Source organism: Bacteroides sp. Ga6A2 (genome assembly GCF_000702225.1).
In the GTDB taxonomy this organism is placed as follows: domain Bacteria; phylum Bacteroidota; class Bacteroidia; order Bacteroidales; family Bacteroidaceae; genus Ga6A1.
The window spans coordinates 57,672-105,567 of the sequence record NZ_JNKX01000016.1 but is presented as its reverse complement, the minus strand read 5'-3'; the positions used below and the strand labels follow the sequence as shown (position 1 = coordinate 105,567).

39 protein-coding genes, 1 tRNA gene and 1 rRNA gene (1 of these 41 running past the window's edge) are annotated in these 47,896 nt (G+C 46.1%); 19 read left to right on the top strand and 22 right to left on the bottom strand.

The window, feature by feature from the left end; translation table 11 throughout:
* The first annotated feature begins 10 nt into the window (after positions 1 to 10).
* The 8 genes from rrf (at position 11) to T538_RS0105665 (ending at position 10,236) form a co-directional block, all read left to right on the top strand.
* Positions 11 to 123, top strand: a 5S ribosomal RNA gene (rrf, locus tag T538_RS0105700).
* A gap of 238 nt (positions 124 to 361) precedes the next feature.
* Positions 362 to 1,303, top strand: coding sequence for a hypothetical protein (locus T538_RS0105695; RefSeq protein WP_031532525.1), 942 nt, complete (start codon positions 362 to 364; stop codon positions 1,301 to 1,303).
* 67 nt (positions 1,304 to 1,370) lie between these two features.
* Positions 1,371 to 2,186, top strand: coding sequence for a DUF3316 domain-containing protein (locus tag T538_RS0105690; protein WP_031532526.1), 816 nt, complete (start codon positions 1,371 to 1,373; stop codon positions 2,184 to 2,186).
* 3 nt (positions 2,187 to 2,189) lie between these two features.
* On the top strand, positions 2,190 to 3,200 hold the full coding sequence (locus T538_RS0105685; RefSeq protein WP_031540897.1) for a S41 family peptidase: 1,011 nt from the start codon (positions 2,190 to 2,192) through the stop codon (positions 3,198 to 3,200).
* Positions 3,201 to 3,322: 122 nt separating this feature from the next.
* Positions 3,323 to 3,404 (top strand) — tRNA-Leu (locus T538_RS0105680).
* Between the two features lie 666 nt (positions 3,405 to 4,070).
* The gene (locus T538_RS0105675; protein ID WP_031532528.1) at positions 4,071 to 7,232 is read left to right on the top strand and encodes a SusC/RagA family TonB-linked outer membrane protein; all 3,162 of its coding nucleotides are present in this window, start codon (positions 4,071 to 4,073) and stop codon (positions 7,230 to 7,232) included.
* Between the two features lie 26 nt (positions 7,233 to 7,258).
* A complete protein-coding gene (locus T538_RS0105670; RefSeq protein ID WP_031532529.1) occupies positions 7,259 to 9,244 on the top strand; it encodes a RagB/SusD family nutrient uptake outer membrane protein in 1,986 nt (661 codons plus the stop codon).
* Positions 9,245 to 9,483: 239 nt separating this feature from the next.
* Positions 9,484 to 10,236, top strand: a complete 753-nt coding sequence (locus T538_RS0105665) for a hypothetical protein (protein WP_031532530.1) — start codon at positions 9,484 to 9,486, stop codon at positions 10,234 to 10,236.
* Positions 10,237 to 10,783: 547 nt separating this feature from the next.
* Here T538_RS0105665 and T538_RS0105660 read toward each other — a convergent pair.
* Complete coding sequence (locus tag T538_RS0105660; RefSeq protein ID WP_051655902.1) at positions 10,784 to 13,447, bottom strand: DNA gyrase/topoisomerase IV subunit A; 2,664 nt, start codon at positions 13,445 to 13,447, stop codon at positions 10,784 to 10,786.
* 172 nt (positions 13,448 to 13,619) lie between these two features.
* Between T538_RS0105660 and T538_RS0105655 the strand changes: the two genes are divergently transcribed.
* Positions 13,620 to 15,164 carry a glycine--tRNA ligase gene (locus T538_RS0105655; RefSeq protein WP_031532532.1) on the top strand — a complete coding sequence of 515 codons (1,545 nt, stop codon included), beginning with the start codon at positions 13,620 to 13,622 and terminating at the stop codon, positions 15,162 to 15,164.
* Positions 15,165 to 15,234: 70 nt separating this feature from the next.
* Positions 15,235 to 15,873 carry an FKBP-type peptidyl-prolyl cis-trans isomerase gene (locus T538_RS0105650; protein ID WP_031532533.1) on the top strand — a complete coding sequence of 213 codons (639 nt, stop codon included), beginning with the start codon at positions 15,235 to 15,237 and terminating at the stop codon, positions 15,871 to 15,873.
* 719 nt (positions 15,874 to 16,592) lie between these two features.
* Here T538_RS0105650 and T538_RS0105645 read toward each other — a convergent pair.
* From T538_RS0105645 to T538_RS0105615, 7 genes are all read right to left on the bottom strand, one after another.
* A complete protein-coding gene (locus T538_RS0105645) occupies positions 16,593 to 17,117 on the bottom strand; it encodes a DUF4974 domain-containing protein (protein ID WP_031532534.1) in 525 nt (174 codons plus the stop codon).
* On the bottom strand, positions 17,111 to 18,118 hold the full coding sequence (locus T538_RS0105640) for a DUF4249 domain-containing protein (RefSeq protein ID WP_031532535.1): 1,008 nt from the start codon (positions 18,116 to 18,118) through the stop codon (positions 17,111 to 17,113). Before T538_RS0105640 ends, T538_RS0105645 begins: the two co-directional genes overlap by 7 nt.
* Positions 18,119 to 18,123: 5 nt before the next feature.
* The gene (locus T538_RS0105635) at positions 18,124 to 20,751 is read right to left on the bottom strand and encodes a TonB-dependent receptor (protein WP_031532536.1); all 2,628 of its coding nucleotides are present in this window, start codon (positions 20,749 to 20,751) and stop codon (positions 18,124 to 18,126) included.
* A gap of 91 nt (positions 20,752 to 20,842) precedes the next feature.
* Positions 20,843 to 21,418: an RNA polymerase sigma-70 factor gene (locus tag T538_RS0105630; RefSeq protein WP_051655900.1), complete on the bottom strand. Its 576-nt coding sequence runs from the start codon at positions 21,416 to 21,418 to the stop codon at positions 20,843 to 20,845.
* Positions 21,419 to 21,488: 70 nt separating this feature from the next.
* Positions 21,489 to 22,394: a hypothetical protein gene (locus T538_RS0105625; protein ID WP_031532538.1), complete on the bottom strand. Its 906-nt coding sequence runs from the start codon at positions 22,392 to 22,394 to the stop codon at positions 21,489 to 21,491.
* 101 nt (positions 22,395 to 22,495) lie between these two features.
* Positions 22,496 to 22,912, bottom strand: coding sequence for a large-conductance mechanosensitive channel protein MscL (gene mscL, locus T538_RS0105620; protein WP_031532539.1), 417 nt, complete (start codon positions 22,910 to 22,912; stop codon positions 22,496 to 22,498).
* Between the two features lie 43 nt (positions 22,913 to 22,955).
* Positions 22,956 to 24,014, bottom strand: a complete 1,059-nt coding sequence (locus tag T538_RS0105615) for an aspartate-semialdehyde dehydrogenase (protein WP_031532540.1) — start codon at positions 24,012 to 24,014, stop codon at positions 22,956 to 22,958.
* 120 nt (positions 24,015 to 24,134) lie between these two features.
* Here T538_RS0105615 and T538_RS0105610 point away from each other — a divergent pair, with 120 nt between their 5' ends.
* The 3 genes from T538_RS0105610 to T538_RS0105600 are packed head-to-tail and all read left to right on the top strand — an operon-like array spanning position 24,135 to position 27,827.
* Positions 24,135 to 26,270, top strand: a complete 2,136-nt coding sequence (locus T538_RS0105610) for a cation:proton antiporter (protein ID WP_031532541.1) — start codon at positions 24,135 to 24,137, stop codon at positions 26,268 to 26,270.
* Positions 26,263 to 26,982 (top strand): ABC transporter ATP-binding protein, encoded by a 720-nt coding sequence (locus T538_RS0105605; RefSeq protein ID WP_031532542.1) that lies wholly within the window; start codon positions 26,263 to 26,265, stop codon positions 26,980 to 26,982. Before T538_RS0105610 ends, T538_RS0105605 begins: the two co-directional genes overlap by 8 nt.
* A gap of 5 nt (positions 26,983 to 26,987) precedes the next feature.
* The gene (locus tag T538_RS0105600; RefSeq protein ID WP_031532543.1) at positions 26,988 to 27,827 is read left to right on the top strand and encodes a CvfB family protein; all 840 of its coding nucleotides are present in this window, start codon (positions 26,988 to 26,990) and stop codon (positions 27,825 to 27,827) included.
* 132 nt (positions 27,828 to 27,959) lie between these two features.
* On the opposite strand, the gene T538_RS0105595 is transcribed toward T538_RS0105600, so the two are convergent.
* From T538_RS0105595 to ribD, 11 genes are all read right to left on the bottom strand, one after another.
* On the bottom strand, positions 27,960 to 28,406 hold the full coding sequence (locus T538_RS0105595) for a hypothetical protein (protein ID WP_031532544.1): 447 nt from the start codon (positions 28,404 to 28,406) through the stop codon (positions 27,960 to 27,962).
* 365 nt (positions 28,407 to 28,771) lie between these two features.
* A complete protein-coding gene (locus tag T538_RS0105590; RefSeq protein WP_031532545.1) occupies positions 28,772 to 29,617 on the bottom strand; it encodes a hypothetical protein in 846 nt (281 codons plus the stop codon).
* 157 nt (positions 29,618 to 29,774) lie between these two features.
* Positions 29,775 to 30,623 (bottom strand): glutamate racemase, encoded by an 849-nt coding sequence (gene murI / locus T538_RS0105585; protein WP_031532546.1) that lies wholly within the window; start codon positions 30,621 to 30,623, stop codon positions 29,775 to 29,777.
* A gap of 72 nt (positions 30,624 to 30,695) precedes the next feature.
* A complete protein-coding gene (locus T538_RS0105580; protein ID WP_031532547.1) occupies positions 30,696 to 31,202 on the bottom strand; it encodes an OmpH/Skp family outer membrane protein in 507 nt (168 codons plus the stop codon).
* 51 nt (positions 31,203 to 31,253) lie between these two features.
* Complete coding sequence (locus T538_RS0105575; protein ID WP_051655899.1) at positions 31,254 to 31,778, bottom strand: OmpH/Skp family outer membrane protein; 525 nt, start codon at positions 31,776 to 31,778, stop codon at positions 31,254 to 31,256.
* A 103-nt stretch (positions 31,779 to 31,881) separates the two neighbouring features.
* Positions 31,882 to 32,412: an OmpH/Skp family outer membrane protein gene (locus tag T538_RS0105570; protein ID WP_031532549.1), complete on the bottom strand. Its 531-nt coding sequence runs from the start codon at positions 32,410 to 32,412 to the stop codon at positions 31,882 to 31,884.
* Between the two features lie 12 nt (positions 32,413 to 32,424).
* Positions 32,425 to 35,040: a BamA/OMP85 family outer membrane protein gene (locus T538_RS0105565; protein ID WP_051655898.1), complete on the bottom strand. Its 2,616-nt coding sequence runs from the start codon at positions 35,038 to 35,040 to the stop codon at positions 32,425 to 32,427.
* 32 nt (positions 35,041 to 35,072) lie between these two features.
* Complete coding sequence (locus T538_RS0105560; RefSeq protein WP_031532551.1) at positions 35,073 to 35,813, bottom strand: isoprenyl transferase; 741 nt, start codon at positions 35,811 to 35,813, stop codon at positions 35,073 to 35,075.
* Between the two features lie 2 nt (positions 35,814 to 35,815).
* Positions 35,816 to 36,523, bottom strand: coding sequence for a type IX secretion system protein PorG (locus tag T538_RS0105555; protein ID WP_031532552.1), 708 nt, complete (start codon positions 36,521 to 36,523; stop codon positions 35,816 to 35,818).
* 1 nt (position 36,524) lies between these two features.
* Positions 36,525 to 37,901 (bottom strand): DUF6242 domain-containing protein, encoded by a 1,377-nt coding sequence (locus T538_RS0105550; protein ID WP_031532553.1) that lies wholly within the window; start codon positions 37,899 to 37,901, stop codon positions 36,525 to 36,527.
* A gap of 174 nt (positions 37,902 to 38,075) precedes the next feature.
* Positions 38,076 to 39,107 carry a bifunctional diaminohydroxyphosphoribosylaminopyrimidine deaminase/5-amino-6-(5-phosphoribosylamino)uracil reductase RibD gene (gene ribD, locus T538_RS0105545; RefSeq protein ID WP_031532554.1) on the bottom strand — a complete coding sequence of 344 codons (1,032 nt, stop codon included), beginning with the start codon at positions 39,105 to 39,107 and terminating at the stop codon, positions 38,076 to 38,078.
* 43 nt (positions 39,108 to 39,150) lie between these two features.
* Here ribD and prmC point away from each other — a divergent pair, with 43 nt between their 5' ends.
* The 3 genes from prmC to T538_RS0105530 are packed head-to-tail and all read left to right on the top strand — an operon-like array spanning position 39,151 to position 41,169.
* On the top strand, positions 39,151 to 39,987 hold the full coding sequence (gene prmC, locus T538_RS0105540) for a peptide chain release factor N(5)-glutamine methyltransferase (RefSeq protein WP_031532555.1): 837 nt from the start codon (positions 39,151 to 39,153) through the stop codon (positions 39,985 to 39,987).
* Positions 39,984 to 40,475 (top strand): regulatory protein RecX, encoded by a 492-nt coding sequence (locus tag T538_RS0105535; protein WP_031532556.1) that lies wholly within the window; start codon positions 39,984 to 39,986, stop codon positions 40,473 to 40,475. Before prmC ends, T538_RS0105535 begins: the two co-directional genes overlap by 4 nt.
* Positions 40,444 to 41,169 carry a ComF family protein gene (locus T538_RS0105530; RefSeq protein WP_231497066.1) on the top strand — a complete coding sequence of 242 codons (726 nt, stop codon included), beginning with the start codon at positions 40,444 to 40,446 and terminating at the stop codon, positions 41,167 to 41,169. The genes T538_RS0105535 and T538_RS0105530 overlap by 32 nt, the downstream gene beginning before the upstream one ends.
* On the opposite strand, the gene T538_RS0105525 is transcribed toward T538_RS0105530, so the two are convergent.
* Both T538_RS0105525 and T538_RS0105520 read right to left on the bottom strand, forming a co-directional pair.
* Complete coding sequence (locus T538_RS0105525; RefSeq protein ID WP_031532558.1) at positions 41,162 to 41,935, bottom strand: glycosyltransferase family 2 protein; 774 nt, start codon at positions 41,933 to 41,935, stop codon at positions 41,162 to 41,164. The genes T538_RS0105530 and T538_RS0105525 overlap by 8 nt on opposite strands.
* Positions 41,928 to 43,193 (bottom strand): glycosyltransferase family 4 protein, encoded by a 1,266-nt coding sequence (locus T538_RS0105520; RefSeq protein ID WP_031532559.1) that lies wholly within the window; start codon positions 43,191 to 43,193, stop codon positions 41,928 to 41,930. Before T538_RS0105520 ends, T538_RS0105525 begins: the two co-directional genes overlap by 8 nt.
* Before the next feature lie 288 nt (positions 43,194 to 43,481).
* Here T538_RS0105520 and T538_RS18010 point away from each other — a divergent pair, with 288 nt between their 5' ends.
* The 3 genes from T538_RS18010 (at position 43,482) to T538_RS0105505 (ending at position 46,372) form a co-directional block, all read left to right on the top strand.
* Positions 43,482 to 44,504 (top strand): leucine-rich repeat domain-containing protein, encoded by a 1,023-nt coding sequence (locus T538_RS18010; protein ID WP_081834872.1) that lies wholly within the window; start codon positions 43,482 to 43,484, stop codon positions 44,502 to 44,504.
* A gap of 84 nt (positions 44,505 to 44,588) precedes the next feature.
* A complete protein-coding gene (locus T538_RS0105510; protein WP_031532561.1) occupies positions 44,589 to 45,044 on the top strand; it encodes a hypothetical protein in 456 nt (151 codons plus the stop codon).
* Positions 45,041 to 46,372 (top strand): hypothetical protein, encoded by a 1,332-nt coding sequence (locus tag T538_RS0105505; RefSeq protein WP_031532562.1) that lies wholly within the window; start codon positions 45,041 to 45,043, stop codon positions 46,370 to 46,372. Before T538_RS0105510 ends, T538_RS0105505 begins: the two co-directional genes overlap by 4 nt.
* Before the next feature lie 794 nt (positions 46,373 to 47,166).
* On the opposite strand, the gene gdhA is transcribed toward T538_RS0105505, so the two are convergent.
* Positions 47,167 to 47,896, bottom strand: the 3' portion of a protein-coding gene (gene gdhA, locus T538_RS0105495) for an NADP-specific glutamate dehydrogenase (protein ID WP_031532563.1). Its footprint extends 608 nt past the window's final position; only the last 730 of its 1,338 coding nucleotides appear in the window; its start codon lies off the right edge, out of view; it ends in the stop codon at positions 47,167 to 47,169.

The following is a 47,896-nucleotide window of genomic DNA, read 5'->3' as shown; positions in this document are numbered from 1 at the left end:
AAAAAGATATTCAGGTGGTTATAGCAGTGAGGTTCCACCTCTTCCCATTCCGAACAGAGAAGTTAAGCTCACTCACGCCGATGGTACTGCGATACGATGTGGGAGAGTAGGTAGCCGCCGTTTTTAAGAATAGAGAGTCCTCCTCAGGTCAATGCCTGAGGGGGACTTTTTGCGTTTGTGTGAATCTATCTAAAACGGGTCAAACTCCAGAAAATATGTTGTTCGGCAACAAACTTCCGTATTTTATCTTCTTGAAATGTTAAAAATTTGAGAGAAACGAAAAAATATTAACATTTTTTATGAATTATTACATTTAATTTTTATATTTGCGAAAAGCAAAATATTTAAAATAAGTGTTATTATGCGGAAGATTGTTTATATGTTAGCTATGCTATTGGTGGCTCCAACGGTGATGTGGGCTGCTTCAATAGGAGACGGCGAGATCGCTATGGCTCGCAAGAAATTTGAACCGCTTATCAAAGAGGTTAAAATTGACAAGGACAAGGAAGACGTGTATTACATTGTAAATGCTGAACTTGCTGAGAAATACCTTGAAAGGAATCTGCAAAATAACATGTCTTCTACAGAAAAAGAACTTTTGCCGTTGATGTACATGTGTACCGAGGATTTGAATAAACTTATTCTGAACAATCAGGATATAAATGATGAAGCTGCAATTGCTGAGGTATCTAAGGCCATGGGATTACGCGACAAGTTTCAGACTAAGATAGATGAATATAATGCGTGGGTTGAAGCCAAACGTGAGATTGCTATGACTGCAAAGGCAAAGCGCGAGGCAGAATTAGCCAAGAAAAACGCCGATTATCTTGCCACCCTTACTCCTGAGCAGAGAGCCAAGTATTCGGAGGCGGAAAACATGTTTGTGGAGTTCACAAGGGCAAAGGCGCTGGTCGATGGTATAGGTTTGCAGACAAAAGACGATATTACAGACCAAATTGGTGACTATTTCGATGCCGACAGAGACGGAGGCGTTGCATATCGTTTCGGCTCAAAGAGTATCAACATAATATATGCGAATAACATATTCTGCAAGATTACTTTCCGTCTGTATGGCGAAGAGGCTGCAAGATATGAATATTCTATAACTGACGGCGATTCGGGCTTGAAATATGAAAGAAGTTATGCTGTACACAATTTCAAGGTTAAGAGCAGTCCTGACGAAGGAACTGACGACAACTGCGAAGTGCGAGTATTCAAAAACAAGAAGAAGACGACCTGTGAGGTCTTCCATGGAGTAGATTTTACAGAGTTCTCATTCTATAACTTTAATGTTGCAAAGTAAAAATAACATTATAAACAATCGAAAGAACTTCAGGGGGGGCGAGCATGTGAATGTTTGTCTCCTTTTAATGCTGTTCTGGCTGGTGCCTTTCGCTGGTATGGCGCAGGACAGCGTTGCACTCAAGCCTAACAAGATTGTCGAGAGTACATTCTCGGCAGGCGTAGGCTCGTCGAACGTGCTTGACACTTACCTTTCTCCACTGAATTATAAAGGAACGGAACTGCGCCTTCAGTATGACCGCTTCAGACTTACAAAGATGATGGGTGGGAAAGTTGGCGTGCAATATCAATATTCCTTGTTTGCCTCGAATGTGAAAAACGATGCTAAGACAGCCGAAGAGTGGGCTGGAATGGCATACGCAGCCCTTGGATATTTTTACAACGCAAACAGCCAGAACGCTTTTGGAGTCAAGAATCTGTCTGTAATGTTCGGTCCGCAGGCGGAATTTGGTTTTGGTGGTGTGTATAACGACCGAAATTCTAACAATCCGGCAAATGCTAAGGTTTATCTCGACCTGAAGGCTTCGGCTATGATAAAATACAAACTGGAGATTCTGAATTATCCGCTCTGTCTGTCTAATCGGATTTCTGTTCCGCTGGCGGGACTGGCTTTTTCGCCCGAATATCAGCAGTCATATTACGAAATTTTTGGACTCGGATATTATGGCGGTGTAGTGAATCCGACGACATTCGTGTCGCGCCCGTCGCTCAGAAATCAGTTTTCTGCCGATTTCCCTTTAAATAGTAGTCTGATAAGAATTTCCTATCTCTTTGAGGCAGACCAACTGAAAGTGAACAACCTGAAATTCCATTCATATTCGAATATTTTTATGATTGGTTACGTTAAACACCTTTTCCGCCTGCGCGGAAAGTACAAAAATTAGGATATGAAGTTGAAAATTATTCTCATATTTTTTGTCGGTGCCCTGTTTTTCTCTTGTGTAGAGGAAGAACAGTACGACAACTCGGCAAAAGGCAATTTTGAGGCATTGTGGAAGGTTCTGGACGAACACTATTGCTTCTTCGACTATAAAAAAGAGGTGATTGGGCTTGACTGGAACGAGATTCACGATAAATATGCCGTGAGAATTAGCAACAATATGACAAATGCCCAGTTGTTTGAGGTGCTTTGCGATATGCTGTCAGAACTTCAGGACGGACATGTAAACCTTTATGCGGCGCACGATGTGGGCAGAAACTGGAGTTGGTATGAGAATTATCCTGCAAACTTCAGTTCGGACGTGCAAAAGAAGTATCTTGGAAACGATTATATGATTGCTTCGGGCATTAAATACAAGATTCTCGACGACAATATCGGCTATATCTTTATTGAGAGTTTTTCTGATGGCATAGGTGACGGCAATCTGTCGCAGGTACTCAGTGATTTGGCAATCTGTAACGGAGTTATTGTTGATGTGCGCGACAATGGCGGAGGAAATATAACCACCTCGCAGAAGGTTGCAAACCGATTCTGCAACGAGAAGAAACTTGTTGGCTACATCTGCCACAAAACAGGCAAGGGACACTCTGATTTCTCTGAACTGAAGCCGATGTATCTTGAGCCAAGCGACGGCGTAAGATGGCAGAAAAAAGCCGTTGTACTTACAAACCGCCAATGTTACAGCGCAACAAACTCATTTGTGAACGAAATGCGCTATTGCCCTAATGTTACAATCGTTGGCGACAAGACTGGCGGTGGCTCGGGCCTGCCGTTCTCTTCGGAATTGCCTAAGGGTTGGAGCATAAGATTTTCAGCGTGCCCGATGTTCGATGCAGAGAAGAAGCAGATAGAATTTGGCATCGAGCCGGACATTTACGTTGATATGCGTAGCGAAGATGCTCTGAGGGGTATCGACACGCTCATTGAGTATGCAAGAAATATGTTAGGCGGAAAGTAAGCGACTGTTAAAAGGTTATGAAACCGATGAAAATAGGGATGGATCCGAAATATTTCGACAAAAATATTTGCTGAATTGAAAATATGTTGTATCTTTGCATCCGTTAAAACAAAACGTCTATCGCGCGTGTGGTGAAATTGGTAGACACGCCAGACTTAGGATCTGGTGCCGCGAGGCTTGTAGGTTCGAGTCCTATCACGCGCACTACCAATAATAGAGCTGAATGTTAAATCATTCGGCTCTTTTTTTGTATAGAAAAAGTCCATGGATTCCCAAAAGAGTAGTAGACTTACAGATAAATTCTGGCGATTAAAGTGCCAAAAGTCCATTTTTGTTTCATTGGCAAGTGTTACAAAAGTCCAAAATATATAGCAAAGGAGATGAATTCAATCAAAATAACCATCTGAAAAAACGTAGTTCTGTGGTAACTCCTATCAGATGCTTATTGTAAAAACGACATAAAGATACAGAATTTCGTCATTTGATATTGCTGACTAGAAAACAACAATTCATGTTTTGTTATTAGTTGCGAAAATATGGTCGTGTTACTTTGAAAATAATCTGTGAAAAGCCCCGATATTTATCTTTTATTCAAGGCAACAAATAGACGAAAATCTGATTTTAGGGACCTTGATAATAAGGTGGTAAAAACGAGTCATTAGAAAGATGGCTTGTATTCTTCCCCGAATTGTAAGGTTGTTTCCTAATTGTAAAGATTAACTGAAAAAGACTGTTGTTTCAAGTGTGTTGGAATGTTACAAATACGTCTATGTAACAAATCGCCACCCTTTATGTAACGATAAAACACCGGCGTTAATACCTAAAAATGCTACATTTGCCCGAAATATCATGTATAACACTTTTTTAATTATGAATCTAATTTCAAGAAAGCAAGCACTTGTTGCTGGTGCATGTATTGCATTCCTGATTGGCGGGCAAGTTGCTCCTGTATTTGCTGCCGATATTGTGAATGCAGCAACTGCTACCCCTTCAGTAAGGTCGGTAACGGGAACAGTCGTTGACCAAAATGGTGATCCAATCATCGGTGCAAACGTTGTAGTAAAAGGTACTCAAAACGGTACAATTACCGATTTTGACGGTAACTTTAAGCTTGACGCTCCTCAGGGCGCAGTCCTCGAAGTTTCTTACATCGGTTACATTACAAAAGAAGTAAAGGCCGACAACTCATCTGGCAGATTGAAGATACAGCTTGATGAGGATACCAAAATCATCGACGAGGTTGTTGTCGTTGGTTACGGTACACAGCGTAAGGAGGCCGTAACAGGATCTGTTGCTTCTGTGCGAGGTGATATCATGCGTGAGGTTCCGGGTGCTGATATCACTCAGGCTATGCAGGGACGTGTTGCCGGTGTTCAGATGATGCAGACTTCATCTAAGCCAGGTGCAAGTATGCAGATTCGTATTCGTGGTACCCGTTCGCTTAACGCAAGTAACGACCCATTGATTGTATTGGACGGTATTCCATTTGCTGGTAGCATCAACGATATCGATCCAAACAACATCAAGTCTATGGATATCTTGAAGGATGCATCTGCAACTGCTATTTACGGTAGCCGTGGTGCAAACGGTGTAATCCTCATTACTACTAACAACGGTTCGAAGGGCATGGCTCCTGTTGTTAAGTATAATATGTATGTTGGTGCAAAGACAAACTTTGCCAAGTACCCAATGATGGACGGTGCAAAGTTTGCTAAACTTCGTCAGATTGCAGGTAAGTATCAGAACAGCCTTGACGAAAGCGATACAACAAATACAGACTGGCAGGATTTGCTGTTCAAGACAGCGTTCACAACAAACCAGGATTTCTCTGTAACTGGTGGTTCAAGTGCTAACAACTATAATATTGGTGCTTCTTACTATCGCGACGAGGCAACAATCCCAACACAGAACTTTAACCGTTATGCTTTGCATGCAAGCCTCGATCAGGAAATCGGTAAGTATGTAAAGGCTGGTTTGAGCATCAATACAAACTACAGTATTACTCACAACGGTAACCTTGGTATCTACAACACTCTTAGCGCATCTCCACTTATCAATCCGTATAACGAAGACGGTACTTTGAAGGATGTTGTTGCAATGCCTATGGATAAGCAGTGGACTTACACTCGCGACCGTATCGAAGGCTTGGGCGATAAGTACAAGGATCAGACCAACGCATTTGGTACATACAATACATTCTATGGCGAGGTAAAAGCCCCATTCCTTGAAGGCTTGAAATATCGCATCAACTTAGGTTTGAACTACCGTCACAATAAATATGGTACATATACAGCACAGGGCGTATTCAGCGATTCACCTTCAGCAAACTCTTCAGGTGCTAACCGCAACGAGACAACTTGGAACTGGGCTGTTGAGCACATTCTTTCATACGACAAGACATTCGGTAAGCACTCATTCAATGCTGTTGCTTTGTATTCTGCTGAAAAGACTCACTATGACAAGCAGGAAATGGGCGGTACAGAGTTCCCTGTTGACCAGCACTTGTGGTACAACATCGGTAACGCAAAGAATATAACAGTTAGTCCAGGAAACCAGGGATTCTATGAGTCGGGACTTGTGTCATACATGGGCCGTATCATGTACAACTATGATGAGAAGTACATGGCAAGCGTAACTCTCCGTCGTGATGAGTCTTCACGTTTGGCTGAGGGACATAGAGGACACACTTATCCCGCAGTCAGCTTGGGTTGGAACATGGCTAAGGAGAACTTCCTTTCTGACGTTGAAGTTGTTGAGAACTTGAAGCTTCGTGTTGGTTATGGTGAGACTTCTAACCAGTCTATCGACCCTTACAAGACTCTTGGTACATTGGCAACACGCGCATACAACTTCGGTCCTACTGGATATGCAACTGGTTACTATGTAAGTGAGCTTCCAAACTCAGAACTTGGTTGGGAGTATTCTAAGACATGGAACTTCGGTGTTGATTTCTCTCTGTATAACGGCAGATTGAGCGGTACTGCTGAGTACTATATTCAGAATACAGAGAACATCCTTCTCCCTGTCAGCCTTCCAAGCACATCAGGTGTAGGTAGTTACATGGCAAACATCGGTAAGTCACGCAACAAGGGTTTCGAGTTGTCTCTTAACGGAGTAATCTTCGAGAACAAGGAAGGATGGAGCTGGGAAGCTGGCGTTAACTTCTATTGCAACCGCAACGAGTTGACAGAGCTTACTAAGACATACGACCAGAACGGTAACTTGAAGAACGTAACAGAAGATGAGAGTAACGGCTGGTTCGTTGGTCACCCAATCAATGTTGTTTACGACTACGAGAAGATTGGTATCTGGCAGAAGGGCGAGGAAGAACTTCTTAACATTCAGGAGCCAGGTGGTAATGTTGGTATGATTAAGGTTAAGGGCGGATATTATACACAGAAGGAAGCTGATAACGGTCAGATTCCTGAAGGTAAGAGCGTAGGCGACCCTCGTGCGGTAAATGCTAGTGACCGTCAGATTATCGAGCTTGACCCATCTTGGGAAGGTGGTTTCAACACTCGCGTTTCTTATAAGAACTGGGATTTGTCGGTAGTTGCTTCATTCCGTCATGGCGGTAAGCTTATCAGTACATTGTACGGTAGCTCTGGTTACTTGAACATGTTGACTGGTCGTAGAAACAACATCGACGTTAACTACTGGACAGAGGATAATCCAACTAACGACTATCCATTCCCAGGCGGTATCCTTAGCGGTGATAACCCTAAGTATGGTCAGACTCTTGCATTCTTCTCTGGTTCATATCTTAAGTTCCGTACTATCACTCTTGGCTACAACTTCAAGGGCGATTGGATGAAGAAGGCTGGTTTGAAGAGCTTGAGAGCATACGCAACTGTAACAAACCCATTCGTTTTGTTCTCTCCATATCATAGCGAGAGCGGCATGGACCCTGAGACTAACTCTCGTGGTAACGAGAACCAGGCTTCAGCAGCATATAGCAGCAAGGTGCTTGTTGTTGGTTACAACACTCCAACTACTCGCAACTACTTGTTCGGACTTAATGTTACATTCTAATTAAACTATAATTAAAGAATCAAAATATGAAACACTATATTTATGCTCTTGGAGTAGCGATGGCTCTGACAACTGGTTTCAGCAGCTGTTCTGATGTGTTGGATGAGACTCCGCGCGGCAAATTTACTCCAGAATATTTTAAGACAGAAGACGGTGTTAAGGGAGGTATAACTGCATTGTATGCAAACCTTCGTAACACTTGGGGACAGGGTTATTTCTTCAATGCCTTGGAAACTGGTACCGATGAGTACACATACGGGCAGAGTGCCGATGAGAACTTCAAGTGTCTGGATATGACACCAGAAGTTTCTAACATCAAGCCAGATAACTGTCGTGCCGATGCTCTTTGGGGCGCATCTTTCACCGATATCAATACAGCAAGTGGTGTAATCGAGAACGGTGAGGCTGCCGGCATCGATGCAGCATTGCTTGCAGAGGCTCGTTTCTTCCGTGGTTTCGACTATTTCGAACTTGTTCAGACATTTGGCGGTGTGCCATTGGATTTGGGCGCTGGTAAGTTGAAGTTCAACACAAGTACAAACCGTACAAGTGTGCGTAATACTGTACCTGAGGTTTACGAGGAGGCTATCTTCCCTGATTTGGAAAAGGCTGTTGAGGACCTTCCAGAGGTAAGCCGTGTAACTGGTGGTGTAACAAAGACTACTGCACGTTTGTTCCTTGCAAAGGCATACCTTACATACGCATGGTGGAATGTAAATCCAAACAACGTGCCTACTTATCCAGAGTGTGCTCGCGACAAGAGCAAGGCAAGTTCTTACTTCCAGAAGGCGTATGATACTGCTGTAAAGGCAATCAAGAACCCTGGTAATTATGCTTTGCAGGAGTCATTCTACAATGTATTCCTTGGTCAGAACGACCGTAATTCAGAGATTCTGCTTTATGCCGACCATACTGCTCAGGATCAGTACTTTAACGGTGGCGTAGACTATGGATATGGTAGTGGTGCTGCACCTGATAACTTCTCACACTGGATGAACCGTTGGAACTATACAACTGTGCGTTCTTGGGGTTGGGGCAAGGATGAACAAGGCAATAATGTAAAGAAGCCTTTAGAGACTGTTAAGCGTGAGGCTGCTCAGTGGGCTGACCGTCCTTGGACTCGTATGGCTACTCCACAGGAGGTTGTGACTATGTTTACCGACAAGGATAAGGACTCTCGTTGGGACGGTACATTCGTAACTACATTCCGCGGTAACTGGAAGAAGGGTGGCGACAATACAGACTCATACTTCAATGCAAATGACCTTTCTGTAAGAAACGGTAGTGCAATCCTTACATTCCTTGGCGAGAACGATGAACATGTTCAGTACGACAGAACTTACACAAGCAACGTAGGTGCTGGTACTCTTCCTGGTCGTGCCGATTGGATTCTCACTCCTGACCATATTAGCCGTGTCGTATATCTGAATGTATGGAAGAACGGTTACTACAGCGAGACAACAGATACTACAACATTGGGTACTCCTAACGGTGCATGTCCTCGTCCTGTAAACATTGCACGTTTTGCAGAACTTTACCTTATCGCTGCCGAGGCTGCCGTTGCTCCAACAGAGTTGGGCGTTGGTTCAGTAACAATCCAGGAAGGTTACAGTGCTCGCGAGTTGGTTAATGTATTGCGTGCCCGTGCTGGTAAGTGGACATTCAACAATGGCGGTAACTGTGCTTATGTTGCAGATTACAGCGAGGAATTGACTGCTGCTACTCCTGAGACTATCACAGTTGACTATATCCTTGACGAGCGTTTCCGCGAGTTCTTCGGCGAGGGTCTTCGCTGGTGGGATTTGGTTCGTACCCAGAAGTGGGAAGAGCGTGCTTCAACCTATACAATTGGTGGAAACAACAATAATGACTTTGATAACAACTGGAAGGATATGAAGCATACTCGTACTATCAAGAAGAACTATTATCTTCGTCCAATTCCACAGGGTCAGCTCGATGCTATGCTTATGACTCCTGCCGAGAAGGCTGCATACCAGAATCCGGGTTATTAAAAATAAAATGTTGACTAATCAATCAGTACAGAATATATATTGTTAGTTAAATTTTAGTAGGATTTTTCATTGGAAGCCCAGACCGTGTAGGTCTGGGCTTTTTTGTTAATTTTTGTTATATTTTAGATTTTTTAACGAAAATGTTTTTCTGAATATTTTCATAATACATACTTTTGCACTCGCAAAAAAGCAAAAATTTACTTTTAGGTATAATAACAACATAAAATTAACAAACAAAGATGAAAAGATTATTTCTAATTCTTGTTGTCATGGCATTTGCCGTTTCTTCGGCCGTGGCAAAGGGAAAGGATACACCCCAAAAAACACTTACTTTGTATAATTTGGCTGACGAGATGAGACCAACAAATATGAAAGGTTTGAAGTGTACGCTTACATTGGCTGATGGAAAGACTGTTTCGGGATATATGGTTGATTATAAGGATGCAAGTAGAGTAGATGTTGTAACGATGATTCGTACTATGAGCAGAATAGAGATAGCAGATACTCCAGATGCTAAAAAGGGAACAGAGTACAATGCTAATGATGCAAAGGAAGTTGTCTTCGAAAAAGGAAAAAAGGAGTATCAGTTTTTGTCTATGTATGTAATGACGCCAAATACTCGACCGAAAAATCTTAGACACAATAAGCAGAAGTGTTTTTTGCCATTAGTATATGAAAATAATGGTATCTATGGTTTTCTTTCTTATGGTGATTATAAAGAAAAAACAAAAATTGAAGGTAAGGAAATGGATCTTGTAATAATAGACAAGGTTTTGACATATGTTTGTAGTTATTGCGTTGAGGGCGATGAAGTGGTTGTTCCTTATTGGCAGCCAGATTATAAATTTGGAATTGGTGTGAAAACAGGATTGCGCTATTGTTTCGAGCGTTTTCCTAAAGTCATGGAATATATTAAGGACAAGAATTTCAAGATGAAGGAAATAGCTGGTGACCCTCTTGGTTTCTTGGATAAAGTTGTTGAATTGAAATAAGTTAATAAGATAATAACTGGGTTGAAAAGGGGAAAGATTGGTGGGCGTGGAATAGCGATATTCTGCGCCTTTTTTTGGCTCTTAACGTACACTAATTCGGGATAAGAAACGTAGTCTTTATGCATTATGAAATGATTATTCGGATTGACGCTGAAAGCGTCACCTATCAGTAACCGCAGCATCCGTAGGATCTGCGGACTGAAATGATACAAATATAAACGACCCTGAAAGCGGTCGCCCGATGCGATAGATGGGGCACTCCTTCAGAGTGCTTACCGTTGATGGTTCTTACTCCGCAGGTCGTTCCGACCTACGGTTACTAAGCGGAGACGCTTTCAGCGTCTGTAAGCGTTTGTTGTAGGATTTCTTCGGGATGCCTTCGGGTTTCCTTCGGGATTTCTGCATGTGTTATGAGTACAATCTGTACGTTAATCCCGAATTCGCGTATAGCCGCAAAACAAGGCGTTTAAAGCAAAAAGCAGAGGCGTACAACCCTTTGGATAGGGAAGTGCGCCTCTGCTTGCTTTATGGCTTGTTGATGATAGTGCTACTCTTCGTCTGAGTTGTCAGACTTGGCATCGCTGTCGAAGAGACGCATCTGCCCCGTCAGTTCGTCGAAAATCTCGCTTTGCGACTTGTCTGCGTCCGCATCGTTGATGTTGGCTGTCGTGTTCTCGTCGTCGCCATCCTCGGCCTCAGAATCGGCATCAGCCTCGTCAGGCTCTGGGAAACGCAGCGGCTCGAGTTCGGCAACCGTATCAACCTTCAGCGTTGATACTCGCTTGCCCTTTGCCTTGAAGCCTTTGCAGGCAATGAAACTGTCAACATCAATCTCCTCGTCGTTGTGGAAACTGTCTGCACCGCCAAACTTTACGAGGAAGCGCGGATAAACTTGCGATGACAGAAGGATGAGATAACTGTTCGGATTCTCGTTCAGGAACGACTGCTTGCGCGCTATCGCCTCCATCTTGAAACGCTTTATGTATACAAACTTCTGGTCGGCATCGTAAACCGCCGCGCTCCACACCTTGTCGGCATCGAATTTCTCGATGAACAGGATATTGTCGGGATAATGGTTGTTGATGTCGAAGTTTGTGATGAAGAATTCGGCATTCTTCTGAACAACAAGAATTGAATCCTCGCTCTGGAACTCGCCCAGATATTCGCCGCGTCCGTCGTAGTTGAGGCGCAGCACATCGCGGTCGAACCAAACCTTTCGTCCGCCGAGCGTTGAAACACCGTGCGACTTCAGTCCGATGCGCAGAACCTCGTTCTTAGAAAGAATGTTGCCGAGACTCTGCTTGCCCTTGATGGCGATGTCCTTGAAATCCTTGTCGAAAATCAGTTTCTTGATGCGCGGAGTAGGGCGCAGCGTAACCTTGATAACCTCGGCCTCGCCGTTCATGTTGGCGGTAAAGTACAGAATCTTGCTGCCCTCCTTTCCGGTGGTAACATCGTACTCCTTGTCGCGTGTTATAGAGTTTACGAAGAAACGCTTCATATAACTGTAGCCCTCCTTTCCGTCGCGATATACAACGTTGTATATTGTACGGCGGTCGTTGCGCTTGAACACGTTTACATAAAGCACGTTCGTGCCGACGAATACCTTGTCGGCAACCTTTATCACCTTGTATTTTCCGTCTTTGTAGAAGATGATGATATCGTCGATGTCTGAGCAGTTGCATACAAACTCATCCTTCTTCAGCCCTGTGCCGATGAAGCCCTCGGAGCGGTTGATGTAGAGTTTCTGGTTTGCCTCTGCCACCTTTGTAGCTTCGATGGTGTCGAAACTGCGAATCTCGGTGAGGCGAGGATGCTCTGCGCCGAATTTCTGCTTTATGTGTTCGAACCAGTTGATGGTTACGTTTACCATGTGTGCAAGGTCGTCGTTAATCTCGTCAATCTCCTCCTGAGTACGCTTGATGTAGTCGTTGGCCTTGTCTTTGTTGAACTTGAGGATGCGCTGCATCTTTATCTCCATCAGGCGCAGAATGTCATCGCGGGTGATAGCGCGGAAGAAGTCCTTTACGAACGGTTCGAGACGCTTGCCGACGTGTGCGATGGCTGAGTCCATGTCGGGAGCCTGCTCAAATTCCTTGTCCTTGTAGATGCGCTCCTCGATGAATATCTTTTCGAGTGATGCGAAAAGAAGGGCTTCCATGAGTTCGCTCTTGCGAATCTCGAGTTCTGTTTGCAGCAGATGCAGAGTGTTGTCTACGCTCTTCTTCAGAACCGTGCTTACGTTCAGGAACTTAGGCTTCTGATCCTCGATAACGCAGCAGTTTGGCGATATGCTCACCTCGCAGTCGGTAAATGCGTAGAGCGCGTCGAGCGTCTTGTCCGACGATACGCCCGGAGCCAAGTGAATAAGAATCTCGGCCTGAGCCGCCGTGATGTCTTCAACCTTGCGTACCTTTATCTTGCCCTTCTCGATGGCTTTCAGTATGCTCTCGATGAGCGTTCCGGTCGTCTTGCTGAACGGAATCTCGCGTATTACCAGCGTCTTGTTGTCGAGTTTCTCGATTTTTGCGCGCACCTTTACCGAGCCGCCTCGCTCGCCGTCGTTGTACTTGCTTACGTCAATGCTGCCTCCCGTAAGGAAATCGGGATAGAGATGGAATTCCTCGCCGTTAAGGTAGGCGATGGCAGCGTCGCAAATCTCGTTAAGGTTGTGCGGAAGTATTTTTGAAGACAAGCCCACGGCAATGCCCTCTACGCCCTGAGCCAGAAGCAGAGGGAACTTTACGGGCAGCGTGATAGGCTCCTTGTTTCGTCCGTCGTACGAGAGTTTCCACTCCGTAGTCTTAGGATTGAAAACAGTTTCGAGTGCGAATTTTGAAAGACGAGCCTCGATGTATCGCGGTGCAGCGGCATCGTCGCCGGTTAGGATGTTTCCCCAGTTTCCTTGACAGTCGATGAGCAGTTCCTTCTGTCCTAACTGAACCAGCGCATCGCCGATGGATGCGTCGCCGTGAGGGTGAAACTGCATGGTGTGTCCCACGATGTTGGCAACCTTGTTGTATCTGCCGTCGTCAAGACGCTTCATTGAGTGCAGAATTCTTCGCTGCACAGGCTTCAGACCGTCGCCAATGTGCGGCACGGCTCTCTCAAGGATAACGTATGAGGCATAGTCAAGAAACCAGTTCTGGTACATGCCCGTGAGTTGGTGCGAACCTTCAACGGTTGTTATATCTTTTGTCTCGTCACTCATATATTTTTATTAATTCTTCAAAAATAAATGCACTTTTATAAACAATGCTTGCAAAAATACGAATAAAATTGAAAAAAAATCGCTTTCTTTGCAGAATAATTGGCAAGAAGCCCCAGCGCAGCCGAGGCTATGCCGCGAAAAGAAAGACAATTAGAAACAAAACAAAACATAAATGGCACAGGAAGATGTATTTAAGAAAATCGTGTCTCACTGCAAGGAGTACGGTTTCGTTTTCCCATCAAGTGAAATCTATGATGGTTTAGGCGCTGTTTACGACTACGGTCAGAACGGTGTTGAGTTGAAGAACAATATCAAGCAGTATTGGTGGCAGAGCATGGTGCTTCTGCACGAGAACATCGTTGGTATCGATGCTGCTATCTTTATGCACCCAACAACATGGAAGGCTTCGGGACATGTAGATGCCTTCAACGACCCTTTGATTGATAACCGTGACTCAAAGAAGCGTTACCGTGCAGACGTGCTCATAGAGGAGCAGATTGCTAAATACGAGGAGAAGATTGAGAAGGAAGTAGCCAAGGCTAAGAAGAAGTTTGGCGATGCCTTTGACGAGGCTCAGTTCCGTGCCACAAACGCACGCGTGCTTGAGAACCAGAAGAAGCGCGACGACCTGCACGAGCGTTACAGCGTTGCAATGAACGCCAACGACCTCGATGGCCTGAAGCAGATTATCCTCGACGAGGAAATCGTATGCCCTATCTCTGGTACTCGCAACTGGACCGACGTTCGCCAGTTCAACCTTATGTTCTCTACCGAGATGGGTTCAACTGCCGAGGGTGCAAGCAAAATCTACCTCCGCCCAGAAACTGCACAGGGTATCTTCGTTAACTACCTTAACGTGCAGAAGACTGGTCGTATGAAGATTCCGTTCGGTATTGCACAGATTGGTAAGGCTTTCCGTAACGAGATTGTAGCTCGCCAGTTCGTATTCCGTATGCGTGAGTTTGAGCAGATGGAGATGCAGTTCTTCGTAAAGCCGGGAACTGAGCTCGAGTGGTTTGCAAAGTGGAAGGAGACTCGTATGAAGTGGCATCTGAATCTTGGCTTCGGTGCCGAGAACTACCGCTTCCACGACCACGAGAAACTGGCTCACTATGCCAACGCCGCTACCGACATCGAGTTCAAGATGCCGTTCGGATTCAAGGAAGTTGAGGGCTGCCACTCTCGTACTAACTTCGACCTTAGCCAGCACGCTAAGTATTCTGGCAAGAAGATTGAGTACTTCGACCCAGAGACAAACGAGAGTTACACTCCGTATGTTATCGAGACATCTATCGGTGTTGACCGTATGTTCCTCAGTATCATGTGCCACGCTTACACAGAGGAGACTCTTGAGAACGGCGAGACTCGCGTTGTGTTGAAGTTGCCTGCTGCTCTTGCTCCAACAAAGCTCGCTGTAATGCCGCTTACAAAGAAGGACGGTCTGCCAGAGAAGGCTCAGGAGATTATCAAGCAGTTGCGCTTCCACTTCAACTGCAAGTACGACGAGAAGGACTCTATCGGAAAGCGCTACCGCCGTCAGGACGCAGTTGGTACTCCATACTGTATCACTGTTGACCACGACACTCTTACTGACGGAACAGTTACTCTTCGTAACCGCGACACAATGGCTCAGGAGCGCGTTAAGATTGACGACCTCGTTGGCATCATCGAAGACAAGGTTAGCATCACAAGCCTTTTGAAGAAGCTTGTAGACTAAGAATATCAACAACAAAGGGGAAGGCTTTTCTCGCGAGAGCCTCCCCCTTTTATAAGCCAAACTATTAAATATGAAGAAATTCTTTCTGTTTCTTTCTGTAATCGTAAGCGCATTGTTCGTTGTGTCGTGCAAGGAGAGTACCGAGGACGACGAGTATGCAAACTGGACTGAGCGCAACAAGGATTACATCGACTCTATCCGCGTTGTGGCAACAAAGAGCGTATCGGCCAACGACGGCGAATGGAAGATAATCAAGAACTGGAAGTTGGTGGCCGACGGATTTAGCTCAACTGCCGTTGCAAACACTCAGGACTATGTGTACTGCAAGGTGCTGGAGAGCGGCAATCAGGAAACCGATACTCCGCTGTATACCGACTCGGTAAAGGTGCACTACTTGGGCAGACTTATCCCAACAAAGACTTATCCCGAAGGACAGGTGTTCGACCAGTCGTTCTACGGCAAGTTGAATGACAATGTGGACGTTCCGTCACAGTTCTTGGTAAACGGTGTCATTACCGGCTGGACAACGGCTCTGCAATACATGCATCCGGGCGACGTATGGCGCATTTACATTCCTTACAGCCTTGCCTACGGCGAGAGCGGTAACTCATCTGGCTCGGTTACTATTCCGGGCTATTCTACGCTTATCTTCGATGTAGAACTGTATGCTTTCAAGCGCACAGGCAGCAAGGAGTGGACAAAGAAATAACGAATATTTATCGAATAGGTTAAAAGAGGGAGAATCAGTGATTGATTTTCCCTCTTTTCAGTAAGATGCTTTCTGCGTCATTCATGTTCAGCTGAATTTCTACACTCTACCTTCGGTAGCAAGCGACCACAGGTCGAGCGCAGACATTCTCTTATCCCGAGTATACTCTGGATATATCCAACATATACCCAACATATATCTAACATATACCTAACATATAGCCAACATATAGTTTACATATAGCTTACATATACCCTGCGTATAGCTTCCCTATACCTTGCCATCATTTTGTATCTACCAAAAGAATAATTCGTATTATAATTGTCCTCCATAAGTTCTCAGCAATTATGAATTGTGAATTTTCAATTATGAATTCTTTGGCTACCATTTGAATTGCTTCCCCGTATTTTGGACGTTCCTAGGACGTTCCTACGACGTATCTTGAATGTACCTTGAATCTATCTTCTGTCTTGCTACCATCTTCCTACCTTCTTGCTACCTTCTTTCTACCTTCTTCCTACCCACTATTTTGTATTTACCAAAAGAACATTTCATATCATAATTGTTCTTTGAAAAAACTCAGCATTTATAAATTCTGAATTGATTTGATTTTTCAATTTTCAATTTTCAACTTTCAACTCATCATTGTGAATTGTCAACTGTCCTCTGAATTTAAAAAGCCCCGACCGTTGTATAGAGTTGGCCGGGGCAAAGAGTTTTTAGTTGCTACGTCTCAGAACAAACACGTTGTTGTTCTTTGTGTAATTAAAGTGAGCTGCGCTCGAAAGGATTGATATAATATCGTCTATGTTCTCGTCGGGCGAGAATGTTGCCGTAACCTTGTATTCGGCAAGACTGTTGTCTTTTATTATGATTTTCACATTGTATTCCTTAGACAGCCTCTGGGCAATGACCTTCATTGGCTGGTTCTTGAATACGATGTCTGGGCGTTTTGCCTCTGCCGGAGCGGTCGTTTCGGTCTTGCTTACCTTAGCCGGCGCAAACCACTTGTCGTAGTTTGATATGCACGCAATGCCTATGCCTACCACCAGGGCCAGACTTGCTGCTACGGCTGTGCGCATATACAGTCTTCGGCTGCTACGGTCTGCGTCGTTGGCAGACATAGCCCTAATGCCAATTCGGCGGCACAGTTCGCCGTAGGCATTGTTTGCGGCAAAGCGGTTCTTTGGTGAGTGAACCGATGCCGCCATACGGGTTATAGTTTTCTCAATGTTCTTTACCATATCTTGGCGCCTTTTTTTATTTTCAACAAATCTCTTGTTACTACAGCCTTTGCCATTGCCGACACGCTGAAGATGCCCGTTCCGCCATTTACGTTTGACGGCACTATTGGGGTAGGGCTGAGGGCATAGCCTTCCTCGTAGTTCTGGAACGAGGTGATGGCTTGCAGGTAGAAATATTCGCTCCGCGGAATGCTGCGGATTTCGAACTGGATGTTCTCGGCGTATCCTTCGCTTCTGTAGTATGGCGATTTAATGTCGATGGCAAGCGTGTATTCGCCGTTCTTGAAGTACGAACTGCGGAATAGTCCGTAGTAGTTGTAGACGTTCTCGACCATGTCGATGTCGTCTACGTCCTCGAAGTTGTTTTCTTTCTTTATCTCGCCCTCGCTTAGCGCGATGTCCGATGAGTATGAGTATTTGTGGTAGAGGTCTTTGTTGTAATAACTTACCTGCTCAACTACGCCTTCGCGCACGCCGTAGGCTCCAACAGTGGTGACTTCTTGTGTAACCGAAAGTCTGTAATACTTCATTTCGGAAAGCGCGCTAAGGTCTTTTATTCTGATGAAATAGCGCATGAAATGTTGCGCGTAGTGATACTTGTCGTACATCACCACCTCGACAGAGTCGATAGAAAGAACCTCTACCGTGTCGGGTACTACCACTTCTGCGCTTGCCTCGTATTTGTCGGCTTTAGCCTCAATCTTGACCTTGTCGCCGCTTTCGAACTGGCTTTTTATCATATATGTCGAACTTTGCGAGGTGACTTCTTCTGACAGACTGCCGTTGACGAAAATCCTGACTTGTGCGCCTTTTACGGGCTTTGTCTCAGTATTTCCCGTTAGGTGAAGTTCAACGAAGTTGGCGGTGTCGTTGGCTGTCATCAGCGAGTTGATGATGAGGCGTGGCTGCTCGTTAAAGTCAACCGTGCCTATTTCCTTGTCGCACGAAACGGCGAGGAGCGATGCTATGGCGAGAGCCAGAATGTAAATATGTCGTTTCATTTTCTTCAGAATTTATATGTGAGTGATGCCGACGGAACTATCGTCATCAGCGTAAACTGTTTCATTTTGCGGAGCTTTCTGCCGCTGTCGTCTTTGTAGATTTCGGTGTAGAGCATGTCCTGATTCTTGTTGTTGTACACGTTCATCACGCTTATGTTCCAGATGCGCTCGCTGTGCTTCAGTTGCTTGTGAAAGTCAACGCTCAGGTTTAGGCGGTGCGACGGCTTCATCTTGTAGTTGTTGCGCTTGCCAAAGTCGTAGTACTCAACGTCGTATAACTCGGACGAGCCGCACTGGTTTGCTTCGTTGAAAGTTTGTCCGCCATTGTTCTGTTGCGGAAAGATGTATTTTGTCTGCTGAGTAGACAACGTGGTGTATCCGCCAGTGGCAAAGTACCATGTTGCGTTCAGGTCGATGCTCTTTGTAGCCTTGAACATGGCAAGGATGTTGAAGGTGTGCCTGTGGTCGAACTCGAACGGATAGCGTTCGCCGTTGCTTATGCTTCCGTCGGAGAACTGGCGTGTTGATTTTGAGAGCGTGTAACTTACCGAGCCAGTTGTGCGACCGATGCTCTTGCGCGCCATCAACTCAATGCCGTAGCTTCTTCCGTTGCCCGAGCTAACCTTGTCCGACCATCCGATAGAACTGCCCGAGAAGCCTGCTCCGTCGCGATATTCAATCAGATTGTGCATCTCCTTCCAGTATGCCTCAATCTGTAGCTCTATGCCCTTCCAACGGTCGTAGGTAAGTCCAACGGCCCACTGGTCTGCGCTGATAGGCTTTATCTTGTCGTTTATCGGCACCCAGAGGTCTGAAGGCAGCGACAACTGCGTCGAGGTGGTTAGCATGTGCGCATACTGGTGCATAACCGAGTACGATGCCTTTGCGCGCAGACCGCCGCCAAGGTTGTGGCACAGCGACAGACGCGGTTCTATGGCAGGATAAGTCTTGTTTGGAACGGAGAACATCAAGGCTCTCAGGCCGGCGTTGAACTGCCATCTGTCGCCAAGATTCATGTCGTCGTCGATGTAGGCGTATAATTCATGTCCGTCTGATTCCTCGCCTGCCGAGGTCGATTTGTAGTCTGTTTTTGTTGTAGCCCCATCCGAAACCTCGCTCTCGGTATATCTGTTTGTCTGCGTCTCTGGCTTGAAGCGGTGCATCGTGTATCCGCCGCCAAATTTGATGTGGTGGTTACGGAACGTATGATGGTCGAGGTCAATCTGTGCCGTAAGGTCGTTTACGCCCGAATTGTAGTTGGATATGAAGAAATCGTCGTTGTAGAAATTCTTGTTGTTGATATACATCTTGAACTGGTTGTATCCAACCATGATGTTTCCGAATACACTTGGCGAGAAGATGTGGTTCCAGCGCGCATTGAGCAGCGTGTTGCCGAACTTAAGGCTGAGGTCGCAGCCCGATTTGTCTGTCAGGCTCTCGCCGTTGTAATATCGTTCGTTTTCGCTTCTGAACTCCTCGTAAAAGCCGTCTCTGCCCTGATAGAAGCCGAGATAGAGGCGGTCGTTGTTGCTTAGCTTATGACTCAGTTTGGCGTTTATGTCGTAGAAGTAGAGGTCCATCGACTTCAGCTGCTCGTCGTCCTGCTTTGCCATGATGCTCATCAGCCAGCCGGCATACGAGCGTCGTGCCGAGAGGAAGAACGATGTGCGCTCTTTCTTTATCGGACCCTCGAACGAGAGGTGAGACGAGAGCAGACCGATGGAGAACAATCCATGGTAATTCTGCATGTCGCCGTCCTTCGTTCTTACATCTACGATAGACGACAGTCTGCCGCCATATCGTGCCGGAAACGATGCGCTGTAAAAGTCGATATGCTTTGTTGCCTCGGGCATGAAAGCCGATGCCATGCCGAGGAAATGGTTCACGTTATAGAGCATCACGCCGTCGAGCAGATACAGGTTCTGGTCTGAGCTGCCGCCTCGCACGCTTATGGCGTTTGTGCCGCTCATTCCCTGCTGCACGCCCGGCAGAATCTGTAGCGATTTCAGCACATCAGCCTCGCCCAAGATGGCTGGCGTGCTCATTATTTGCTGAGGCGATATTGTCATCGCGCTCATTCGCGTGCTGCGGCTGCCAGTGTCGGGGCGGTCCGATTCAACAATAACCTCGGGCAGCTTCAAAGATTCGTTAAGCATCACGTTCCTGAAGGTGTTGCCACTCAACTTTATCTTTGAGCGCACAGGTTCGTAGCCCATGTACGAGATTGTAACGTCGTATTCGCCCTCGGGCAGCGGCATACTGAAATAGCCGTAGGCGTTTGTGGTGCAGCCGGTTGCCAGCAGAGGGCAGTACACGTTTGCCCCGATGAGGCTCTCGTGCGACTTGCTGTCCATAACGTAACCGTGAAACTGATAGTTGGTCTTGATTGTAGCAGGCGTAGGCTTTTTCTTGAAAAGCAGAATATGTTTCGCGGTGATTTTGTAGTCAATGTCGGTATTCTTCAGTTGCTCGTCGAGGATAACCTTTATCGGACGCTTGTCCGAAGGGTTTATTACGATTGGCTTCTTCAGCTCAACCTCCTCGCCATAAACGAGTGTGTACCTTGGGTCTTGCGCCATCGACATCGTGTGGCTCAGCAAGAACATCAACATTGTCAGAGTAATTTTTTTCATCTGTAAGATTGTTGTATTATATCAGTTTTTTATTGTTCTGCCTATAAGACAGCCGCGAAAGAAAAAATCCCTACGCCAATGACGAAAAAAATTAAAGAAAAATTAAAAGGAAGCGTTTTGCCTGTTCGTCGCCGTGCTTCATATACGCCTCAATCGCGCTGCGGATGTGCTTCAGAGCCTTCTGCATCTGCGCGTCTACGGTCTTGGCGGATATGTTGCAGAGCTGTGCCGTCTTATCGTACGACAGCCCTTCTTCCTTTACATGCATGAAGACGGCGCGGCACTTCTCGGGCAGTTCGCCAAGAGCCTTCTCGTACACCTCGAACAGTTCAGACTGCTCAAGCCTCTCGCTTGGGTTCAGCGCGCCGTTGTCCGACTCGGGCAGTTCGTCGTGGCTGAACCGCTGCTCTTTCTCCAGCATGTTTATGGCGGCATTCTTCACCATCGTAAAACTGAAGTTTCTGAAGTTGCGCGGCACAATCATCGTCTTGCGCTTGTTCCAGATGTCGGCAAACACGTCGAGCGTAACATCCTTTGCCATCTCGTCGTCTTGCAGATAGAAGAAGGCTACTCTGAAAAGCCTCTCGTAGTTCTGGTGGAAAAGCGTGGCAAAGTCTTGCTCCGAGTCGTTTTTCTGAATGTTGAATAAAAGTCCTTCTGTATCCATCTTTATATAAAAACCTCTCTCGCGAATATTGTCGTTCTTATGTTCGTGAGAGAGGTTATAGTTTTTCTTGTTAGTTAGGTGTGACTGCCGAGTATTCTGTCGTCCATGTTCTCTCAGTCATCTGGAAAATCATTTTGTAGTATAATCCCGATTCTTTCTCGCTCATATACAGTTCTGTAAGAGGCCTGTCGGGATATTCTTGGTTGTACGCCTCGACGTAGGTAATAACCGAAGGCGGAAGTGGCTCGTTTATGTCGAGCGGATAGGTGGTTTCGTCCCACTTAAATTCGTCATTGTTACTGACCATCTTTGTGTGAATCATTTTCAGTATTCCATTGTCTCGGATGTAGATGCAGTTTCGAAAACTGTAGGTAATGCCTAAGATTGATGCGTTTGGATATTTTTCAGCCACCCATTCTAATATCTGGCAGAATCTTGGATGATTTTCAGATTGAATGGATGTGCACCAACTACAATTGTCAAGTCTTGTGCCATCTTCGCAGAAAGCAAATGAATATAAACTTTTTGAGTTGTCATCGTCTGGCAACGTGATATAGGCTTCGTACAACTTGTTTTCTATTCCGTTTCTTGATATAATCATCACATAATCGTTGCTTTCCCAGTTTCTCATGTCGGCTATTCTCAGAATTTGCTCTTTTACTGCGCGAGGCATAATATCCATCGCATCTTTTAATGCGTATTTCTTCTGTGTTGCCGCCCATTTGTGATTGCTGTAAACCGTTACACATTCTTTGGCATTCTTTTCCGAAAACTTGATGCAGACGAAATTGTCGTCGTCATATCCATATTGGTCGTTGATGAAGGCTGTAGGGTTGCGTGACTTGAAGTCTTCCACTATCTCCTTTGGTATGTGGTAGTCTCCTGATTTTATTCTTGCTACATCATCGTTGCAGGCGCAAAAGAGTCCTGCGGCAAAAGCCAATGCGATTGTTTTAAGTATTCTTCTCATCATCATTCTTTTTAGTTTCTCTCATGTAGAGTAGTTTAATAAAAATATTGGCAGAATCAGTGGAAACCGATTCTGCCAACTGAAATATCCAATTCAAACAAAATGTTTTACTTGTTCTTCAGTAAATCGCGAATCTCAGTAAGCAACTTGATGTCTTCTGAAGGTTCTGCCGGTGCTGCTGCCTTCTCTTCTTCTTTCTTCTTCTTTGTCAAGGCTGTGATGCCTTTTACGATTAAGAAGATACAGAATGCGATGATAAGGAAGTCGAGCACGTTCTGAAGGAATGCTCCGTAGCCGATGCTTACAGGCTCTGCGCCCTCTGGTGCAAGCGGATTTGCAGGAAGCACAATCTTCAGATCCTTAAAATCAACGCCACCGATGAGCCAGCCGATAGGAGGCATGATGATATCGGAAACGAGCGATGTCACAATCTTGCCGAACGCGCCACCGATGATAACACCGACAGCCATGTCGACAACATTGCCACGCATGGCAAATTGCTTGAATTCGTCGAGAAACTTCATGGTAAATTTTATTTTATTGATTAGTTATTTTTAGTCAGGCTGGTTACTTTACGTTGCCAACCTTTATCAGGTACTCTGCAATCTGAACGGCATTCAAGGCTGCACCCTTTTTAATCTGGTCGCCAGAGAGCCAGAAAGTAAGGCCGTTGTCGTTAGCCAAGTCCTTGCGCACGCGACCAACGTAAACATCGTCCTTGCCGCCAGTGTAAAGTGGCATTGGATAAGGCAGATCCTTCAGAGTCTCCTTTGCAGCGTCTGGGTTAGCCTTTGTGCCAACAGCCTTAGGGTTGTCTACCAAAGTTACACCGTTTGCAGCGGCAAGGGCAGCCTGAGCCTCCTCTACGCTGATAGGCTTCTCTGTCTCAATCCATACAGCCTCAGAGTGTGCACGGAGCGAAGAGATGCGCACGCACATTGCAGAGCAGCGTGCATCGGTGTGCATAATCTTCTTTGTCTCGTTAAACATCTTCATCTCCTCCTTGGTGTAGCCGTTGTCCTGGAACACGTCAATCTGAGGAATTACGTTGTAAGCAAGCTGATATGCGAACTTGTTTACTGTAGGCTGCTTGCCCTCGGCAAGTTCCTTGTACTGCTGCTGAAGTTCAGCCATTGCAGCTGCTCCTGCGCCAGATGCGCTCTGGTATGAAGCGATGTGTATTGTCTTGATGTGCGAAATCTTCTCGAGTGGCTGCAAGCATACAACCATCATGATTGTCGTACAGTTCGGGTTTGCGATAATGCCGCGTGGACGGTTAAGTGCATCCTCTGCGTTGCACTCAGGCACAACCAATGGCACGTCGTTGTCCATACGGAATGCGCTCGAGTTGTCGATCATTACAGCACCGTACTTGGTGATATCCTCTGCAAATTCCTTTGAAACACCTGCACCTGCTGAAGTGAACGCGATGTCCACGCCCTTAAAGTCATCGTTGTGCTGAAGAAGTTTGACCTCATACTCCTTGCCTTTGAATGTGTACTTTTTACCGGCAGAACGCTCTGAACCGAATAAAACCAACTCATCCATAGGGAAGTTTCTCTCTTCGAGTACACGCAGGAACTCCTGTCCTACTGCACCACTAGCGCCAACAATTGCTACTTTCATTTTCTTGTCTTGTTTTATGAATTATAAATGTTATAATTTGTCGGCAAAATTATGAATTTATTTTTATTTACCCAATTTTTTTACTTACTTTGCAACAATTTTATACTTATTCGTGAACTTATGAGCACTCTGATACCCAATTTCCCAATAACAGACCCTACATGGGTATTCTTTATCGTGCTGTGCATCATTTTGTTTGCGCCGATAATCTTTAACCGCCTGCGCATTCCGCACCTTATCGGAATGATTATTGCGGGCACTCTTATAGGCCCTTATGGATTTAATGTGTTGCTCTACGACAGCAGTTTCGAACTGTTTGGAAGAGTGGGCATTTTCTACATAATGTTTCTTGCCGGACTGGAGATGGATATGGTGGGGCTCAGGCAGAACTCCACCAAGGGAACGGTGTTTGGACTGCTTACGTTTGCTGCTCCGTTTGTGATAGGATATCTGCTGGGCGTTTATGTGCTTCACTATTCGTGCATGGCATCGCTGCTGCTGGCGTGTATCTTCGCATCGCACACGCTGGTAACGTATCCGATAGTAAGCCGCTACGGACTGAGCCGTCATCCGGCAGTAACTATATCAATAGGTGCAACGGTTGTGGCTCTGTTCCTCGCGCTGCTCATTCTGGCGGCTATTTCAGGAACGTACAACAGCGATATGGACGGCTGGCTCTTCTGGCTGGTCTTCACGCTGAAATGTGTTGCCTACATTGCTTTCGTATTCCTTGTGTTTCCGAAGGTTATCAGATGGTTCTTCTGTAATTACGGCGATTCTGTTTCGCAGTTTACCTTCTCGCTCGCGCTGGTCTTCTTCAGCGGTGCGATGGCGGCTCTTGCCGGACTGGAGGGCATCATGGGCGCGTTCCTTGCCGGAATAATCCTTAACAGATACATTCCGCATGTGTCTCCGCTGATGAACAGGCTTGAGTTTGTGGGTAACGCGTTGTTCATTCCCTATTTCCTGATTGGTGTAGGAATGATTATCAACGTACGCCTTCTTGCCGATACCGATACGCTCCTCGTGGTGGCTATAATGCTGCTTGTGGCAACCGTGTCGAAGGCTATTCCGGCATGGGGCATAATGCGAATCTTCAAGATGAGCCGTGCCGAGGGTGTTATGATGTTCGGTCTGACCGATGCCCATGCTGCCGGTGCGCTGGCAATGGTTATGGTGGGCACTAAGCTCGAGATTGCGCCGGGCGAGTATCTGATGAACCATTCGGTGCTTAACGGCGTGGTTATGATAATTCTGTTCTCGTGCATCATCAGTTCTATTGCAACCGAGCGCGGGGCGGCAAAATTGGCTCACGAGGCTCAGGAGAATCCTGTCAAGCACGAGGGCGACGACGAGAAGATTCTTGTTCCGCTATACAATCCTTACACCATGCAGGACCTTGTGTCGGTGGCTATGCTTATGCGCAACGCCAAACTCGGTCGCGGACTGATAGGCCTGAACGTGGTTATAGACGATGAACATGCCGATGCGCGGAAGCAGTTCGGCGAGCAGATGCTCGACAAGGCGGTTAAGATTGCCGCCGCATCGGATGTGCGTATGCAGACGCAGAATCGTTTGGGCACAAACGTGGCATCGGCTATTCTTCATGCCATGAAGGAACTCGATGCTTCGGAGATTGTGATGGGTATGCACCATCAGAAGAACAACATGCTCGACTCGTTCTACGGAACGATAACTCAGAGTCTGCTCACGGGAATGTCGCGCCAACTTACGATAGCCAAGCTCATAATCCCGTCGAACACGCTCAGGCGAATAATCGTGGCTGTTCCGCCAAAGGCAGAGTTCGAGAAGGGCTTCCACAGGTGGATGTCGCGCATTGCACGGATGGGCGCGCAACTCGGGTGCCGAGTAAACTTCCATGCCACGAAAGAGACGCTTCCTTTCATCGAAGGATACATAAAGAAAAATCATAAGGATGTGCGTGCGGAGTTCATTCTGCTCGATAGTTGGGATAACCTTATCCTGCTTACCGGCGAGGTAAACTATGACCATCTGCTTGTTATCGTTTCGTCGCGCCGCGGCTCGATAAGTTACCGCCAGTCGTTCGAGGAACTTCCGACGCTGATAAACAAATATTTTGCAAATAACAGTTTGCTGTTGTTATTCCCCGACCAGACGGGCGAGGACGAAGACCTCATCTCGTTCATCGAGCCTGTCAAGTCGGACAAGGCGGCTACTTGGTCGCCAACGGGCTGGATTTCAAGAGCAATGAAAATGCATTTGAATAATGATTGAAGTTAAAGGATTGACAAAGAGCTTCGGCTCGTTGCAGGTGCTTAAAGGCATTGATTTGAAAGTAGAGAAGGGCGAGGTGGTGAGCATCGTTGGTCCGAGCGGCGCAGGCAAGACAACGCTGCTCCAGATTATGGGAACACTCGACAACCCCGATAGTGGCAGCATCGTTATAAACGGAACGGACATAAGAACGTTGAACCAGAAGAAATTGGCGGCTTTCCGCAATCAGCATATCGGATTCGTGTTTCAGTTTCATCAGCTTCTGCCAGAGTTTACGGCTCTCGAGAACGTGATGATTCCGGCGTTCATAGCAGGCAAGCACGGCAAGGACACAAAGACACGCGCCGAGGAACTGCTTGGCTTCATGGGACTGGGCGAGCGAATGAACCACAAGCCTAACGAGCTATCTGGCGGAGAGAAACAGCGTGTGGCGGTGGCTCGCGCATTGATGAACAATCCGGCGGTGGTATTTGCCGACGAGCCTTCGGGCAGTCTCGACAGCAAGAACAAGCAAGAGCTGCATCAGCTTTTCTTCGACCTTCGCGACAAGTTCGGGCAGACATTCGTAATCGTCACTCACGACGAGGAACTGGCTCGCCTTACCGACCGCACCATTCAGATGAGAGACGGACTGATAATTCAGCCTGCGCAGACCGAAATAATTACTCCCGAGGCTGAAAATAACGATAAAAATGAACAAGTAAACGATTAAAGATTATGGCACATGTTAAAATAGGAAACTACAATCAGCTTGAGGTTGTAAAGACGGTAGATTTCGGCGTTTATCTCGACGGACACGACGATGGCGAAATCCTGCTGCCAACCCGATACGTTCCCGAAGACTGTCAGGTGGGCGACATGCTCAACGTCTTCATCTATCTCGACCAAGAAGAACGCCTGATTGCCACAACACTCGAACCGCTGGTTAAGGTGGGCGAGTTCGCATATCTCGAGGTGGCTTGGGTAAACCAGTTCGGAGCGTTCCTCGACTGGGGCTTGATGAAGGATCTCTTCGTGCCTTTCCGCGAGCAGAAAATGAAGATGCTGAAGGGACACAAGTACGTTGTCCATTGCCACATAGACGAGGACAGTTACCGCATAATGGCATCGGCTAAGATAGAGAAATTCCTGTCGGACGAGATGCCCGACTATAATCCCGGCGACGAGGTTGAGGTGCTTGTCTATCAGAAGACAGACCTCGGCTTTAAGGTGATTGTCGAGAATAAGTTCAGCGGAATGTTGTACCAGAACGAGTTGTTCCAGTACGTTCACAGCGGCGACCGCCTCACAGCTTTCGTAAAGCAGGTGCGTCCCGACGGCAAGATTGACTTGAAACTTCAGAACAACGGCAGAGCGCAGATAAGCGAATTCTCTAACACTTTGCTCGAATACATTAAGGCGCACGACGGTCATTGCCGTTTCCATGACAAGAGTTCGACCGACGAGATTTACAACGAATTTGAAGTCAGCAAAAAGGTTTTCAAAAAGGCTGTGGGCGATTTGTACAAGCAGCATCTCATCGTCCTCAAAGGCGACGACGGAATCTATCTGGCATAAACAAGCAATAAAGCCGCATGAACCGGAAACGTTCGTGCGGCTTTATTTTATAAAAAACTCGGATGGGTATCGTTTTCTCCGACAACCACCCGAGATAGTGAAAATTATTGCGAATATGATATTGATGCTCTGTTATTTTGCCTGCGCGCAGAAGCCTGCCTTAATCTTTTTGCGAGTGTGGGCATAGTATCCCATTGTCAGCAGCAGGAAAGGCACGATAATAAGCAGTCGTATGTCTGCCATCTTAGCCGAGCACATTGTTATGTAAAGCATTGCAAGCAGCGTAAGCATAGCCATTGTCTTAATGTGCTTTACCAGCATCTTGGTGTTGCTCTCGCTCTCCTCTATGCGTGGAAGAGTGCTCAGTTTGTACGGATTCCGTTCGTAGTATTTGAAGATTGCAAAAATTATGACCGAAATCATAGGTAGCAGGATGATGAGGTTTTCAGTTCCCTGACTCGTTAGGTTGCCGCTGATGTCCCAATGCAGGATGACCTTTTTCGAACAGTTTGCCATTCTTGCAAGCGCAACGCCAAATGTTACGATGATGATTAGAGATGATACAATTTTGCTTTTCATTTTGGTAATAATTATTATTGTTCAACCTGTTTCCTGAAAAACATCATAATCCGTGTCTATGTAATGATTGCGCCATAATGCTTTAATTTTTGATAGCAGTTCTTTAGTTTTCTTATGAACAATGCCGTCTCTAAAACTTCAGGCTTTGCTTACATGTTTATTTACTGTCTGTTGCAGTTTATTTACACGTAATATTCAGTTTTCGCTATTGAAATTTTATGCAAAGAAAGTCAAAAAACACCAAGAAATGAAAAAACGCTGCCATAAAACATCTTTGGAACGTGCATTCTTGATATATATCAAAAAGCTTCTGCTTTGTGGAAGGCCTAAAATTAAAAAGCGGCATTTTGCTGCCGCTTTCAAAATTATGCACGCTCCAGTTCGAAAAGGCATGCCAAATCGTCTTTTACCCCCTCGCCATTGTTGAATATGAACGATACGTATGTGTCGTCGTAATCGTAGTCGGCACTTTTCTCGGCTTTGGCAATAATATCGTTGAATTTCTCTTTTGTTGTGTTTATCACAACAGTCTCGCCAGTCGAGAGTCTTTGCACCTTGTCGCCCTTGTCGAATGGGTTTGGCAGCGGCACGAAGGCATTCTCAAATCGTGAGGAGTCGAGGCTGTCCACTTTTCTGATGAATTCGTTGTCGGGTGTGACGCTCCAAAAACGGTGTATGAGTTTCTCCTCGTTGAAATATATTGTTCCGAGAGTGTCGGGCGCGCTGTCGATGTCCCAGAATTCGGTCTGGTTCTCTGCGCCCATGTTGCGGAATGGAAATGAAAAATTCTTTACCGCCGGTTCGGCTTCCTCAGAAAGCGCTTGAATCTTCTCGATACAAAATTCATCGTTATAGTCCTTAACGCTTTCCATTGCAGAATCGAAATCGCTGAAAGTTCCGATGTCGGAAAAGTCGAACGATTTAACGGCGAAGACCGTGTTGTTTAATGGCTGTTTAAACGATTCAATCTTAAGGTCGTCAACCTCAAAACGCTGTCCGAGTTGCGTTTTCAGCGTCTCGTCCTCTGTGTTGTCGTGGATTGCTTCCAGAAGTTCCCTTCTCACAAAATACGGGAAAGGAAAGTTGTAGATTATTGTTGCAATGTGCGAGTCGGCAAACTGCCAGCCTGTTTCTTCTATGCAGTTTTTCATGGTCTCGGAAAAAGGCAACGTCATGAACATCTCCTGAATCTCTTTCGAACTCTGTTTCATAATGTGTCTATTGATTTACGGGTTATACATCTCAAGACTGTGTCCGTGCTTGTTTTTCAGCAGGTTAGTCTTGCTTTTGATGCAAATATAGCAGAAAATCGTTCTTCTCGGCAAAAAACGGTCGGGATTCTTGTTCGAACCCCGACCGTTTTTTTTCTTAAACCAGCGTTATCTTTTTAACGTCCAGTTTGTCGGCATTCAGAAATACCGACGCGCTTTTTTTGAATTTCTCTTCGCTCTCGGTGGTGAAGAACTGGCAAGTGCCGCCCTTCGTCAGTTTGGCATCCATCTCGGTATGGCGTTTAAGATAGTCGCTGAGGCTTGCCGCAACATAGTCGCCCTGCGGAATAACGTTAACGCCTTTGGGAATGTACTTGTTAATTTTGTTAAGCAGAAGAGGGTAGTGGGTGCAGCCCAGAATTATGGTGTCTATCTCGGGGTCGCGGCTCATCAGATTGTCTATGCGAGCCTTTACGAAATAGTCTGCACCGTCGCTGTTGTATTCGTTGTTCTCTACAAGCGGAACCCACATTGGGCAAGGCTCGCCCGTAACTTTCACGTCGGGGTGTAGTTTCTCAATCTCTAACTGATAGGAATGTGATAGAACCGTTCCTTCGGTGGCAAAGAATCCAACGTGGCGGCTTTTGGTTAGCGCGCCTATGCACTCTGCCGTTGGGCGTATTATGCCAAGTACGCGGCGGTCGGCATCGAGCAGCGGAAGGTCTTTCTGTTGAATGGTTCTGAGTGCCTTTGCCGATGCCGTGTTGCACGCAAGAATAACAAGTTGGCAGCCCAGTTCGAAGAGTTTCTTTACCGATTGCAGCGTAAACTCGTAAACCACGTCGAACGAGCGTGAGCCGTAAGGCGAGCGTGCATTGTCGCCCAGATACATGTAATCGTATTCGGGCATAAGGCTTTGAATCTGTTTCAGAATCGTAAGGCCTCCGTAGCCCGAGTCGAACAGACCTATCGGTCCGGGATTTTTTGAGAATGATGGTTGTGCCATAATCTACAGGGAAAGAGAAAGGGCGACCCCATAATGGTGTCGCCCTTATAGGGATTGTTGTTCAGTTCTGTTTTACTTTATTCCAAGACTCTGCTTCAACTGTTCCGTAATATCAACGCCAGTGTTTGGGTTTACGTACGGATAGTTGTTTCCGGCAGTGTTGATGACATAGTCGAGAGCCTTCTCCTGAGCCACGGCAGCAACAGCCTCGTCGAGTTTCTGCTTAACCGGAGCCATAAGGTTCTTCTCTGCCTTAGAGAGCATCTCCTTAACATCCTTCTTGAACTCGAGAGTCTGATCCATAAGGTTCTGCAACTCTTTCTGTCGCTTCATCAGGATGCTCTTCGGAAACTCCTTCTGCCCGTCAAGGAATTCAGTGTACTTCTTGTCGAACTCATCTTCCGAACGCTTGAGTTCAGACTCATAGTTGTCCTTAAGCATGTTAAGGTTGTTCTGTGCTTCTGTGTACTCAGGCATTGCCTTAAGCATGTCGTCGTAGTTAAAGTAGCCGAATTTACTCTGTGCGCTTGCTGCGAGCGGCAGCATGCACAATGCCATTATGATTATTTTCTTGAACATACTTTTTTAAAGAATTTTGGGTTTGACAAGATTGTTGTCTGTTAATCAGAATTATTTCTTAGCAGGAGTAGTCTTTGCGCCTGTTGCGCCGAGCTTGCTCTTTACCTGACTTGTAAGGTCGGTGCTCTGAGTCTCGCTGATGTAAGGAATACCGGCTGTGATATCCATGATGTAGATATAGCCGCCTGCCTTGCCGATTTCAGCGATAACCTTTGTTACCTTCTCCTGAATAGCCTGCATCTTATCGTTAGAAAGCTTCTGAACGTTTGACTGGCTCTCCTGAGCGAACTGCTGCATGCGAGTGTACATGTCCTGAAGTTCCTGCTGGCGGCGCTGCTTGATGTTCTCTGGCAGTGTAGCCATCTCCTTCTCGAACTCTGCGCCCTTAGCCTGAAGTTCGTCCTGCATCTTCTTCAACTCTGTCTCGTATGTCTTCTGCTGAGCCTGAATCTCGTTCTGTGCTGCGGTAAACTCTGGCATATTCTGGATGATGTCAGCAGAATTGATATGACCAAACTTCTGTGCGAATGCACATGCTGGCGCAAGAATTAGCGCCAATAGAATCAATTTTTTCATTTGTTATTTTTCTCGTTTTTATATTATCAAATTTGTTTTCGGCGGCAAAGGTACTGTATTTTTTTGTTAAATAGACGACTATATTTCTTAAAAATGCTGAAAATTAGTTAGAATAGCCCAACTTTGTCAGTACCTCGTTGCTGATGTCTACTTTTGGCGAGGCAAATATCACGCCCGAGTCGGATGCCCTGTCAAGAACGAGGCTGTAGCCTTTCGAGTCGGCAATCTCCTTCACCGCGTTGTATATTTCTTCTTGTATCGGGGCTATGAGCGATGCTCTTTTCTTGTAAAGTTCGCCATCGGGACCGAAGTATTTCTGTTTCAGTTCGCTTGCCTCCTTTTCTTTTTCAAGAATGTTTTCTTCTTTTTTAGCTTTCTGCTCCTCGCTCAGAAACACCGACTCGTTCTGATAGTTCTTGTACATCGTCTGTGCTTCTGCATTCAGTGCCTCCACCTCGGCCTGCCATTTTTTGCTTACTTGGTTAAGTTGTTCGCTGGCGCGTTCGTATGCCGGGATGTTCTTCAGAATGTATTGCATGTCAACCACGGCATATTTCTGGGCAAAGGCATTGTCTGCCACAAACAGGTTGTAGCAGACAATGGCTGATATTGCAAGGATTCGTAATGCTTTCATTAAACTGGTTTGTTAGAATTCCTGACCGATGATGAAGTGGAACTGGCTTCCGCCCTTTGTTCCGTAAACCTTGTCGAATCCGTAAGCCCAGTCGATACCCATCATACCAATCATTGGCAGGAAGATGCGCACACCTACGCCGGCAGAACGCTTCATGTCGAATGGGTTGAACTTGTTTATTGTTGTCCAAGCGTTACCGCCCTCGGCAAATGCAAGGCAGTAGATGCTTGTTGATGTCTCGAGCATGAGAGGGTAGCGGAGTTCAAGGCCGAGGCGTGAGTAAGCGTAGCCCTCGCTTCCGGTTGGAGTGAGGCTTCCGTTCTCGTAACCTCTAAGTCCGATGGTCTCGGTTGCATAACTGCTCGAATATCCTGTCATTCCGTCGCCACCAACATAGAAGGTCTCGAACGGAGATTTCTTGTACTTGTTGTAGTGGCCCAGCAGACCGAACTCAACGCGTGTCATCAGCACAGGACACTTTGCTCCGTTGGCAAGAGCCGTGAACGAGCGCAGTTTGAACTTCCACTTGTGATACTCAATCCAGTTGAACTTCTCCTGCATGTTTGCCAAGTACAACTCTTTGTTATCTGTACTCTTTACAGATGACAGCTTCTCGTAGTCCTTTCCGTCCCACAAAGAGAATGGTGGTGTGAGGGCAAGCGAGAGTGAGAATTCAGAGCCTCTACGAGGGTAAATCTGGTTATCAGTTGAGTTTCGGTTAAGCGCAAGTTCAAGGTTGATGTTGTTACAGTTTCCGTCGGAAATCAGGAAGTAAGCCCAGTCTTTCAGCATGTAGCGCTGGTATGTGAGAGCCGCGCTGAATGTGAAGTAGTCGTCAGGCCAGCGCAGACGCTTTCCGAAGCCGAGAGTAACACCAAACAACTGAACACTCTTGTCAGGGTCGTAGTAGTTATCTGCGGTGTAACCATAACTGTTGTACGAAGTACCGTATAATTGGTTGTAATAGTTGTAATAGTTGCTGTAATAGCTGCTGCTCACATCGGTCTGCTTTGAGTAGAATGCAGTTACCGAGAATGAGGTTGGACGCTTGCCGCCAAACCAAGGGTCGAGGAACGAAACGCTGTACGACTGATAGTAAGTACCGTTTGTCTGTCCGCTCAGCGTAAGTGTCTGACCTTCGCCCTGCGGAACGATTCCGCGGCGGTTCTTGGTCTTGCTGAACAACTCCTGAATGGCGAAGTTCGTAAGTTTCAGACTCACCTTACCGATGATACCAGTCTGACCCCATCCGGCAGAAAGTTCAATCTGGTCGTTAGCCTTTGACTCAAGGATGTAGTTGATGTCAACAGTTCCGTTTGTTGGGTCTGGCTTAACGTCAGGGTTGATGTTCTCTGGGTTGAAGTGTCCCATCTGCGCAATCTCTCGGTACGAACGCTCAAGAGCCTCCTTGCTGAAGAGGTCGCCCGGTTTGGTACGAAGTTCGCGGCGAACTACGTGCTCGTAAAGGCGGTCGTTACCGGTTATTTTCACGCGGTTTATCGTAGCCTGCGGACCTTCGACGATGCGCATTTCAAGGTCGATAGAGTCGTTGTCTACGTTAATCTCGACAGGGTCGAGACTGTAGAACACATATCCGTTGTTGTAGTAGTCGTTACCGATGGCGTCCTCGTCCTTAGACAGACGCTCGTTCAGCAACTTTTGGTTGTAAACGTCGCCGCGCTTCATGCGCAGTTTCTGGCTCAGATAATTTGTTGGGTACACGGTGTTTCCAACCCAGTCGATGTTGCGCACAAAGTACTTCTGACCCTCGTCAATCTTAATGAAGATGTCAACCGAGCGGTCGTCGTACTGCTTTACGCTGTCGGTTACAATCTGCGCGTCGCGGTATCCGTACTCGTTGTACTTGTCGATGATGAAGCCCTTGTCCTCCTCATACTTCTCCTGAATGAACTTCTTGGCTTTGAAGGTGTTCAGAATCTTGTTCTTCTCGTTGGTCTTCTTCATCGCGTTCTTCAACTTTCTGTCGCTGAATACGGTGTTTCCGACGATGTTTATCTGGTGAACCTTGATTTTCTCCTTCTTGTCGATGTTGATGTCGACGATAACCTGCTCCGGATTGTCTGGGTCGTCAACCTGAACGATGTTTACTTCCGCCTCCTTGTAGCCCTTCTCGTCGAAGTATTTCTTTATAATGTGCTTAGAGCGGTCGCGCATGTTAGGCGTAATCTGGTTACCCTTAATCAGACCGAGTTTTGCCTCAAGGTCTTCGCGCTCCGACTTTTTAATGCCGTTGTAGTTGATTTCCTTCACGCGCGGACGTGTTGCGAGCGCAATATGAAGGTAGATTTTCTCGTCAACAATGCTATCGGCCTCAATTTTCACCTGCGAGAACAAGCCGTGCTTCCAGTATCGCTTTACGGCTGTCGTAATCTCATCGCCCGGCACGTCGATGGTCTGTCCCACAGACAAGCCGGATAATCCTATGAGCACATAGTCCTCATAGTTCTTTACGCCGCTCACTCTGATGCCACCGATTTCGAGTTGCCGTGGAGTGCCGGAGTAGATGATGTTGGGTTTCCCGTTGTCGTCATTATTGTCTTGCGCCCACGTAGGCGACGCTGCCGCGAGGGCAGTACACAGACATAATGCAAATTTCAGATTCTTCATTCTTTTTAGCTAAAAACTATAGTAGTTAAGGTTTATTCTGTTGCAACCTGCTCGCTTGTCTTTCCAAAGCGGCGTTCGCGGTTCTGATAGTCGTAGATGGCTTTGAAAAAGTCGTCTTCGCTGAAGTCTGGCCAATAGGTGTCGCAGAAGTACAGTTCTGAGTATGCAGCCTGCCACAGCAGATAGTTGCTAAGACGAATCTCGCCTCCGGTGCGGATAAGCAGTTCTGGGTCGGGCATGAAACTGGTGTACAGATGCTTGCCAATCACCTCTTCGTTGATGTCGTTGGCATCGAGTTTGCCTTCCTTTACCTCTTCGGCAATCTGTCTTACGGCATTCTGAATCTCTGACTTTGACGAGTAACTGAGTGCGAGGACAAGGCACATGCTGGAGTTCTTTGATGTGCGCTCAATCATCTCTTGAATCTTCTTCTGAATTGCTTCAGGAAGTCGTTTCAGGTCGCCAATGACCTGAAAACTCACGTCGTTCTTCATGAAGATTTCGTCTTCAAGATTCTTCAGCAGGAGTCCCATCAGAGCCTCGATTTCCTCGGCCGGACGATTCCAGTTCTCTGTCGAGAATGTATATAGAGTAAGAAATTTAACTCCAGCATTTTTTGCTGTTTTGGTTATTCGGCGCACAGTCTCAACGCCGGCGATGTGTCCCATCGTGCGTTTTTCGCCTCTTGCCTTAGCCCAGCGTCCGTTGCCGTCCATAATGATGGCAATGTGCTTTGGTACTCTGGTCTTATCTATTTGGTCGATATATGCCATAATTAAAAGTTGTTACATTTTCGGTATTTAGGGAAGAGATCGTATGTTACATATAATAATGTGTACGAATATCCGTCCCTGTTCTTAAAGATGCTGCCGTTCTCCAGTCCGTAAGGCTTGTCGAGTTGCAGTCCTTCATTGCTCGTTACGTCGAGTTTGTCGGTCCATGTTAGCCTCATACTCCATTCTATGCCCACGTTTACGCGCTCTCGCCATTTGTATTTAACGCCTATTCCAAGCGGAAAGTTAAGCGTGAACACGTCCTCGGCTGGCGATGGCGCATAGGTGAATCCGGCTCCGCCCATGATGTAAGGCGTTAACTTGTGTGTGCCTTTGTAGCCTTTTCCCGTTCCGTAGGCAAAGAAGTTGCAGGCGAATTGTGCTCCAAGGTCTACAACCGTGCGGCTGAACCGTGCCGTGCCCGGAGTGCCCTTTGTTCCCGATGGATAGACGGTGTCTACATCGTCGGTGCTGCCCGAAATCTTGCCGAGAAGCAGATTGCCGTTGAGGCTCATTCTGGGGTTGAAGATGTAGGCGGCTTTCGCTCCGCCTGCCAGCCCCATGTTGTTAAACAGGGCAGCGTTGGCATCGCCTATGTAGAAGGTTCCTCCCAACGCACCGCCCAGCTCCATCTTGTATTCAAGTTCCTGTGCTGTGGCTGTTTGTGCAACTGCCCATGCGAGCAGTGCTGTCACAACATTCTTCAGCATTCTATTTTATGTAGATTTCAGGAATGAATCCGCGCCAGATGTTGCCGTTCTTGAAGATTATGAGAATGGCGTTATGCTTCTGGTCTACCACCGCTGTGAACTCGCGTGTTACGCCTTCGAGTTCTTCTGGCAATGTGGTCTTTTTTGTCTTTGTTTTCCAAGTTATGCCATCGTCGCCCGAGATGTAAAGACCCGAGAGGGCGTCGATGCTTGTGCTTCTCATCTTGCCTGCACCGCCGAAAGCGTAAAGTTCGTCGTTGTACGACAGAACGTTGAGGTTTGCGAGGCGTGGAAGCGCGTAGATGTTAATATATTCGTTTGGAAGATATGACCAGCCTTGGCGGGCGTATGCCTGCTCTGCGCTGATTCTGTTCCAAACAACGCCGCAACTGTCGTTGTTCTCGCTTATTCCGGTGAGTACAACCTTCTCCATTGTGGCATTGTGCTTCATCTTCTTGCTGCTGAATGCTACGCAAGTCTCCGGCAGGTTTTCGATGTCGGTATTGCCGTTAACAGTCCACTCGCCGTTTGAGTAACTTGCAAAGTTTCCATCAACAACGCCGAAAATCTCGTAAGACGATGCTGCGAGCAGTCTGTTCACGTTGTTGCTACCCTCAACGGCTGTCCAGTCTTTACCGTTGTCTGAGACGTACATCTGCTTGCCAGCCACGATGTAAATCTTTCCGCCGAAGAGAACGATGTTGTTGATGTCGGCTGTTCCGCTGATGCCGTTGGTTGCTGCAAGTGTGCTCCACGAGTTGGTGTCGTCTGCGCTTGCTTCGGTCATCATTAGCGCGCCGTCCTTCTGTCCGAACACGATTATTTTGCCGTCGTGGTAGATGCTCTTAATGTTCTCGAGCTGCGATGCAGGGAAGTTGCTAACGGTGCTGTTGCTCCACATCAGCGAGTCGGCGTATGTCTGATGAACGTTCAGTTTAACTGTGTATGTCTTTGATGCCAGTCCGTCGCTGGCATGTACGGTAAACTGCATCTGGTTTGTATAGTCGAGCGAGTCTGTGCTGCTGTATGTCAGTATAGAGTCGTTTCGGGTGAATGTAACCGAATATCCGCTTACGCCGATTGTTGCAACCACCTTCGTAATGTCTGTACCCACAGGCAGCGAGTCGGTGTTGTAGATTGTCAGGTTGCGCTGGTCTATGGTAAACTTGTAGTTTGAGCCGGTTACGGTATCCTTTACGATGCTGTCCGAACCGTCAGACGCTGTGACTGTTCTGTATTTGTTAAGGGTTCCCAATTTGTACGATGTAATAACGCACTCGCTGGAATAGGTTGTTTCTTCATCATCGTTTTTCAAGCATGATGTAAAAATGAAACTGATGCTCACAAGTGAAAAGACGATAGATATTAACTTTCTCATCTAAAAGTGTTCAAATTTATTATATATAATTTTCAAGGTGCAAAAATACTCACATTTTTCGCTTCTACGAATAAAAACGAACGGTTTTAAATAAAATTATGGAATTTACTTGCTATTTTTTGCATAATTAAGAGGTTTAGATGCTCTTTTGAGCGGTTTTTGTTAAAAATGGAACTATTCTGCGTTGCGGAACGTGGTTATTGTGTGTCCGAACTGAACTTTTCGTTCTGCCTTTGCGCCTGATGGTACTGTAGGTGCTTCTATGCCTCCGCCCAGAACGATGTCTGACTCTTCGACCCTTATCTCGTCCCACAGACTGTTGTCTATGAAAAGCTGGTGAAGCTCGCGTCCGCCTTCAACGAGCAGCGACTGAATCTGCCTTTTGTGAAGTTCTGCAAGCATCTGATTCAGAAAGTCTTCTGCTTTCAGCGTCACGAACTCGACGTTGCTGATTTTCTCGTCGGTTTCTGATGTTGTGAAGACTATCGTCGGCGTGCTTCCGTCGAAGATGCTGAGGCTTCGGCTCAGTCTGTTTTGGCGGTCTATGACGATTCGCGTCGGGTTCTTGCCGTGCCACAGTCTCACGTCGAGTCGCGGATTGTCGGTCTCTGCCGTGCGGCTGCCAACAAGTATTGCCTGACTTTCGGCTCTCATCTTGTGTACGAGCATCAGCGTGCGCGGGTTCGAAAGATATCTGTCGGCATCTTTGTTGTAGATGAATCCGTCGGCAGACTGTGCCCATTTCAGAGTGATGTATGGCCGCTTTTTCTGATGGAAGGTGAAGAAACGGCGGTTCAGAGCCTTACATTCTTCTTCCAGAACTCCTACGGTTACCTCGGCTCCGGCATCGCGCAGCATCTGTATGCCTTTTCCCTGCACTTTGGCAAACGGGTCTACGCAGCCAACCACCACGCGTTTTAGCTTGTGGTTGATGAGCAGTTGGGCGCACGGCGGAGTCTTTCCGAAGTGGGCGCACGGCTCAAGGCTGACGTAGATTGTGGCATCTTTCAGCAGCGACTTGTCTTTGACAGACGCTACCGCATTCACCTCGGCATGACCTTCGCCGCAGCGGATGTGGTATCCTTCGCCAATAATCTTGCCGTCGAGCACGATAACCGCTCCAACCATCGGATTGGGCACGGCATTCTGTCGTCCGTTTTTGGCAAGTTGAATGGCGCGCGCCATATATTTCTCGTCAATCGTCATTTTTAATTCGCTTTTTTGTCTATCTTTGCATTAAATACTAACAATGCGTCAGATTCTTACACATATCCGTCAGCAACTTTCGGCCGTCTATCCCGATTCCGAAGCCAACGCCATAGCGCGTATGGTTCTCGAATGCAGGTTCGGCATCTCGCTGCTCGATATTTGCATGGGCAAAGATATACAATTATTGCCAAAACAACGTCAAGATTTGGATAATATTGTGGCTCGTCTGTCAAAAGGCGAGCCTGTTCAGTATGTTCTAGGTAAGGCAGAATTCTGCGGATTCGACTTTTCGGTTGCTCCCGGAGTGCTTATTCCGCGCCCCGAAACCGAGGATTTGGTTGATTGGATTGTTGCCGACAGCGAGGCGAAACACGGCTGTTCCATTCTCGACATCGGAACGGGCAGCGGATGTATAGCCATATCGCTGAAGAAGCTGATGCCCGATGCCATCGTAACGGCATGGGATTTGTCTGACGACGCGCTGCGTCAGGCGGCGGAGAATGCCCGTCAGCTCGATGCCGATGTCCGATTTGAACAGGTTGATGTGCTTAATGTTACGCCGTCTGTCAAGTTCGATATAATCGTGAGTAATCCGCCGTACATTTGCAACCGCGAGAAGGCCGAGATGAGCGACAACGTACTCAGCCATGAGCCGCATCTGGCACTCTTCGTCCCCGACGACGACCCTCTGATGTTTTACCGTGCCATTGCCGTGCTTGGGCGCGAGATGCTCAACGAAGACGGCTCGCTCTTCTTCGAGATAAACCGCGCTTTCGGTCGGGAAACAACCGAGATGCTCGCATCGCTCGGCTACAAGAATATCGAACTGCGGAAAGACCGCTTTGACAACGACAGAATGATAAAGGCTGTATTATGAAGAAACAGATTTCAGAAGAAACTGCTCTCGGCAGAGTGACGGCTTTGTGCTCAGGTTCAGAACATTGCGAGGCTGAGGTGAGGGCTAAACTCGATGCTTGGGAGATTGATGCCGAGGCGCAGAATCGCATCGTGGCTTACCTCTACAAAGAGCGTTTTCTCGACGAAAACCGATATGCCAATTTTTTTGCACACGACAAACTGCGCTACAACCAGTGGGGCAGGACTAAAATACGCATGGCCCTGAGGCAGAAGCAGATTTCTTCCGAGGCTATAGATGAGGCTCTTGAGAATCTCGACGAGGACGAATATCTCGGCATTCTTCAACAGCTTATCAAGGCAAAGAAGAAGTCCGTCAAGGGCAAGAACGACTACGAGTGTCGTTGCAAACTGATAAAATTCGCCATGAGCCGCGGCTTTGAATACGCTTATATCCAACGATTTATCGAAGGTGGAGATGAAGAAGATGCTTTCGCAGACGATTTCTGAAGCACGGAGTTTTCTTGCCGACGTGCTCGACTTTGTTTTTCCGCGACATTGCACCGTTTGTGGCGAGAGGTTGCAGAAAGACGAGCAGTTTCTGTGCGCCGACTGCCTTCTGCATCTGCCTCGTACAGGCTTGGCAAGTGCCGAGGGCAACGAGATTGAACAACTTTTCTGGGGAAGGGTAGATATTCAGCGTGCCATGTCGTTTTTCAAATATCACAGCGCGAGCAATTATCACAGAATCCTGATGGATTTGAAGTTTCACGGCAAGCCGGAGATTGGCATTTTCATGGGCAGACTGATGGCGCGAGAACTTGTTGCCACAATGATTTTCGATGGTGTTGATGTTATCGTGCCTGTTCCGCTGGCAAAAAGCCGACTGAAAAAGCGCGGCTACAACCAGAGCGAGATGATTGCGCGTGGAATATCAGAAATAACGGGATTGCAGATAGATACGCGCTCGGTTGTTAGAACGAAAGCCAACGTATCGCAGATTGGAAAAGGTCGCCAGCAGCGACAAGAAAATGTTGAGGGCATTTTTTCGGTAGCCGATTCTGATGCTTTGAAAGGCAAGCACGTTCTTGTTGTAGACGATGTGCTTACAACGGGTGCAACGACTATCTCGCTCATCTCCGAGATTCAGAAAGTGTGCGATGCCAAGTGCAGCGTGCTCACGATGGCGCTTGCATCTAACTGATTTTCTTTGCAATGCCTCGCACTGCGAAAAGCAGATGATGCCACACGGTTGAGCACAGTCCGTAGTGGTCTGTCATCACTTTGAAACGCTCAATCAGCGATTCGGTGTGATGCTGTGTCGTTGCTCCGCCGGTGTAGAATTGCGAAATTGTGATGTTAGTACCTTTTATCTCAATTCCTTGCTTCTCAGCCTCTTTCATTATTCTGATGCACCAATCCACATCAGCCGAATATTTGTATTTCAGATTGTACTTGCAGAAAAGTTTTTGATTAACGATGAAAGCCTGATGGCACACCAACATTCCGTTTTTGAACGATTTCCAGTTCAGATTCTCGGGAATGTTTTTTCTTCTCATACCAAGATAGTTGCCTTTCTCGTCCAATACCTCGGTGTAGCCGTATATCACGCCCGGCTCGCTGTCGTCCGAAACGAGTTCGGCAATCTGGCTTAGCGTGTCGCTGCCTTTCAGCGTGTCGCCGGCATTCAGAAACATTATGTATCTGCCGTGTACCCTGCCGTCGAAAGCCTTGTTCATTGCGTCGTAGATGCCCCTGTCTTTTTCAGAAGAGAAACTTACGGTGTGCCGTGCTCTCTCGGCATATTCTTTTATAACCGAAAGCGTATCGTCTTTCGATGCTCCGTCGATGAAGATGTGCTCCAGACTGTCAAAATCCTGCGAATCAACGCTTTCTATTGTTCGCCTAATCTCCGACGATGCGTTGTAGCATACCGTCACGATGCTGAAAAGAGGCTGTGTTTCAGGCATGCTTTCCAGTTATTTTGTTGTATAGGTTGATGTATTGCATTGCCACGTTACTCTCTGAGTACGAGGCTGCTGCCTTGCGATAAGCCATCTCGCTCAGACCGCTGTTTTCGTCGTCGCCAAGACACCAGCAGATGCCGTTGGCAAAGTCCGATGCGTTTTTGTACTCAGCTACATAGCCGTTGTGCAGATGGTCTATCATTTGCGGAATGCCGCCCACGTTGAAGCCAACGCACGGCGTTCCGCACGACATTGCCTCGACGATGGTGTTTGGCAGATTGTCCTGAAGCGATGGGGTGACGTAGAGGTCTACGGCGTTATACACGTTTACCAGCGTGTGCTCGTCGCTTACATAGTCCATGTTGTAGACAGGGAACGGCAGAAGGCTCTGCATCTCCGAAGCCTTGTTGCCCATCATCACAACACCAAGATTTTCTGCAAGTTCGGGATTGTTCTGCTTTATAATCTGACAGGCCTCGATAAGATATTTCGCGCCCTTGCGCTCGTCTGTCACCTTCAGCGAGCCGAAGAGAAGCAGTTTCTTATCCTGCGGAAGATTGCACTTCTGTCGCGCCTCTTTCTTGTCGCGTGGCTTGAATAGGTTGTTGTTTATAGCGTTAGGAATGCTCTGTATGCTGTGTCCGGCTATCAGCGAGCTCTGCTTTGCCAAGTCCTCGAGCCAGTGGCTGCATGCCACAAAATGAAGGTGCGAGCCGCTGTAAATCTTCTTCTTCTTCAGATATGTTCTGTGCGAGAGGTCGTTCTTGCTGCCACCGCCGTAGATTAGCGGACAGTTGCGACATTCGGTCTTGTACTTGTCGCACTCGCTGGCATAGTGGCAGATGCCGGTGAAGGGCCACATATCGTGCAGAGTCCACACAACGGGCTTGCCCGATGCTATAATCTTCTCGATGTCCTTCAGCGACAGGAATCCTTGGTTTATCCAGTGCAGATGAATCACGTCTGCCTGCTTGAATTCGGGCAGTTCGGTAATGTCGGTGCCGGTGTTGGCTATGTCAACCTGAAAAAGATTGTTCTTCTTGAATTTGTTAGCCATCCAAATAACCGCGCGTTCCCACACAAACTGCACCTGATGTCTTATCGAAGGGTCGAGTGCCACAACGGTAATCTGGTTAGTTTGTTTATCCCTTACAAGCATTTTTGCCTTTATGCCATTGTTTTTCAGAGCCTCCATAAGTCGGTTGGCTGCGATGGCTGCTCCGCCTATGCGTTCTGATGTGTTGACAAGAAGAACTCTCATATATTTTTTAGTGTTAGAAACTATTCTGCAAAATTAGAGAAAAAAAATGAAATATGTCGGTTGCAACTAGTCTGAAATAATGTTAAATATGCGAATCTGCCGAAGAGATTGTGCATTTTCCTTTCAAAAAACGCACAAAATTTATTTGTTTGTTTTGATAAACAGTAGTATTTTTGCCAAGCCATAACGCATGGTTGTTGTTATCGTGTTTGCTTGTACATATCGAACAGAACGGTTGCATGGGTAAACGCTTATTTATAAATCATTTAAAATCTGAAAAAATAAGAAATGAAGAAATCTTTACTACTTATTATTCTTAGCATTGTTTCATTCAATGTGACTCATGCCGACATTACTTGGAAACTGTCTGATGACGGTACTCTTACTATCTCGGGAACTGATATGCCTGATTACTTCGACATTGATGCTCAGCGTGGTGTTGCTCCTTGGTATCGTGAGGTAAGTAAAATCAATAAAATTGTGATAGAGGATGGAGTGACTAATATTGGAACTGGTGCATTTCAAAGCTGTTATAATGCCACTTCTGTTACAATTCCGAAATCCGTGACAAGCATTGGTGATGCTGCATTTATGGGGTGTAGTCAGCTTACTTCTATCACAGTTCCGAATTCAATTACAAGGATTGGAAGACAGACATTCCGTAGTTGTATGGCACTAACTTCTTTCACTATTCCGGATAATGTGACGAGTATTGGAGAGAACGCTTTTATGGCTTGCAAAAGTCTGACCTCAATAACCATACCTAACTCTGTGACGAATATTGACGAGTTTGCTTTCATAGGCTGTATGGGACTTACTACTATCACAATTTCAAATTCAGTGACGAGTATTGGTGAATCTGCTTTCGATGGCTGTTTGAATCTCGCTTCTATCGTAATTCCAAATTCGGTAACAGAAATTAAAACACATACTTTCAATGGCTGTTGGAATCTCGCTTCTGTCACAATTCCAAGTTCAGTAAAAATAATCAGAGATGAGGCTTTTTCTTATTGTTCTGCTCTGACCTCGGTTACTAATCTTGCCACAACTCCGCAGGAAATAGGGGCGCGTTCGTTCCATAAATATGGCACACTCCATGTGCTTCCGGGCTGCAAGGCTGCATACGAGGCTGCCGAATACTGGAAGAACTTCACAATTGTAGAAGATGCCGTAGACATTCAGTCTGAAACAACCGGAATTGCAGATGCCAAGGCAGATAACGGCATGAAAGACGGCAAATACATTGTCGGCGGCAAGCTCGTGATTGTAAAGAACGGCAAGAAATTCAATCTTAACGGCATAGCCGAATAACTATTTTCGAAAGAATAATCTTAATGTGCTCCCCGCTTGCTTTTGCTGGTGGGGCTGTAGACTAATCAAAAGTTTTTTTAAACAATGGCATACCAATACAATAAGCATGCAATGGCGGATGGCAAAAAATTTGGTCCATCGCCAAGTAACAGATATTACCAACCTGCAGGATATCACAATCCTGTGAAGGAAGTACATAAAAAAGGACGTAAGGCTAAAAATGCAGAACATGAGGATAAGACACATTGGATACTCAACAAATCTCAACAATACGATGTTTTTCTTGAAGGAGAATCAAATGAGTTTGTAGATAATAGTGGTATCTTCTCTCTGCTTGACGATTGTCATGAAATATTAGGTCAAGATGGAGAACGGATTGCAATTTTTGAAACTCCAATGAATGCCAATGACGCATGGCATGGCTATCCATTTTTTAGTAAGGATGAAGACAAACTTACAGATGAAATGATCGATAAGTTTAAAGAGAAAAAAAAGATTAGCATTGCAAATTATACAAGATTATTAGCTCGTAAAATATGAAGACCATTCAACTCAAGATATCAGTCAAAGCTCTTGATTGCTATATTTATGGAGGGTATATATTCTTTGTCATGCAAGATGGTAGAATCGTATATGGCTCCTATGAAAAACTTATTAATAGAGCAATAAAGAAGATTGGAGGTGAGACAGAGTTGCTGAAAGTAGCATTCCGTAGAAATGAAAACTACTATAGCAAACAAATAAAACCATTTTTGAAAATACCAGGAGTCAAAGATGCTATATATAGAAATTGGAATCAGTTGATGAATGAAGACCTTCGTCTCGAATGGGAAGATTTTGAAGACTTGATGACGACAGTATGTGAATACGAGTCCTTTCCTATTGATTTTAGAATCTATGGTATGAGGATGTTTATCGGATGTCGTAAAGGTCTATATGAAGTAAAATTAAGACCAGTAGGACGAAAACTTAATCCGGCAAAAATTGAAAAGTGTTTTGATTCTTCTAAAATAATTAGTGTTAATCCTAAGTTCGGAGAACTTGTTGCTTCTGCTGATAGTGATGGCTTGATAGCCAAATCTATCGACATGGATGGTGATAGTACAACATTCATTCATGATCGTGATGTTATTATGCAAAGGTCTTTACGTACGGGATGGTCTGATTATGATATCTTTAATTACTCAGATACTGCGGATTTTTCTTTTTATGCTAATGAGTGCGAGACTGTAAAAAATGAGAATGTGAAATATTGGGAAAAAGCAGAAAGTAAGAGAATAAGTAACTTTGGTATTAGACAGCATAGTATGGATAGTATGCTTGAAATGTCACGAATCAATAAAGAGGATATATTATATTGTTTCAATGGAACAACTAATGCTTTTTTACATTTGAAGAATGGAAAACTTGTAACGGTAACATTGAAAGGAAATAGACAAGGTGAAATTGGTGAATTCACATTGTCCCAGTATGTTAAGCAGGCTACGAAAGATAGTACTATAAAAGACTTTGGACGAATAGTTTCGGGTTTTACTATTCCAAAAGGATGTGTAATAGAATATTTTGACAAAGTCATACTTTTGAGAGATAGCCATGCTCAGGTAATAGAAGATGGTATAGCAATAAAAGTTCGCAATTTTATGAGTTCCAACAAGTATCAAGATGTACTTTCGATTACAAAGGATAATGAGGTTATACTTCATGCTATTGACACCTTAGATCTTGATAGGAACTTGAATGAAGGGTATATACGAAATTCGTCAGTTGAACCAATTGATTTGTTTGCAGGTATGGATGCTATACCATATAAATTTATTGGAAAAATTGAAGGCTCGGAAGTAGATAATGAAAATGATTTACCTTGGTAAATGGTTCTTAGATTGGGGAGATACCCCCATAATGGAGATAAAGTTATATATAGCCTAGTGTTAATGTAGCTTCCCAAAGGCATCCCCTCAGTTAAGCCGAATTTGCAATTCGGCTTTGATGTAAAATGGGAATTTGTAATTCCCACCGCTGAAAAAAGAGTTCTTACGCATGACCAGAAATCATGACGTATTGCATGACATTTTGTCGCTATGCGACAATGGGAGTTGCAAACTCCCGTTTTTTTGATGCTGCCAAATTCTTGCGTCCCTTCGGTAGCAAGCGAACAGAGTTCGAGCGACAAATTCGGCAGAACTTAGAGGGGACAGAGATTCATGCTTAGTAATATAGAATCCATTGCGTTATCTAAGTGAGTTTGATATTTGCCGACGCGCAAAATGTCGGAGATTTGCCGGAGATTAAACTCTCTGAACGTCAATAAAATATACTTAATCTTATCAAGAGTGCTTCGACAATTACGGCTAAACAAATGTCGGAGACTTTGTCGGTGCCCCCACCGCTGTTGCCCATATTGCGCAGTTGGGGCACTCTTTCAGAGTGCTTGTTGTTGATTATCTTTTCCGCAGGTCGTTCCGACCTACGGTTACTGAGTGGAGACGCTTTCAGCGTCTATCCGAAAAATCTTTCGTAAGAGTGATATTTGTTGCTGCCTCGCCCCCCCCCGAAGGGCTTAACTGAAGAAATCTGGCAAAAAAATGCGGTGGAGTCTCACCACGAGAGTCCACCGCAATAAAGTTATTTTTTTGAGAGATTTGATATTATAAAAAATGTCATTTTATACAATTCCTTGTGCCATCATTGCTCGCGCTACCTTCATGAAACCGGCAATGTTCGCGCCCTTAACATAGTTGATGTAACCGTCGGGCTGAGTGCCGTACTTAACGCATTGGCTGTGAATGCTGTGCATGATAGTGTGCAATTGCTTGTCAACCTCTGCGCTTGTCCAGCTAAGGTGCATGGCGTTCTGAGTCATCTCAAGACCCGATGTAGCCACACCGCCGGCGTTTACCGCCTTGCCCGGAGCATATAGCATCTTGTGTGCAATGAATGTGTCGATAGCCTCAGGCGTACAACCCATGTTCGAAATCTCGCCCACGCACAGGCAGCCGTTGTCTATAAGCATCTTGGCGTCGTTGCCGTCCAGTTCGTTCTGGGTTGCGCATGGCAGAGCTATGTCGCACTTTACCTCCCACGGCTTCTTGCCCTCGAAGAACTTAGCCTCTGGGAACTCCTCGGCATAAGGTCGGCAGATATCGTTTCCGCTTGCTCTCAGTTCGAGCATATATTCAATCTTACGGTCGTCCAATCCACCCTCATCGAGAATGTAACCGTCAGGACCAGAAATCGTTATTACCTTAGCACCAAGCTCTGTTGCCTTTCGTGCTGCTCCCCAAGCCACGTTTCCGAAGCCCGAGATGGCAATCTTCTTTCCCTTTATGTCGATGCCCTTTGTTGCGAGCATTTCGTTAACGAAGTAAAGTCCGCCGAAGCCTGTTGCCTCTGGT

What these genes read in the sequence shown, in the direction of transcription:
- T538_RS0105695 (WP_031532525.1), top strand. Translation starts at nt 362, where the DNA reads ATGCGGAAGATTGTTTATATGTTAGCTATGCTATTGGTGGCTCCAACG.
- T538_RS0105690 (WP_031532526.1), top strand. Translation starts at nt 1,371, where the DNA reads ATGCTGTTCTGGCTGGTGCCTTTCGCTGGTATGGCGCAGGACAGCGTT.
- T538_RS0105685 (WP_031540897.1), top strand. Translation starts at nt 2,190, where the DNA reads ATGAAGTTGAAAATTATTCTCATATTTTTTGTCGGTGCCCTGTTTTTC.
- T538_RS0105675 (WP_031532528.1), top strand. Translation starts at nt 4,071, where the DNA reads ATGAATCTAATTTCAAGAAAGCAAGCACTTGTTGCTGGTGCATGTATT.
- T538_RS0105670 (WP_031532529.1), top strand. Translation starts at nt 7,259, where the DNA reads ATGAAACACTATATTTATGCTCTTGGAGTAGCGATGGCTCTGACAACT.
- T538_RS0105665 (WP_031532530.1), top strand. Translation starts at nt 9,484, where the DNA reads ATGAAAAGATTATTTCTAATTCTTGTTGTCATGGCATTTGCCGTTTCT.
- T538_RS0105660 (WP_051655902.1), bottom strand. Translation starts at nt 13,447, where the DNA reads ATGAGTGACGAGACAAAAGATATAACAACCGTTGAAGGTTCGCACCAA.
- T538_RS0105655 (WP_031532532.1), top strand. Translation starts at nt 13,620, where the DNA reads ATGGCACAGGAAGATGTATTTAAGAAAATCGTGTCTCACTGCAAGGAG.
- T538_RS0105650 (WP_031532533.1), top strand. Translation starts at nt 15,235, where the DNA reads ATGAAGAAATTCTTTCTGTTTCTTTCTGTAATCGTAAGCGCATTGTTC.
- T538_RS0105645 (WP_031532534.1), bottom strand. Translation starts at nt 17,117, where the DNA reads ATGGTAAAGAACATTGAGAAAACTATAACCCGTATGGCGGCATCGGTT.
- T538_RS0105640 (WP_031532535.1), bottom strand. Translation starts at nt 18,118, where the DNA reads ATGAAACGACATATTTACATTCTGGCTCTCGCCATAGCATCGCTCCTC.
- T538_RS0105635 (WP_031532536.1), bottom strand. Translation starts at nt 20,751, where the DNA reads ATGAAAAAAATTACTCTGACAATGTTGATGTTCTTGCTGAGCCACACG.
- T538_RS0105630 (WP_051655900.1), bottom strand. Translation starts at nt 21,418, where the DNA reads ATGGATACAGAAGGACTTTTATTCAACATTCAGAAAAACGACTCGGAG.
- T538_RS0105625 (WP_031532538.1), bottom strand. Translation starts at nt 22,394, where the DNA reads ATGATGATGAGAAGAATACTTAAAACAATCGCATTGGCTTTTGCCGCA.
- mscL (WP_031532539.1), bottom strand. Translation starts at nt 22,912, where the DNA reads ATGAAGTTTCTCGACGAATTCAAGCAATTTGCCATGCGTGGCAATGTT.
- T538_RS0105615 (WP_031532540.1), bottom strand. Translation starts at nt 24,014, where the DNA reads ATGAAAGTAGCAATTGTTGGCGCTAGTGGTGCAGTAGGACAGGAGTTC.
- T538_RS0105610 (WP_031532541.1), top strand. Translation starts at nt 24,135, where the DNA reads ATGAGCACTCTGATACCCAATTTCCCAATAACAGACCCTACATGGGTA.
- T538_RS0105605 (WP_031532542.1), top strand. Translation starts at nt 26,263, where the DNA reads ATGATTGAAGTTAAAGGATTGACAAAGAGCTTCGGCTCGTTGCAGGTG.
- T538_RS0105600 (WP_031532543.1), top strand. Translation starts at nt 26,988, where the DNA reads ATGGCACATGTTAAAATAGGAAACTACAATCAGCTTGAGGTTGTAAAG.
- T538_RS0105595 (WP_031532544.1), bottom strand. Translation starts at nt 28,406, where the DNA reads ATGAAAAGCAAAATTGTATCATCTCTAATCATCATCGTAACATTTGGC.
- T538_RS0105590 (WP_031532545.1), bottom strand. Translation starts at nt 29,617, where the DNA reads ATGAAACAGAGTTCGAAAGAGATTCAGGAGATGTTCATGACGTTGCCT.
- murI (WP_031532546.1), bottom strand. Translation starts at nt 30,623, where the DNA reads ATGGCACAACCATCATTCTCAAAAAATCCCGGACCGATAGGTCTGTTC.
- T538_RS0105580 (WP_031532547.1), bottom strand. Translation starts at nt 31,202, where the DNA reads ATGTTCAAGAAAATAATCATAATGGCATTGTGCATGCTGCCGCTCGCA.
- T538_RS0105575 (WP_051655899.1), bottom strand. Translation starts at nt 31,778, where the DNA reads ATGAAAAAATTGATTCTATTGGCGCTAATTCTTGCGCCAGCATGTGCA.
- T538_RS0105570 (WP_031532549.1), bottom strand. Translation starts at nt 32,412, where the DNA reads ATGAAAGCATTACGAATCCTTGCAATATCAGCCATTGTCTGCTACAAC.
- T538_RS0105565 (WP_051655898.1), bottom strand. Translation starts at nt 35,040, where the DNA reads ATGAAGAATCTGAAATTTGCATTATGTCTGTGTACTGCCCTCGCGGCA.
- T538_RS0105560 (WP_031532551.1), bottom strand. Translation starts at nt 35,813, where the DNA reads ATGGCATATATCGACCAAATAGATAAGACCAGAGTACCAAAGCACATT.
- T538_RS0105555 (WP_031532552.1), bottom strand. Translation starts at nt 36,523, where the DNA reads ATGCTGAAGAATGTTGTGACAGCACTGCTCGCATGGGCAGTTGCACAA.
- T538_RS0105550 (WP_031532553.1), bottom strand. Translation starts at nt 37,901, where the DNA reads ATGAGAAAGTTAATATCTATCGTCTTTTCACTTGTGAGCATCAGTTTC.
- ribD (WP_031532554.1), bottom strand. Translation starts at nt 39,107, where the DNA reads ATGACGATTGACGAGAAATATATGGCGCGCGCCATTCAACTTGCCAAA.
- prmC (WP_031532555.1), top strand. Translation starts at nt 39,151, where the DNA reads ATGCGTCAGATTCTTACACATATCCGTCAGCAACTTTCGGCCGTCTAT.
- T538_RS0105535 (WP_031532556.1), top strand. Translation starts at nt 39,984, where the DNA reads ATGAAGAAACAGATTTCAGAAGAAACTGCTCTCGGCAGAGTGACGGCT.
- T538_RS0105530 (WP_231497066.1), top strand. Translation starts at nt 40,444, where the DNA reads ATGAAGAAGATGCTTTCGCAGACGATTTCTGAAGCACGGAGTTTTCTT.
- T538_RS0105525 (WP_031532558.1), bottom strand. Translation starts at nt 41,935, where the DNA reads ATGCCTGAAACACAGCCTCTTTTCAGCATCGTGACGGTATGCTACAAC.
- T538_RS0105520 (WP_031532559.1), bottom strand. Translation starts at nt 43,193, where the DNA reads ATGAGAGTTCTTCTTGTCAACACATCAGAACGCATAGGCGGAGCAGCC.
- T538_RS18010 (WP_081834872.1), top strand. Translation starts at nt 43,482, where the DNA reads ATGAAGAAATCTTTACTACTTATTATTCTTAGCATTGTTTCATTCAAT.
- T538_RS0105510 (WP_031532561.1), top strand. Translation starts at nt 44,589, where the DNA reads ATGGCATACCAATACAATAAGCATGCAATGGCGGATGGCAAAAAATTT.
- T538_RS0105505 (WP_031532562.1), top strand. Translation starts at nt 45,041, where the DNA reads ATGAAGACCATTCAACTCAAGATATCAGTCAAAGCTCTTGATTGCTAT.